Genomic DNA, 56,941 nt, shown 5'->3' on the forward strand with positions numbered 1-56,941 from the left:
TGTCATTAATGAAATAACCTGAAACCTGGAAACCTCCAATTTCAGGTCGGTTAGCCGAAAAAGAACCACAAAAATTTCGATGACAGCCGTAATGATGATGAAATAGATGAGTAAAAATAATAGATTCATTTTTTCACCTCTGAATCCAAAAAATTGGCTGGGGTACAAAGCACCCCAACCTTTTTATCACTGCATTTTCTCCTAAATAAACGAACAGTTCGTGTGACTTACTAGTTAAATACCCGATATATCTTGCCTTAAACCTTTTAAAATAACTTTTTAAAAGTATTTCGATAGATTACGAGTATTTCAAAACGATTAAATAGAGAAAAAGGAGTTTTAGAATGGTCATTAGGTGGTACTACATAAACAAGGTTACACGTTCACCTTGATGATGAATCAGATTTTCTACAAGCTTCTTTTCTTGAAATGAGATGTAAAGGAGGTCTTTATATGAAACGAGTTTTATCGATGAAAGGACTTTTAACGGTTTTAGGAATGGGAGTATCGGTCGCAAAGTGGTTCGCGTCTAAACCCAACAGAATGAAAGTAAAAAATATACTTGGAAAATTGAACATTACACCTACGGTTAATAAGAAATAAACATTTCCTAATAGAAATAAGAAAATCAAAAGACGTGCGGTGCTCCGCATGTCTTTTTGCATACCTACTCAATTTTGTAAATGTGGGATTAGCTTCATGAAAGAACGGGTATTTACCCTTAAAGGGTTTCGCTAATTGGAGGTGAGGAACATGCTGCAAACGAAGGCGTTTCGATTTGGTTACGGTCTTTTGCTTATTTTTTTAATTATTTTTATAGCAATGAAAATTGATTTTATTTTCCAGCCTGTCTTTTTACTTGTCCAAACATTGTTTTTCCCCTTCTTGTTGTCCGGGGTGCTCTATTACTTGTTTCGCCCGCTGGTAAATTATCTTCAGTTAAAAAATATTCCAAGAACATTTTCTATCCTGTTGATCTATGTACTATTCGGTGTATTAATCGCATTATTAATCTTTCTTGGCGGCCCCGTTCTGAAAGAGCAAATGAAGAGTTTCGTCGATAGCACGCCTCAACTTATGGAGGACATACCCGACAAAGTGACTGAGCTCGAGCAGAATAAATGGATCAATCAGTTACAAGAAAATGACAGTGTTAATTTAGAAAAGGCTTCCGAAGCGATTAAAAAGTCGGTTTCTTCAAGTCTCGCTGCTATTGGAACAAATTTAATGAATATCATCGGGATACTCGCGAGTATTGTAACGGTCTTAGTGACTGTTCCGTTTATTCTCTATTACATGTTAAAGGAAGGCGAAAAGGCGCCTCAGTATATTCTTCGTTTCTTGCCAGCCCAGCAGCAGAAAAATGGACGAAAGATATTAGCAGATTTAGATGAGGCGCTCAGTTCTTATATCCAAGGACAAATTCTTGTTAGTTTTTGTATAGGTGTCATGCTTTTTATCGGTTATTTGATTATTGACCTTGACTACTCCCTTCTTCTTGCAATTTTTTCGATGTTCACCAATGTCATCCCGTTTATCGGTCCAATCCTTGCAGTTACTCCTGCACTGATTATTGCATGTATCGAATCACCGATTATGGTGGTAAAAGTCCTCATTGTTATGATTGTCGTCCAACAGATTGAAGGGCACATTATTTCACCTCAGGTGATGGGGAAAAAGCTAGAGATTCATCCGCTCACGATTATATCCTTGTTACTTGCAGCGGGACGTATAGGAGGGGTTCTCGGGTTAATCATAGCAGTTCCCGTGTATGCGGTCATAAAGGTGATCGTCCACCATACCTATCGGTTATGGAAGCTGAGAAAAGAGAAATCAATAGAGGATAAAATCATCAACGGGGAAAACCATGATGAGACTCAAGTCTACAATGATGCGATATTTTAAATAGGCTCTGTTAAAACTGAATGTTGATTTCACTGTGTTTGGAAAATAAACGGAGAATTTCCGTTTATTTTGGGAAATACCTATATTTCCTTAAAAATAGGCGGAGTTTTTCCGCTTATTGTATCCAAATCCTTGGAATTTGTCTTATTTAAAGCAGTTAACCGGAATATCTCCGCTTATATCTGCTTCTTAAGCTTCCTCTATATACAATAGCCGGAAATTCTCCGCCTATGAATTCTCAACCCTACACGAAAATCAACTATGAGTAATAACAGAGCCTTTAAATAAAATCAACAAGTTGTATGACAGAGTTTCAAGTTTAGACAGTAATGGGTAAATAAAAGGAAATACGTTAGGGAGGGAAAAGAAATGTTATCAAAAGAAGAGCTGAGCTATTTTAAGAAAAAATTACTGCAGCTTAAAGAAGAAACCACCCAAATGGTAGAAGCCAGTCAGCCTTTAGCGTTCGAGGATGACGGAGAATTAACAAGCTATGATAATCATTTTGCGGATACGGCTACACAATTAGAAGAACGAGAAAAACAAAAGATTTTGCATGATACAGCTAGCAATCTCCTTGAAGAAGTGAATGAGGCTTTGGAGCGGATTAAGAGAGGAACTTATGGCGTTTGTGTCGATACTGGCGAACCCATTTCCTATGAAAGGCTTAAAGCCCTGCCGTATGCCAAACGAACGGTAGAAGCGCAAAAAGAGCAGGAGCAAGAGAAAGTGGCTAGCCTTCCGGAGGATCCGTCATTTTTAACCCCGGAGGAAGATGTAAGAGGAGATAAGCGGATTCAAACCGTGGATGAACTAATAAGCGTGCATGGAAATTCATCATCATAAAATTTATTCGTAAATAAAAAATGTCTTCTTTTCGAGAGAAAGGAAGACATTTTTAGGTAGATAATCGAAAATAAAAAAAGAGTTGGGGTCTAAGGATCCCAACTCATGCTCTATTATTGAATTTTCTCATTGTAAAATTGAACGGCATACTGTGCACCCTCACTGACCATTTCGTTATCGGGAAGATCCTTCGGGTGCGGATTGCCGGCCTTTTCGATTGGAAGTTGCTCTGATTTCTCGTATACGTTCGGTATCACCTTACGTTTCAAGTCTCGTAACATACTTTCGGCTTTAATTCGGTTAGGTTTGTTTGATAGCCATACTGCTGACGCTCCAATTCCTACTGCTACCAGTGAGCCCATACTTACGCTCTTTTTCATCATGAAAACCTCCTTTGAATTTGGACTTGTTTTTTACATACCCGTTTCATTTCTCTATGAAACATTTTTTTACGTTTGATTTACTCTTTTTAAGGGAATCAAAGGATTGACCTGGGAGGAGGGATTAGGATGGAGAGAAATGTCAATTTTGATCAATGGAAATGGGTTCAATTAAATAAGAATGAGCTAAATGCAGTGTGGGATCAGGAGACCATGCTATCAAACTGGTTAATGAGTGTTCGGAAAAACGATAACAATTGCGTGAAAGTGCATGGGTTGATCGATGAGGAAAGGGTTGTGAATGGGTCGCTTATTTATAGACAAAATGTAGATGAGGAAGAAGACCATCAAATCTTTCATTTCTATATAACTAGCAATACCTTATTTACGGTTGATTTAGAATTTACCACTTTTAAACAACTGGACCCAGAAGTCATGCTGCGGCAGCTAAATAAAGCGGAGAATGCAGTCGATGGCTTTTTATTTTTGCTGGGAGAGCTGGTTAATGACTTACTCTCCGAGATTGACCAGTTTGAGGAGTCACTCTATAAACTGATGTGGGGTTTGAAAAAGAGGAATGAAATGCGGATTTTGGAACATGTCTTTCATCAGCGTCATGAACTGTTGGTTTGTAAAAATCTATTGATTCCAGTCCAAGAGCTGAAAATGGCGATAGACGAAACGGATTTTCCAAACGTCAACAACGGAGAAATTTTTACCCGGACGTGCAAGCGGATTGACCGGGCGATGGTACTGATACGGGAGTATGAGGAGGAATTAGACTCGATTATTCATTTAGAAGAGGTTATATCCTCCCATCGGGGCAATGAAATTATGAAAACCTTAACGGTCCTGACAATCGTTTTCACTCCGATTATGGCATTAGGGGCGCTATGGGGAATGAATTTTAAACATATGCCTGAGCTCGAGTGGAAGTATGGCTACCTTGTTGCACTTCTTTCCATCGGTTTGTCGACCGTACTTCTCTATGGATACATAAGAACAAAAGGCTGGACAGGCGATCTTTTAAAAGGGAAAAAGAAAGGTTCCTTTTTTCATTGAAAAAGGTTTGAGTCTTGCCCTATCGGGTACAACACTATCAAGGTTAGAAACTAGCTAACCTGATCATCACGAAAGAGTAGAAAGAGGGTGGTTGAAGTATGTGGTTGCATGTTCGGTAAGACCGATAGGAATGAAAGACAGCAATCGAAAAGGAGGAAACTAACATGGGTAAAAATTATGTAGATGACAAGGAATTGGAATCTTTACGCCGTAAGGATGAAAATGAATTTATCGACAATAACGAAAAAGGACGAACGGGATATAACGACGGTAAAGATCCTTCGATGAAGCAAGAGTTCCCTGGCGATGAGATTGTGGAAGATTTACGAGAGATGTCACGTCAGCAGGGGCAAAAAGATGGCGACCCAGCCTTTTTAAGCGGTGAAAATGTCCAACAAGAGAATGACAGGCTAAGATATGGTGATTCGATTTCCAAGAATGCTGCTAAAGAATTTCAGCAAGGGAATGAAGATTCGAGATCGGAATCGAAGAATAAAAGTAACTATTAAAATCGTAACTGATTCTTAATCTACCATACACAACCTTTACTATATAAGGAGGCTTGCACAAATCGGTGCAAGCCTCTTTCATCTATCTAAATCACTACTATTCAACTAGGAATTTGTGTCTATTCGTAACTCTTTCTTGCTCTGGTATAATGCTAGAAAAATATTTTTTTAAAAAATAGGTTTAGCTTTCTATTATAGAGGGTATGTAAAACAATAAATATTTTCAGAGGTGATGGTATGAAAGTTAATATAGAAAAACACCAGAGTGATGATAAGAAAATTTTCGTGAGTGTTTCTGGAGAAATCGACGCGTATACAGCGCCGAAGCTTCGAGAGGAGTTACTGCCACTTACGGAGGGCAAGAATAAAGTGATTACGGTGAATCTAAAGGATGTCTCCTACATGGACAGTACTGGACTTGGAGTGTTTGTAGGGCTGCTCAAGCAGTTGAACAATAATGAGGGAGAACTAAAACTGGTTGAGTTATCAGACCGCTTGAAACGGTTATTTAAAATTACTGGTTTGAGTACGATTATGAACATTGAAGAGGATGGGGGACGATGAAACAAGTGATGGATTATGTCGAAATGAAGATTCCAGCCAAACCAGAGTATGTTGGTGTGATTCGATTAACGATTTCAGGAATAGCCAGCAATATGGGTTATACATATGAGCAAATTGAGGATATTAAAATTGCTGTAAGTGAAGCGTGCACAAATGCGGTACAGCATGCTTATCCGGATGAGGAAAGCGGAGAAGTGATTGTCGGCTTCGGCATTTATGAGGATAAATTAGAAACGATGGTTGCTGACAGCGGTCAGAGCTTTAATTTTTTACAGACAAAAAGTGAACTTGGCCCATATACAGAGTCAAGTACAGTCGACCAATTAACAGAGGGAGGGTTAGGTCTGTTTCTGATTGAAACGCTCATGGATGAAGTCCGTGTGTCAAATACTTCCGGAGTAACGGTCTTCATGGTGAAGTATCTAGGCGAGGAGCGTGAAAATCATGACAAAGCCACCTCAGACCGCGAAACGAACTAAGGAAGAAATATATGCATTGATCCAGGAGTTTCAGGAGAACGAGAGCGAGACTGCCCAAATCCAGTTAGTGGAGCAGTACACCAATCTGATCGGAAGCATTGCAAGAAAATACTCCAAGGGCAGGAATTTGCATGAAGATATCGTGCAGGTAGGGATGATTGGATTATTGTCGAGTATTAGACGGTTCGACCCTAGCACGGGGAATCCATTTGAGGCCTATTTAGTTCCGATGGTAATTGGTGAAATTAAACGATTTTTAAGGGACAAGACGTGGGATGTTCATGTACCGCGACGAATAAAAGAAACGTGGCCAAAATTAAATGGAGCTGTGGACGAGCTGACTAATCGCTATCAACGCTCACCAAAGATCCATGAGATTGCTGAGTATTTAGGGATTTCTGAAGAGGAAGTTCTCGAAACAATGGAGTTAGGAAAAGGATATCAAACCGCCTCTGTGGACCAAACGATTGAAACTGGTTCCGATGGCAGCGGGGTTACAGCGTTAGACGTGATCGGTTCAGAGGATAAAGGGTATGAAAAAGTCGATCAGCAGCTGCTGGTGGAGAGTGCCCTTCATGTATTGGATGATAGGGAAAAGCAAATTATTCAGTGGACGTTTATCGATAACAAAAGCCAGCGTGAAGTGGGGGAATCCCTGGGAATTTCGCAAATGCATGTATCCCGCCTGCAAAAAAAGGCGATTGAAAAATTGCGGAAGGTTCTTGCTGCTAACCCCAAACAAGACGGTTCGACCTAGTAAACGGCCTGACCCTTAAAACGTACGGAGGTCAGGCGTCATCTTTTGCAAAAGGGGGAAAGCCCAATGCCAATGAAGATTGTCGTTGTAGATGATAATAAAACAAACCTAATAATTGTCGAGAAAATCCTGAGGAAAGCTGGCTATAATAGGTTGCTTATGCTGTCATCTGCAGCGGAGTTATATCAGTATTTGCAGCTTGATACACCTAATCCCGGCGATGTACCGGTAGACCTAATTTTAATGGATATGATGATGCCGGAAATTGATGGCATTGAAGCCTGCCGCACAGTATTGGCCAACGAACGTTTTTCCGACCTGCCGATTATTTTTGTAACGGCGATGGGAGATTCCAATAAGATGGCCGAGGCGATGGATGCGGGAGCGCTTGACTATGTAATGAAGCCAATTAATAAAATCGAGCTACTCGCCCGGATTCGATCCGTTCTGCGGTTAAAGCAAGAAAAAGACTTGCGGAAGGAACGGGACCGGCGCATTCAATATGAACTCGACCTGGCGAGGCAGGTGCAAAGAAGCATGCTCAGCGGCCCCCTTCAGGAAAAGGATATCAGCATTTCTTCTGTGTACCGGCCTACCTTTGAGCTTGCCGGCGATTTCTATGCCTGGTATCAGATTAGCCCAAATCAATATGGCGTCATTTTGCTTGATATGATGGGTCACGGGATTTCATCCTCTCTTGTAGGGATGTACATATATTCTGCGTTAAAAGATACGATTACGGGAATCGCAGATCCAGAAAAGGTCGTGAAGGAACTGAATAGGCGGATGATTCAGCTTCATACCCCTGATAGTTTAATGAACTACTATTTTACAGCGATTTACTTTGTCCTTGATACAAAAAAACAAACGATTGAGTACGTTAATGCTGGTCATCCTGTGGGGATTGCGATTGTCGACCAGGAAGTGAAACTTTTAACAGAAGGTTCGTGCGCACTCGGTTTTTTTGAGGAGATTGACGTCACCAAAGGGGTCATTCCTTATTCCGAATCTGCCCGGATTCTCCTTTTTACGGATGGGTTATCAGAATGGCTGGAGGAGAAATACGAGGATTCAACGGATAAGCTGATTGGCGCTTTGGAGGCGGGGGATATGCAAGATCCTGCGGCGTTGCTTCATCAGCTGCAGCCAGGCTGGGAGCGGATTAATCCTCCAAAAGATGATATGTGTCTCGTATTGATTTCTACAAATGCTTCATCATAAAAGGGTGTCAGCGTTTTGGCTGACACCCCCATTATGTTTTTTACTCGCCTAGGTAAGCTTCAAACATCCATCTATGTTTTTCTAATGAAGTGCGAATATGAACGAGCATATCGGCAGTTGGCTGATCTTCATTTTCCTCGGCAAGCGAGATTCCTTCCGTCAGTTCGTTACAAATCGTTTCAAAATCATCGGCCAGTGATTGGACCATTTGCTGGGCATCTTCATCACCTTTCGCTTCTTTTAATGTGGTAAGTTCCAGGACATCCGTAAGGGTTGCCACTGGTAATGCCCTTTGCGACAGCATTCTTTCCGCTATCGTATCAAGATGCAAGGCAGCTTCTTTGTAAAGTTCCTCAAATTTAACGTGCAGAGTGAAAAAGTTCTCTCCCTTTACATACCAGTGGAAATGATGCAGTTTCATATGAAGAACCGAAAAGTTCGCCACCTGCCTGTTAAGAGTATCGGTTACGGAATTGTTTTTCGATTTCGTTTTAGTAGTTGTTGCCATAATTTTAGCCTCCTATTATTGTAGTGTCCCTATTTAGATACCCTCTTGACCACCATTTGAAACTAGTGAAATTTTTATAGCAGCAGGTTGGGTCCTATTTCCCATTGGGTGAGATTGCTAGAAACGATATGATAGAGTCAGCTAAATTTTTACAAAGGGGGAAGCGTAGAATGAAGGGATTCCATTTCAATATCCATACGAAAATTATTGCAGGCTATTTATTCATTTTGATTTGCTTAGTCCTTTCCCTGCTGATCGTTATGAATCGGATGTCGGCGATGCAAAAAGAGGTCGATTTTGTAACGCAGCATGATATGGAGGTTCACAATATAGCAAATGAGATACAAAAAAATGTCTTAGATATGGAAACAGGGATGAGAGGGTATGTGATTACCGGTAATGAAGAATACCTCGAGCCCTATAATTCAGCCAGCCGGAACTGGCTTGAAAACTACAATACACTCCATTCCCTGCTGGCAGATGACGGGGCGCAGCAGCGGAAATTAGATGAAATGAAACCGCTGATTATGAACTACGCTAACGGTACAGCAGAATTCTTGGTTAATCAAAAAAAGAGAAATAACCAGATTGCTATAGATGAGTACTTTAAGGATAATACAGGCAAACAGAAAACGGATGAACTTCGGGAGCATTTCGATTCCTTTCTTGAAAATCAAACGAAGCTGACAAACCAGCGTGTGGAGCAGTTGAGCCAGGATAATAACAATTTAAAAATTACGTTGTACGCCCTTATCATAGTGGTTACCTTGATTACGATTGCAACGGCGGTAATTCTGTCAAGTTCGATTGTCAAAACGATTAAGCAGGTAGTCCACACGATTAAAAGTGTTACGGATTCAAAAGAAACTGAAGTAGACCTTTCCACCAGAATCGAGGTCAGCACACATGATGAAACCCTCGAACTAGCAGAAGCGATGAACGAGCTTCTCAGCAATCTAGAGAAACAGAATTGGGTCCAGAAAAGCGTAGCGGAAATCTCGACCATGTACCAGGGAATGACGGACCTGACAGAATTAACGCACGCTTTTATCACCAAGTTGACTCCAATGCTGGAGGCGGTCTACGGCGTTGTTTACCTGCGCAGAAATCAAGGCAGTGAAGTTCGATATGTGAAAGAGGCCGGTTATGCCATTGTCACTGAAGAAAAGGCTGCGGCGAGTTTCCGGTTAGGAGAAGGGTTAATTGGTCAGGCGGCAATGGATAAAAGAATCTTCCTGACTGATAAGCTGCCAGAGGAACATTTTAAAGTTGCATCGGGTCTAGGAGAATCATCTCCGCGTAATCTTTTGGTTGCGCCGATTTTAGTCGATGGCAGGGTGGAAGCGGTAGTTGAGTTTGCGGCGTTTCAACCGTTTAATGCACAGCATTTAACCTTATTGGATTTGCTTCAGGATAAGTTCGGTTCTGCGATTACCAATGTAGCCGGACGGATGGAAGTGGAAAGGCTGCTTGGGGAATCACAGGTGTTAACCGAAGAACTTCAGGCACAGTCAGAGGAACTTCAAGCCCAATCAGAAGAACTGCAAATGCAGCAGGAACAGCTGCGGATTACCAATGAATATTTAGAAGAACAGAAGCATTACGCCGAACAAAGGGCGTTTGAGCTGAAAAAAGCCAAGGATGAACTGGAGGACTATTCTAGGAAACTGCAGATGAGCTCGCAGTATAAAACGGATTTTCTCGCGAATATGTCACATGAGCTGCGTACGCCATTAAACAGTATTCTAATTCTATCTCAGATGCTGATGGAGAATGACGGGGAAATGGATTCATCAGAAGTGATGGATTCCTCCCGGGTCATCTATACGGCCGGAAGTGATTTGCTGCGGCTGATTGATGATATCCTCGATTTATCAAAAATTGAAGCAGGTAAGATTGAAATTTTAAAAGATGAAGTGAACGTGACGGAAATTCCACAGATGATGAAGAACATGTTTGATCCGGTTGCAGAAAAAAAGAATCTAACCTTTGAGGTGCATACAGCTGCAAATGTCCCTGCTGTGATTACAACAGACGGGCAGCGCCTGCAGCAAATTTGGAAGAATCTATTGTCGAATGCCTTTAAGTTTACCGAACAAGGTTCCGTAACAGTAAACATTGACCTTGCTAGGCCAGAAAAGGTCGAGGAATTGTTGCATGGTCTGGATGAGGAGGAAATGGTACTTGCCATCTCTGTGACTGATACAGGTATTGGAATCGCTAAGGAGAAGCAGCAAATTATCTTTGAGGCATTTCAACAGGTGGATGGCACGACCAACCGGCAATTTGGCGGGACTGGTTTGGGGTTATCGATATGCCGTGAATTTACCCGTTTACTTGGCGGTGCGATTACGGTTGAAAGCGAGCCGGATAAAGGAAGCACGTTTACCCTGTATATCCCTGGCAGACTGGAAGCAGCCGAATATGCTCGTCGGCTTAACCAATTGGCGCTTGATGAGGTGGCAGTAAGTGTAGTTGAGGTGGCAGAGGAACAGCAGCCTGACATTGAAGAAGAATCAGAAACGGTTGAGGTGGTGGAAGCGGAGGCTTCTGATGACCAGTTATTTAAAGGGAAGAAAGTGTTGTTAGCAGAAGATGATCGCCGGAATGTATATGCACTTGTAGCTGCTCTGGAGAAAAAAGGAGTGAAGGTTCAAGTCGCGGAGAACGGGAAGCGGGCGATTGAATTGTTACAAGAGCAAGCAGATTTTGACCTCGTGTTCATGGATATCATGATGCCGGTGATGGGCGGCTATGAAGCGATGAAGGCGATTAGGCAGGACTTGGAAATGGAAAGACTGCCGATTATTGCGCTGACGGCCAAGGCGATGAAAGGCGAACGTGACAAGTGTATGGAAGCTGGTGCTTCCGATTATATTATGAAACCATTAAATATCAATCAGTTATTCTCGTTAATGCGAGTATGGCTGACACAGCAGGTGAATGAAGATTGAACAAAACAACGAAGGAAATTGTAACAGAAATCAATCTGTTGGAGCCAAATGAGCTTCAGGAAATCGAAATCAAATTGCTGCTTGAGGGCTTGTATCAAATGTATGGATATGACTTCCGAGGCTATGTCAGGGGTTCGATTGGCCGGAGGATATTAAACCGGATGAAGGCGGAGCGGCTTCCAACGATTACGGCTTTATTGGAAAAAGTGCTCCACGAACCAGGGGTATTGGAGCGGCTGTTAAATGATTTCTCCATCCGGATGACGGAAATGTATCGAGATCCAAGTTTTTTTGCCGCCTTTCGAAACGAAGTGGTGCCATTGCTTCGGGAGCTTCCTGAGATCCGGATTTGGCATGCCGGCTGCGCGACGGGTGAGGAGGTTTATTCCATGGCCATCCTTTTGCAGGAGGAGGGTCTGCTGGAGAAAACAAGAATTTACGCTACAGATATGAATGAGAAAGCCCTTATGGCTGCGCAAAAGGGAGCGTTTCCGCTGAAAAAAATGCAGCAATATACGAAGAATTACTTGAAAGCGGGCGGGAAAATGGCGTTTTCCGAGTACTATATAACGGACCATCAGTTTGCCTATTTTTCACCCAGCTTGAACGAGAACCTCATTTTTGCCCAGCACAATTTGGTGAGTGACAGCTCGTTTAATGAATTTCATGTAATACTATGCCGCAATGTCATGATCTATTTTGATAACACCCTGCAGCAACAGGTTCATGGCCTGTTCTATGACAGCCTGGCGGACGGCGGATTCATTGGCCTGGGAAGTAAAGAATCGATTCTAGGCATGCCAAAGGGTATGAAATATGTTGAATTTAATACGTATGAAAAAATATATCGGAAAAAAGTAGATGCCTGACCCTGTGTCAGGCATCTTTTTTAATGTTTGATAGGGTTATTGAAGGGGTATTTCTTTTAAAAAGACTGTGAGGGGAACTCCTATGAAAATAAGAATCGAGACTTTCTTTGTCATCATCATGTTTTTTTTCTGCTGGATGGTTCTTTTTACAAGATTCCCTTTTTGGTGGAAAGCCATATGTATCAGTTTGTATGCAGGGATTATTTTATTCACGGTGGCGAAGTTATGGCTTCAAAATCGGCCAGTACCGAAAACGCTGTTATGGACATGCCTGTTAATGTTAGTACCTGTTTTCGGCTATATGTTCTATATCTATTCAGGTCAATTACTCTTTAAAGGGAAACTTTTTAGGAGCAAGCGTGCTAGCGACCGCGAGTTATTTGAGGCCCTCGGTAAAAATACGCGTCCCTTAGAGGTACCGCCCACTTTCAATGATCATCAACGAGGTTTTGTTAGGTATCTTGAACGGGTGACTTTAACCGATCAAAACCAGAATACAAGTACTAAAATTTTAAAAAATGGCGAAGAAACTTTTGAAGAGGTGAAACAGAGGTTAAGGGAAGCAAAGGACTTTATTCATTTAGAGTATTACATCTTTCGCTATGACCGGCTGGGTCAGGAGCTGATGGAGATTTTGACTGCGAAAGTAAAGGAAGGGGTCGAGGTCAGGCTGATCTACGACGCGTTCGGAAGTTTCGCCCTTTCCGAACAGGATAAAAGGAAAATGGCCGACTCCGGCATTCAGATTCACCCGTTTCTGCCGCTTAAATTCGGATGGATTACGCAGAAGTTCAATTTCCGCAATCATCGAAAAATCATTGTCATTGATGGGAAAGTTGGATTTGTCGGCGGCTTGAATGTCGGCGTCGAATATCTTGGTGAGGATCACAAGATTGGTTTTTGGTGTGATACGCATGTTTTGCTGGAAGGAGAAGCGGTCCAGACACTACATGCTGTTTTTTTATTAGATTGGAAGTATGTTAGTGGAGAGAAATTGTTTGAAGATCCCCGGTATCTCGTGTCGGATCCGGTTAAAGGGGATGGTCTTGTTCACGTCGTCGCTAGTGGACCGGAAACCCGGGACATGGGTGATCATTTTTACGCCTTGATTTCGAGTGCAATAGAATCGATTTGGATTGCGACACCGTACTTTATTCCAAACCAGGCCATTATGACAGCACTAAAGGTGGCTGCGAAAAAAGGCATTCAAGTGCGGCTCATGGTGCCTGAGAGCAATGACGGTTTCTTCACCCAATATGCCACTCAATCCTACTTTCCGGAACTCCTTCGTGCAGGGGTTGAACTCTACACCTACCAAAAAGGCTTCTTACATAAAAAAGTGATTATTGTCGATGGAGATATGGCCACGATTGGAACAGCGAATATGGACCTGCGCAGTTTTCATTTGAACTTTGAGGTTAATTTGTTTTTAACAGGCTCAGGCAGTATTGACGACCTTGTTACTCATTTTGAAGAGGACCTTAAAGAATGCAGGCGTGTAAGGCCGGTTGCATTTTATAAGAGAGGGTTGAGGGTTAAATGGAAAGAATCCTTTGCCCGGCTGTTCTCGGGTTTGCTCTAAGAGGAGGCATCTGTTTATGACAGGTGCCTTTTATGTGGGGATAAGAGTTAATTGCGGGGAAGCAGGGGGTTGGAGTGACTGAGATGAAAAGTGCGAAATCGGATAAGGGAAGGTAAAACAAATTCGAAGAGAGCGTAAAAAAGAAGACTGCAGCATTTTGCAGTCTTCCCTTCGTTCTATATTATGCTTTTCGTCTAATCATTCTTAACACAATACTCAGGATAAGCACAAAGACGATCGCACCGAGGAGGGCTGGTAAGATGTAAAATCCTCCAATGACAGGTCCAAAGCCGCCTAAAGCGGAACCAATCCAGGCCCCGATGAACCCTGCAATGATATTTCCGATTACTCCGCCTGGAACATCACGCCCCAGAATCACTCCTGCTAACCAACCGATAATTCCTCCAATAAGTAATGACCAAATAAATCCCATGAAAATCTCTCCTTTCTATTTTTCATCTAAGCTTGGTTGTTAAATACCCTAAATTTTAGGTGCTAAACTTATAAATGAAAAAACTTATCACGATTTTGTTCTAAACGACCCTTTAATCGGTTCTCAGGGTTGTTCATAAGCGATCCCAGATAACGCTGGCAAACCTTTAACTCGTATGATAATCGAATAAATCCTTCGCGATCACGGTCATCCAGACACTGGTCAATCTTCTGTTTTAACAAACTAATCTTTGTAATTAATTCTGCTTTTGTCTTCATCTTATACCTCCCATAATCCTTTTTTAAAATAACTAAAAGTTTAATACCCTAATATCTGTTGATTGAAACTTTTTTAAAAAATAGGTTTGGTTGATTAAAGATGCGGATATATAACAGGTACAAGCTGACACATCAGCTGACAAATAAGTTTTGAGGAGGAATATATATGGAAAACGTAAAGATTGTAGAAAATGGACTCGAGGCAAAAAGGGAAATCGCTAATTTTATGATGGAGGGATTCACAAAGGATGAAATTTATCTATTAGCTCATGACGAAAACCGTTCTGAACACCTAACGGATGCACTGGATATAAGCCCTGTAGGTGTTGGGGAGCAGGGGTTCTTCGAATCGATTGCCAACGTATTTCGTTCGCGAGGGGATGAACTTCGTGCAAAGTTAGAGTCACTAGGGTTATCTGAAGCGGCGGCAGAACGTTGTGAAGAACAAATGGATCATGGAAAAGTCGTTGTCGTTGCAACTAAAGTAGCTTAAATAAAAATCAAAGAGGTGAAATAATCATGAAGAGGTCTAATCAAAGTGTTGAGAAATTAAAAGGATTTCGAAAACGAGCGAGGCATAAAAACAACGAGAGCCAGTCACTCATGCATTATTTTAGAAAACCAATTATTCATAAGGAGATCCACGGCGACAGAGTATACGTTCCGTTAAGAATCAGCAGGATTTGGAATGGAATCTAAACAACATCAAATTTACCTATTAACTGCCTAAACACTGATTGTCATACACATAACCAGTGTTTAGGCAGTTAATGCGTTAAAAATTTGCTATAATAAAAACGAAACTTTTAAAGTTCTCATCCGTCAGTATGGTATGCACATATTTATGCATAAACGCAGTTTTTTGCATAAATGGTGACAGGCACCGAAGGAGGGGTTTGATGGAGAATTTTGGACAGGTTGCGTTGTTGAGTATTTTTTCGCATCTGGTGTTTATTGCGTTGGCGTGGTGGGCGCTGCAGTCGATTCGCTTGGATAAGCTGCTGAAACCGAATCATGTTTTTCAGGCGCGATTACTTTATATATTGTTGGCGATTGTGGTTGGATCGTCGGTTAGTAACTTCTTCCTAGACTACCTTTCTTGGTCGCGGCAGTTACCATTAATCTTACAATACATACAACTGGTAAAAATTTAGGTCTTCGTACATGTATCTTTTTTGTGAAAAATTGAGTACAATTCTCTTTGTGTGAAAAAAAGTGCAATCTAAAGAAAAAGTTAACAACTTAGAAAATAGATGGATATACAGTTAAGCAAATCAAAATGGCTTCGTACTAGAGTAATGAAATGCAGAAACTTGAACCTATCTGACGCAGGAACTAGTTAATTTTTCCAAAAAATCTTCTGCATCAAAAAGCTTGTCCAAAAGTGTCGACATTTCCCAAGTATGCTATTCCTCCCCTTGGTAACAATGGTAGTAAGGGGGAGAGTAGAGATGAAGAGAAAAACAAAGGTACTTTTTAGTATAAGTTTATTGGTGATGATTGGTTTGATTGCGGTGCTTGGCAGTCGGTTAACGGCAGCAAGTAGTGAGCCTGATTTGGTAAAAATCGCTGACGCTTTTCAAACAGAAGATATTTTGCTCGAAGAATGGTCGTATTATGCACGGGAGCATTTGGTTGACCTGACGACACAGAAAGAAGTGCAGGAATATGTTAAGGAGCTTAAGCAAAAGTTTCCTGATTGGGATTGGTCCACAAGTCAGACCAGCGAAAAATGGGAAGTAACAGCAGTATCTCCAACTTCTAAACACCACACAGAAATGCTTCAGATTATGGCAACCCACACAAAACAACCTGTTAATGCGTATATAGTATATAGGGTCAGCGGTAACGAGTGGAACAAGGAGATGGAGTCCTTTTTCACGAAGGATCAAGTCAAAAATAGGCTTTCTGACATATTTCGAGGAAATCCAACAATTTTCTCTGGTATGAAGGGCAGCATCAGTGATAAGATGGATAAAGCAGTTCCGACTATAACTAGTGACTTGATGGAAATTTTTGATGCAAAAGAAATCGAAGCGTTAAAAGAGGATAATTTCATGTCTGTATCGGCGAACTCGCCAATTTTTTCAGACTCCATAGCGCGGGACATGAATTTACAAATTGGGATACGCTCCGAAGGATTGGGCGCTAAGACTACCATTGTAGTTGGCACACCAATCATTACGATTGAATATTAATATAGAGAAAATGGACGCGGAGGGGAATACTCTTGGAAAAGATCATCGTCCGCGGCGGACAAAGGCTATATGGAACCGTAAAAGTAGAAGGTGCAAAAAATGCGGTCCTGCCTGTACTCGCTGCCACATTATTAGCAAGTGACGGAAAAAGTGTAATTCGTGATGTACCTACACTCTCCGATGTATACACAATTAATGAAGTATTGCGCAACTTGAATGCTGAGGTTGCCTTTGACAATAATACAGTTGTCGTTGATGCATCTAGAGTGTTGAAAGAAGAAGCGCCGTTTGAATATGTTCGTAAAATGCGTGCATCTGTTCTCGTAATGGGATCCTTATTGGCGCGCAATGGTCGTGCGCGTGTGGCACTTCCAGGCGGATGTGCGATTGGTTCTAGACCAATTGACCAGCACCTTAAAGGTTTTGAGGCAATGGGCGCAAAGGTTAAAGTTGGAAATGGTTTTATCGAAGCGGAGGTTGACGGCCGCTTAAAGGGTGCAAAGATTTACTTGGATTTCCCAAGTGTTGGTGCAACTGAAAATATCATGATGGCGGCAACGTTAGCTAAAGGTACTACCGTCATTGAGAACGTAGCGAAGGAACCGGAAATCGTTGACCTAGCGAATTTCTTGAATAAAATGGGCGCAAATGTCCGCGGCGCAGGCACGGGCACTCTTCGTATTGAAGGTGTTGATGTACTGTTTGGCGCTGACCACAACATCATTCCTGACCGTATCGAAGCGGGAACTTTCATGGTTGCTAGTGCCATTACGGGCGGAAATGTCCTTGTACAAGGCGCTGTTCCTGAACACCTTTCTTCTTTAATTGCAAAAATGGAAGAAATGGGCGTTACGATTATTGAAGAAGGTGATGGCGTCCGCGTCATCGGTCCTGAAAAGCTTAAAGCTGTTGATATTAAAACAATGCCGCATCCAGGTTTCCCAACAGATATGCAATCACAAATGATGGCTCTTTTACTTCGTGCAGAAGGCACATCAATGATCACTGAAACGGTGTTCGAAAACCGCTTCATGCATGTTGAGGAATTCCGCCGGATGAATGCCGATATTAAGATTGAAGGACGTTCAGTCATTCTTAACGGTCCTTCTAACTTACAAGGTGCTGAAGTTTCTGCAACGGATCTTCGTGCAGCTGCGGCTTTGATTTTAACAGGGTTGGTTTCTGAAGGTAATACACGCGTAACGGAACTAAAGCATTTAGACCGTGGTTACGTTGACTTCCATGGAAAATTAGCTTCATTAGGTGCGGATATCGAACGTGTCAAGGAAGCTGAGGAAGTTTTTACAGAAGTAAATAGTTATATTAGCGATTTGAACGCGTAATTTATAAGAGCCGAAGAGGGTATCTCTTCGGTTTTTTATTTTTATGTATATTTGTTTTCTGAATATTCTAGAATCTATTTTTAGTCATAAAAGCTTGTCCGCCTCCATATGATGGAATGAGAAAGCAGCCCAGGTTGGGGTGCGCAAATTTCATAATTGGAGGCTCCTACATGAAAAAATTCAAACCACTCATCCTACTAGCGTCATTCTTATTTGCCCTCACCTTACTCATTCCAGCTGTTTTAGTACTGCCTTTTGGGGATGGAAAGGTCAGCGGTAAATTAGGTGAAGACCTATCCACCGAGGCCCCAAATAACGAAACTGTATCTACCGCCGATGCCGCAGTCGAAGTGGCAGTTTACCGCTCCTCTGTCGGACAAATCGATAACGTTCCACTAGAAGACTATCTTGTTGGGGTGGTGGCCGCGGAAATGCCGGTTGAATTCAAGGAGGAAGCCTTGAAGGCACAAGCCCTGACTGCGAGAACCTATATCGTAAAAAAAATGCTAAGCAAAGACAATGTTGATGTCCCTGAAGGTGCTCAGGTAACGGACACCCAGCTCCATCAGGTCTATCTAAGCGAAGAGCAAATGAGAAATAACTGGGGCATGGAGTTTGAATCGAACTACGCGAAGATCCTTTCTGCCGTTCGGGCCACGAGCGGTCAAATCTTAACCTATGATGGTGAGGCCATCGACGCCTCCTTCTTCTCCACCAGTAATGGCTATACCGAAAACTCTGAGGACTACTGGAACAATGAAATGCCGTACCTGCGTAGCGTATCAAGCCCATGGGACAAAAATTCTCCAAAATTTAATTCTGTTAAGGAGATTACCGTTAAACAATTTGAAGCGGCACTTGGGGTTAAGTTGGGGTCAAGCGGGACAATTGGAAAAATAGTTGAGCGGACGGCTGGCAAGCGGGTTGCCAAAGTCGATTTCAGCGGCAAGGTTCTGACGGGAAAAGAGATTCGTGAAAAATTGGATTTACGATCGTCGGATTTTGACTGGGAACGGAAAGGTAACAACATTGTCATTACCACCCGCGGCTTCGGGCATGGCGTCGGTATGAGCCAGTACGGCGCAAACGGCATGGCTGCCGATGGGAAGGACTATCAAGAGATTGTGAAGCACTATTATCAGGGGGTTGAAGTCACCTCAGCGGATAGCATGATTGCGACGATTACGGCGCAGAAATAAGATTTGGGAGCCAGGCCTTGTGGGTCTGGTTTTTTTGTGGGTGGGGGAGGTTTGGCACGTAAAAAGGAATTTTGGAACGTAAAATTAGAAAACGGCACATAAACTATAAATTTGGCACGTAAATCACAGAATCGGCACGTAAGCGGGGTTTTCCTTAAAAAAGGTCATAAATCTTTGAACTAGAATTAATGGGTAAGACAAAGATAACACCTCGAACATGTTTAAAAAACATAAACAATGACTTGAGCCCGGCGTTCGCCAGGCTTTTTGGTGGGTTTGGCACGTAAAAAAGAATTTTGGAACGTAAATTTAGAAAACGGCGCGTAAACTATAAATTTGGCACGTAAATCACAGAATCGGTACGTTCCAATCGAAATAATCATAAATCTGACACAAGTTTCGGCAGGATTCTGTGATACATTAGCTGAATTTAGTTAGGAAACAGAAAGGAATGATGCAGTTGATTATGAAAGAGTGCAAGCTATCATTAAGATTAGAAAAGTTTGAGGCGCTCCTTAGAAGTGTAGAGGATGATCATTGGCAAAGGTACGAAATTTTAACCCAATATAACAACTGGCTTTTAGGTTTTCGAGGGGAAGAGTCGGTTATGTTTCACCTAGACCTAGCTTCCAACGAGGATTACAGGATTTATCATGATATCCGTCTTCAATTAGGGAAATATTTTTTCCAAATTGATATTCTTCTTATATGTCCCCGTTTCATCCTCGTGAATGAAGTGAAAAACAGATCAAAAGATTGGCATTTTGCCAAGCTGCTCAATCAGGTTACCGTCGATGGCAAACGGACCAAAAATCCTATTCTCCAAGCAAAAGTGCAGTCGATAAAGCTAAAACGCTGGTTGGCAGAGCACCATTTCACCGATATACCCATCCTTTATCTTTTTGTAAATAGTAATGAAAAATCCAAAATTCATATCGATTATAATCATAAATACAGCAGAAGTGTTTGCAACAGCGAGCAATTGCTTGAAAAAATTGAACAAATTGAAAACGAATATAAAACTGAACTGCTAGAAGAAAAGGAACTACGAAAACTGAATCGTCTTATATTAGCAAAAAATAACCCAGATAATCCTGATCTTCTTCAACATTTTAAATTGACCTCAGATGACCTAATGACAGGAGTTCGTTGTCAGAAAACACAATGCTGTTCTTCACAAATGAGATATCATGCAGGAACATGGACCTGTCCCGTATGCAAAATGAAGTCTAAAATCGCCCACCACCAAAAAATTCTCGATTATTTCCTTCTCATTAAACCTTCTATTACGAACGCAGAGGCTCGCAGACTTCTACAAATCAAATCCCGAAAAATCATTCATCAATTGCTTGCTACAATGAATCTACCACGTACAGGGAAGTTCAAAGGCCGAGTCTATCACCAGCCGACAACAAAATAAAAAAACCACCGCGCAGAACGCAGTGGCTACATTTTCCTCACAAACCCAAGCACCTTCCCTAACCACACAAATCGACCTTTAAACAGTGCGCCTCGAATAAAATAGAAGCACACTAGTATTCCTGTGACGTCTTTAACGAGGTCAAACCAGGACGCGGAACGGTAAGGGTAGAAGGATTGGTGAATCTCGTCCGTCAGACCGTATAGTCCAGCTACGACGGCACAGAGTACGTTTAGTCCCATACTAAACCGTTCACACTTCGTGAGGAAGGCCAAAACTAGCAATACATATAAAATCGCGAACTCTATCAAATGCAGGGATTCTTTAATAAAGCGATCAATCTGGGAATCCGGGAGTTCGACAAAGTGGTTGGATGGAAGGCTCGACATGATCCAAATTACCGCCATATAGGCAATCGGAAGTAATCGTAATACGTATTTCAAAAAAATTTCCTCCTTGATGCATAAAAAATTTGTGTTTATCGAAAAATAAGTGCAAAAAATTTTTTTGCTAGTGTATATAATTCTACTTATCTGTTCAGAATGATTGCTGAGGTGATGAAAATGAGAGAGGAAGAAAACAAACGATCTTCTCAAAGTTCCAGTGTTAAACGCTTTTTCAAAAAGCGTTGGGTATTTCCAGCCATTTATATTGCAAGTGCAGCAATCATTCTGACAGCCGTTCTTTGGTATCAAAGCAGCGACAACGCAACTGACAAGTACGGTTACGAGTCTTCAGACCTAACAGGTAAGAAGAACGATACTCCGGCACTTGAAGTTAACTCAGCTTTAGAAAACTTAAAAATGCCTGTGAAGGATCCAATGGAGACGACAGTCAAAATGGAATTCTATGATTTCAACGCAAGTGAAGAACAACAAGAAGCCGCATTAGTATTTTACAACAATACGTATGTTCCGCATACTGGTGTTGACTTCACATCCAAAGATGGCGAAACATTCGAAGTCGTATCTGCCCTAAGTGGAACAGTTACGAGAGTGGAAGAAGACGCTACCCTTGGTAATGTCATTGAAATCGAACACGATAAAGGTATTGTAACACAATATCAATCGGTTAAAGATGTGAAGGTTGAGGTTGGCGACAAAGTAAAACAATCACAAGTGATTGCCATGGCTGGACAAAGCTTGTTTGATGAAGAATCTGGAACACATGTACATTTTGAAATCCGTAAAGATGGTGTAGCGGTTAATCCTACTAAATTTTTTAATAAACCAGTAAGTGATTTACATGACGACACTACAACGGAACAAAGAAAAGAAGATAATGCAAAGCAGCAAATGATAGAGGAAGAAGAAGCTCCGGCGAAAGAGGAAACTCCTTCAAATGAGGAAACTCCATCTAAAGAGGAAGCTCCATCCAAAGATGAAACACCATCTAAAGATGAGACTCCTTCAGAAGGCGAAACTCCATCCGAAGACGAATCTTCTGAGTCTACAGAAAAAACAAATTCTTAATCGTAACAAAGGGGAAAGGGGAATCTACCTTCCTCTTTTTTTTTTGCCTAGGCTCTTTTTCGTAAGAAAAGAGCCTGCAATATTAATTTCATGCACAGAATAGTATGTGCCATGTTAAAATCGGCTTTAGGATTTTAACAACGATTTTTACGAAAACAACCTTTACCTAAATATGTTAAAATGGGTAAAAAAGGGGGGAGTTTTTTTGAAAAAGATCATTGGGGTGCTGTTAATGGTGGCGCTGTTTGCAATAGTCGCAGCGGGCTGCAGTAAGGAGCCGACACCACAGGACCGATTAGACGCATACATAAAGCTATGGAATGAACAGAAGTTTGATAAGATGTACGATTACCTAACGGAGGGTTCCAAAGAGGTAATCTCGAAGGAAGACTTCACGAACCGCTATCAAAAAATCTACGATGACCTGCAAATTAAAGACCTCAAGATATCTTTCGAAAAACCAGGAGAAGAAGAACTGGCAAAGGATAAAGACACTGTCATGTATGATTTTTCTGCATCCATGAACAGCATCGCCGGAGAAATCCATTTTACACACAAAGCTAAGCTGAAAAAAGAAGAACGTGACAAAGAGAATAACTGGTATGTCGATTGGAACACGACGTATATTTTTCCGCAATTGAAGGATGGGGACAAAATCGGTATCAGCAATACATCGCCAACACGCGGACAAATTTTTGACCGTGCAGGTAACGGATTGGCTCTGAATGGACAGGTGTATGAAGTCGGTGTGGTCCCGGGTAAGCTTGAGGGGCAGAAGGAGCCTGTGATTCAGCAACTTTCCAGCCTGTTAAAAATGAAACCAGAACAAATTGAGAAAGCCATTACCGCCAGTTGGGTGAAGCCAGATTTGTTCGTGCCATTAAAGAAGGTTTCAATGGATGACCAGGAGCGTATCGCTCAATTAGTCGCCCTAGAACCGGTACAAACGAAAAAGGTGGGAGCGCGGATTTATCCATATAAGGAAGCCGCGGCACATTTAATCGGTTATGTTGGCTCGATTACCGCGGAAGAGCTTGAAAAGCTTAAGGATAAAGGTTATACAAGTACAGATTTAATTGGAAAAAGAGGGCTTGAGGAAGTTTTTGACGAACAGCTCAAAGGGAAAAGCGGTGTAAAAATTACGATTAAGAAACCTGATGGCAGCACCGAACTACTTGCTGAAAAAGCAGTTGAAAATGGTCAGGAAATAAAGCTCACCATTGATATTGATTTGCAGAACAGCCTATATGCAGAGCTTGTTGGTGAGGCAGGCGCAGGAGCGGCGATAGACCCTGTAACGGGTGAAACGCTGGCACTTGTCAGCTCCCCATCATTTGACCCAAATCAGGCCACCCTGGGCTTCTCAGGTGACGAGTGGAACCAATTACAGGAAAATCCACAAAAGCCGATGACCACCAGGTTTAATAAGGCATATGCACCAGGTTCTGTGTTTAAGCCGCTAACGGCGTCTATCGGGCTTAAGAATAACATTATTACCCCAGAGCAAACGCTGGATATTAAGGGATTAAAATGGCAAAAGGATGCTTCATGGGGCAATTATTTTGTAACGAGAGTTCATGAAGCGAACCCTGTAAATCTAGAACAAGCAATGCTGTTCTCGGATAATATTTATTTTGCGCAGACAGCATTAGGAATTGGTAAAGATACGTTTAGTGCTGGTTTGAAGGAATTTGGTTTTGAAGAAGAGTCCGACTATCCATTCCCGCTTGAAAAATCTACAATTGGGAATTTGGATAAGGAGATTGCCTTAGCAGACTCCGGTTATGGTCAGGGGCAAATTCAAATGAGTATTGTGCATTTGCTGCAAACGTATACTCCATTTGTGAACGGTGGCAATATGATTAAACCATCCCTATTGCTGGACGTGGAAAAAACGGAGAAACCAGTCGTTTCGCCTGAAATTGCGACAAACGTTTCGTCACTGTTAAGAAAGGTGGTCGGTGACTCGGAAGGTACGGCGCATTCTGCAGAAATCGCAGACTACCCGCTCGCAGGTAAAACCGGTACGGCTGAAATCAAACAAAAGCAGGGTGAAAAAGGGACGGAGAATGGCTGGTTCATTGCCTACAACACCAACTCACCAAATTTGATGGTCGCCATGATGGTCGAAAATGTTTTGGATCGCGGCGGTTCACAGATTCCGGTGAAAAAAGTAAAAAATGTTTACATGAAAATAAAGTAACAGAAACCAGTCTTTGGTTTCTGTTTTTTTTTAGGATATTTGGACTAGAAAAAGCCAAAATAATATTTAAAAGACAGGAGAACCAAATTGAGCGAATATCCTCAAGCCCGAAGACAGAGGGCTCACTTATCACAATTTACAACTACTGTGTTTTATCCAAGGAACCCGTGGGTGGTAGCATTTTTTTCATTTTCTTACCCAGGCTTTGGTCATTTATTGCTTCATCGTTACATAGCTGGATTTATCCTCATCCTTTGGGAAACCTTTATTAATCAAAGTGCAAAAATTAATCTTGGGATATTTTATACGTTAACAGGTGATTTTGCGAAAGCGATGGATGTGATAGACGAACAATGGCTGATGGTTTATGTTGCCATCTATATGTTTGGAATTTGGGATGGTTATCGACAGACAGTAGACATGAATAAGCAATACATTTTAGCCGACCGAGAGGACGCCCCATTGCGGCCGATTGCCATGGGTGCATGGGACATAAACTTTTTAGATAAACGAAAACCGTGGGTCGCGGTTCTGTGGTCGGTGTTGTTTCCAGGCCTAGGGCATTTATATATTCATAAAGTCATTGTTGGATTTTTTATCTTTGCCTACACAGTGGCAATCCTGTATTTTGGGCATCTGCCACAGGCCATTCACCTTACCATGATAGGAGATTTTGATGTAGCTAAACAAATTTTACACATGCAGTGGGCCATGTATTTACCTTCCATCTATTTTTTTATCCATTTTGACGCTTACGTAGGAGCGATTGATTACAATATTCTATTTGAAAAAGAGATGAAAAAATTTTTAAGAGAAAATTACCAAAAGAAAGAGTTTAAATTTCCTTTTTAAGAAGTGGGTTGAGTGGATGTTTGTTATTGCTACATTTGAGAATTCCATTTATATTGAGCTAGCGATTACCGCACTGGAGCAGCAGGGAATCTCAAAGGAATTGATTTTAGCCGCCCCGCTTGATAAGCGGAAGGAACCAAGAAATCTGTTTGATACGATTCATAACTCTGATGGATTTAGTTTATTTGACGGTCCTGCGATTCTAGGAACCTGTTTGATGCTGCTAGGAGCGATATACGGATATGAACTGGAATGGGGACCGATTCTTTGGGGAATCATTGGAGCTGTTTCTGGACTACTTTTGGGGTTTTTAATAAAAATGCTCATGCTCAAAAAAAGTAAACGGGGAAGCAAAAATATCACGTCAGAAATTGTCCTAATGGTTCGGTGTGAGGAGAACAAATGGGAAATGGTTGAAAAAATATTATGGGACCATCTTGCACTTGGTTTAACAAAAATCTAACATACCACCCATTGCTTATGGGTGGTATTGGTATTTCCCAAGATCGATGGTTCCGTTCAGTCCCACTTGAACTCCCTCACTCTCGAGTGAGAAAAGCTGCTCATGATAGGATTCATCGTCTTGGAGGGCAATTTGTCCCTTGGCATTAACGACGCGGTGCCAGGGAAGGCGATGCTTCCTGCTCATCGAATGCAAGGCCCGTACAACCTGACGTGCTGCACGAGGGCTCCCAGCCTCTCTGGCAATTTGTCCATAGGTCATGACCTTGCCTTCGGGGATCGCTTTTATTATCTCAATAACTCTTTCTGTAAAAGGCTGCATCGGTCATTTCCTTTCTGTTTGCTAGTCCTATTATAAAATAAAATTATTTTCAGTTAAATTTTCATTCGACATTCGGTCACGACAAATTTCTCAGGAAATAATGGCAGTCGCTTTATATTTCCTCTGTTAATCCTATTATCATGCACGTTACAGCGTTTTTGCAGCGCTGTCGAAAATAGGTACGGGGGATTTATTTTCCAATAAAAGTGTCCGATTTTTCAAAAAATTTACATGATACCTTGTCCTGATTGGATAATTCGTGCATATTCTCGTATCCAAGCTAATAAAATGGTTACAAACCTTTACAAAAGAGAGTGTTTGAGGTGAAGAGTCGTTTGAGGCTTTTGTAGAATTAGTTGGGGACATGATTATTCATCGTAATGCCGCATAGTTGCATAAATGGTGACAGTCACCGCTCGTGGACACTTTCCACCAGGGGTGGACACTTCCACCAATGAGGTGGACAGTCATGCGGATTCAGTATTTCGTCTTAGTGATAAGCGGGTCTCATTTCGCACTTCTCACATCCAATTTAGGGAGGGCGAGTGGTGTGCACGATTACATCAAAGAGAGAACTATCAAGATTGGAAAGTATATCGTGGAGACGAGAAAAACGGTTCGTGTTATTGCGAAGGAGTTTGGCGTGTCCAAAAGTACTGTCCATAAAGATTTGACAGAGAGACTTCCTGAAATAAATCCTGAGCTGGCAAATGAAGTAAAAGAAATATTAGATTATCATAAATCAATCAGACATCTCCGGGGTGGAGAGGCGACAAAAATGAAGTACCAGAAGGAAGAAAAAGAAGGTGAGGCCGTTAAATAGGCCAATTTTCAGAAGGTACCTCTGTATGACAAGAAAAATTGTTTTAAAATGGCCATTTTCATAGACTTCTTGGAGCATTCTAAGAAAGTCGGGAAAGGGCCATTTTTAATGGCTAAAGTGGCAGGCATTCTCTTGCAATAAAATTTTTCCGACAAATTTCTACGTTTTTTGGGTTAACAGGTTGGAAATTTTAAGGAATATGATACAATTAACAATTAGGAAAGTATGACCGTTTCAAGGAGGAAAGAAAAGAGAATGTTTGCTAGGGATATTGGGATTGATTTGGGAACGGCTAACGTGTTAATCCACGTAAAAGGCCGTGGAATTGTATTGAATGAGCCATCTGTTGTAGCAATAGATAAAAATACGAATCGTGTCCTGGCTGTTGGTGAGGAAGCTCGCCGTATGGTCGGACGTACACCTGGTAACATCGTCGCGATCCGCCCGTTAAAAGATGGAGTAATCGCAGACTTTGACGTAACAGAAGCAATGTTAAAACATTTTATTAATAAGTTGAACGTAAAGGGCTTTTTATCAAAACCGCGTATTCTGATTTGCTGTCCGACAAATATCACAAGCGTTGAGCAAAAAGCAATCAGAGAAGCGGCGGAAAAGAGCGGCGGCAAGAAAATTTATTTGGAAGAGGAGCCGAAAGTGGCAGCGATTGGCGCAGGTATGGATATTTTTCAGCCTAGCGGTAATATGGTTGTCGACATCGGCGGTGGAACAACAGACGTTGCGGTCCTTTCAATGGGCGATATCGTTACTTCTTCCTCGATTAAAATGGCCGGCGACAAGTTCGACATGGAAATCCTCAATCACATCAAGCGTGAGTACAAGCTATTGATCGGTGAACGCACAGCTGAGAATATTAAAATCAACATTGGTACCGTATTTCCAGGATCACGCTCGGAAGAAATGGAAATTCGCGGACGTGACATGGTCAGCGGCTTACCGCGTACGATTACGGTTCGTTCAGAAGAAATCGAAGGTGCATTACGCGAGTCTGTGTCGGTTATCGTTCAGGCTGCAAAAAGCGTTCTTGAGCGCACACCGCCAGAACTTTCTGCTGACATCATCGACCGCGGCGTTATCTTAACAGGCGGGGGAGCCCTTCTGCACGGAATCGACGCATTACTTGCAGACGAGCTTAAAGTGCCAGTCCTAGTGGCCGAAAATCCAATGGACTGCGTGGCAATCGGAACAGGAATTATGTTAGACAACATAGACCGCATTCAAAAGCGAAAGTTTGGCTAATAAGGTAGGACATCTTACCAATATAATAGTCTAATGACCTCACAATCATTGGGCTTTTTTATTTTTGGGATAGTACTCTTGCGTGTTAGCACGTAAAATTGGGATCTGGGGCACGAAAAATGTGAAATCTGCACGTAAAAACGGAATTAGGCACGTAAATCACAGAATCGGCACGTAAACCTATATAAAGGCACGTAAACCCCAGGTTAGCGTGTACCCAAGAATTTTCGCCACTTTTTGCCATGGTAATACTTTTTCTGCGAAATTTTACTGCATATTCCCTAATTTTTTAAAAAAATAGAGTATAATATTAAGTAAAACGAAAAATGTAGCAGAAGAATGGACAAACTAAATGTCCAATACTATAGATGGATTTCGGTAAAAGGGGAATAAAGAGATGTCAGTAAATCATCTAAACCAAGTGAAGACGAGGGAAGAGTATAAAAAGACAAAAGGCGAGGAGCAGAATGGCCCTGCCACGAAAAAGTCTTCTACAGTTGCTCAAAAAGCCCAAAAAGCAGAAGTTGCAGATAAGCGGATTCGGATCCGTCTGATTCCAATTTGGCTTAGAATACTTCTTTTGGTCATTTTTACTGGGGTTTTTATGGCAGCGGGTGCCGCGGTTGGCTATGGTGTGCTCGGTGATGGGAATCCGGGAGATGTGTTAAAAGCTTCAACCTGGACACATATTATTGATTTAGTTGAAAAAAAATAAACGTGGAAGGGTCTACAAGCCCTTCCTTTTTGTATGCTCTTAATAGTAAAATATATATATCTGTTCCTATGAGGAGGTACTAAAATGTTAGATGTACAGCAAATTAAAGAAATTATTCCCCATCGTTATCCATTTTTGCTTGTCGATAAAATTTTAGAAGTTGAAGAAGGCGTAAAGGCTGTCGGAATCAAAAATGTAACGGCAAATGAAGAATTTTTCAATGGCCATTTTCCTGACTATCCTGTCATGCCAGGTGTGCTTATTGTCGAGGCACTTGCGCAGGTTGGAGCGGTTGCCGTTTTGAAAAAAGAAGAAAACCGCGGTAAATTGGCATTTTTTGCTGGAATTGACGGCTGTCGTTTTAAAAGACAAGTAAAGCCTGGTGACCAGCTGCGACTTGAGGTAGAAATTATTCGTTTACGAGGGCCAATTGGAAAAGGAAAAGCAGTGGCAACTGTGGACGGAGAAGTGGCATGTGAAGCTGAAATTACGTTTGCATTAGGAAAATAGTCGGGGATTTCTCCGATTATTTTTTTTGTAATAGTCCTTTCATACTTGGGGAAAATAACAGAAGACCGATAAAAGGGTCAATATTTTTCACATGGAAAGGGGCTTTTACGTTTGAAGAAAAAGCTGTTTTTATTACTCGCAAGTGTGTTTCTATCAGGGTCAGTGTTAGTGGGATGTAATAATAATAATGATGAGCAAAATCCTGCTCCGCCAGTCAACGATGAAGTAGATACACCACTTGACGACGATAACAACTTAGATGGTAACAACAACAACGGCAACAACGGCAACAATGGTAACAATGGTAATAATGATAACGGGTTAAACAACACAAACACACGTTATCAAAACAATGATACTAACACGGGTAACGATAATGACCCAATGAGAGACAGAAATACTCGTGGCGAAGAAATGATCGAAGATAATCGCGATGCAAACGACCGTGACAATAAAGACGAATAATCATTAGGAGGGGCAGGCTGAAGCAGCCTGCCCTTTTACTAATCGTGTTTCATTTTTAGTTTTGGTTTTCTCTTCATTTTGTCCCTAAATTCCTCGAGTAAAGCCTGACCGCCGAGGCCCTTTTCTAGCAGGCTGTCGAGCAGGAGTTCAGAGTAATCACTTCTGTTACGGCGTAATCGGCCTTCAAACAGGACACTTATGTGGTTCTGAAATTTGTTTAATGAAGCAATTTTGGTTTGAAAATAGGCGGGATCGTTTTCGCGCTTAGTAATCACCGCTTGTACGATTACCTCGCGGCTTTGTTCGTGGATTTTTTGGAAGTAGTCATAAAGGGATAAATCTGTATAAGCTTCAAGGAGCCAGCTAGCGCGTTCGCTTTCTTTATTGATAATTAATCCATCTTCTAATGGGATTTCAACGGAATTTCCATCCTCCACCACTTCTAAAGCGACTAACTTAAAGGTTTTCATCGGCAATACCACCTCTTACTCGATTATATTTTCTAAATTATAACACATTAGTTCAGGAAACAAATGTCGAAAAATATTTGTCGGATTTTGCAAATTCACATTTTGGTGAGAAATAGTGCCTCCAAAATCGTTTTTTAAAACATTGAAATTTCGATTTTGGAGAAAAAAATGCTATCAAAATTGATATTTCATCATTTTACACCAGGAAAGCAAAGGTCTATGATTAAGCCATCAAAAGGAGAGGAGATAAGGGTATGATCAATCAAGTCACGCTTGTAGGAAGACTGACGCGAGATCCAGAATTGAGAAAAACAAGTGATGGGCTTCCTGTTACGACTGTGACCTTGGCGGTTAGCCGCCAATTCCGAAACCAGCATGGAGAAATTGAAGCAGACTTTGTCCAGTGCACAATTTGGAAAAAACCTGCTGAGAATACGGTCCAATACTGTCGAAAGGGTTCTGTTGTAGGAGTTACCGGCAGGCTGCAAACCCGGCATTATGATAACAAAGAAGGTAAGCGTGTCTATGTAACAGAAGTAGTGGCCGAATCAATCCGTTTCTTGGGCGCAAAACCAAACTACGCCCAGGCTGAACCGCCGCCAACCGTTACGGTTACAGTTACGAAGGAGGAGCTGCCATTTTGACAAATCATGATGATGTCGCCACAAGTTTAGAGCAGCTGCTTGAAAGTTTGATAAAAATGGTGGGCCGAGCCAATAAAAATAATGACAACCTTCAAAAAAAGATCAACCAGATGAATGAAAACATGGACAGTCTCCAGATGAGAATCAGCCAGCTAGAATGGATTATGAAAGGGCAGCTAAAGGAAAGAGATGGGAGCCCAATCAGAACCTACCCCACACATCACCACACACATACACCATCCGAAATTCACGACCATATCTCACATTTTTGAAAAACTTCGTCTGCTGACGTCGTAACTCGGATTATTTTGGTAAAACTAAAATGGTTCCTATTTTAAAAATTTCCCCCGTAATTAGTGGTTCCTTTGTTAAAAGAAAAAACCAATACCATTCAAAAAAATCCCCATTTTCCGGCCAAGCAGCGCCGGAGTTTTTTTTGTTCATTTAAAGTGTATAATTTTTCTTCTGTCGGGCAAACTAGTACAAAACCCCCTGTGTTTTATTTTTCAAGGCCGCTGATCATCGATCAGCGGCCTACTTTTTTAGATATTTTTATGTTTTTTACTAGCTTTAATCTGATAGGTTAATAAATCGACAAAAAAACGCTCGCCTTTTGGGCGGCATGAGATAAAGATAAATATCTAGTAAATTCTTTTTCAAATCAGGCTTTGTAAAAAAAGGAAAATGAAAACTATTGTCGAATAATAAATATTGATGTAAATATTTGTCTCATTGGAGGTTATTTAAAAATATGCCAAAATCATTAATATTTATTGGGGAACGACCTAGTCAGATGGAAATGTATATCAAAGGAAAACCAGAATTCTACGATGCCTTGCTACTCTCAAAAAACCCAGCTTCACACCTATCTTATCATTCTATCCCTCTTCACCAATCAAGAGTTACCATCCACATCCGTGAGACTAACTCTCAATTCAACTGTCACTACCAATCCTTGCAGCTGATCGAAGGAGAGAAGCCGCTTTCCGAGGAAGACGCTTACGATATCTTCACTAACTTCGCAGTTATGGAAGACAACAAAGTTGCTTTCATTATGCGCTCACGTAGAAAAGAAATCGGACTGCGAAAAAAAGGAAACCCAAGGGTTTTGTCTGTTCAAAAGGAAGTAGAAGTCTAAGTTCTTCTATCTGTTATAGTTGGTCTTGTTAAAAAATTTGAAACTATTGTTACAAACGGATGACAACTTAACACGAAAAAAGGGTTTTGGTGTAATCCGGGACCCTTTTTTATTGTGACCAAGTGGATTATTGACCCAACATTCACCATTCGTTTCACAATTTAGACAATAAAATTTTGATTTTCCACTCTTACACTTAGAAAATCCTCATAATCTCACCATACCATGGCGTAAAAATTACATTTTGAAACAAACTGTCCACTCCACACGGACAAAATTGGCAAAATGTCCACGAGTGGTGACAGGCACCGCTATTTTTCATCTATTCATATTGTTTTCCACTGTTATATGACAATTTGTGATAGAGTTTTAATATTTTTGTAATATAACTGGTACATTGTCATGGTATAAATAGATTAATAGAGAAGGGGGAAAACGTATGCAACTTGTAAGGCGTATGATTTTCATGTTTCTAACATGCGTAATATTGGTGTCAGGTACTGTTGTGGTACATGCAGAATCAAGTAAGGAAGCGCTACATAATGTGGAGCAAGAGCTTGAACAAAAGGCGAATGAAAAGAACTCTATTAATCAAGAAATTGAAAAGCTTAATAAAGAGATGGAAGAATTACAAACGTATATTACACAAAATAGAGAAGCCTTAGCAGAAACTCAGAAGAGAATTGACGAAACACGCCAATTGATTGAACAGAAAAAAGAAGAAATTGTTGCCCTTGAGGATAAAATCCATAACCGTAAAGACGTGATGAAGAGCAGGTTAGTGGCTTTACAAGAGGATGAAAAACTAAATGTTGCCATCAATGTCATTCTAGAATCGAAAAGTGTGGCAGATCTTATTCAACGTGCAAGCGCAGTAACCACTCTGTTTAATGCAGATAATGATATTATCAAGGATCAAGAAAACGATCTTATGCAAATTGAAGAAAATGTAAGAGTAATTGCTGAGAAAGAAGCACAGCTGGCTGTGGAACAAGAAAATCTTGCCAAACAACAGGCTGAACTTGATTTAAATTTACAAAAGAGACAAGAATCCTTAACGGTAATGCAACAAAGATATAGTGAAGTGAATCAAGAAATGGCAGGAATTCAGGCACAGCTGCAAGCAGCGCAAGAGAAGGTTCGTCAAGAACAAGAAGCAGCGAGAGCCATCGCAGCGGCTAATGCTCCTGCACCAGCAGCAGCTCCAGCTCCGGCACCAACGGGTACAGCGGGCAGAGAAATGTATGTCACTGCAACCGCTTACAGCTGGCAATCTGCAGGAAATATTACGTACATGGGCCATAATATTAAAGAAAACCCAAATATTAAATTAATTGCGGTTGATCCATCTGTTATCCCATTGGGATCTAAAGTATGGGTAGAAGGATATGGCGTAGCGATTGCTGGAGATACCGGCGGCGCAATCAAAGGCCATAAAATTGACGTAGTTATGCCAGACAATGCACATGCCATCGCATGGGGCAGAAAAACCGTCAAAATCTCCATCTTAAACTAAGCAATGAAAAAAGAGATCTGACATCGGAACAAATCTGATGTTAGATCTCTTTTTTTATATGTTGAAGCTGCAGTGCCTGTCACCACCGCAGGTGGTGACAGGCACCAAATATACATCACTGTATAATTAACCAAAAATTCCCGATTATCCTAAATACACCAAGTCTTTGAGTTCGTCTGTGGAGAGTTCGGTGATCCAGTTTTCGCTTTGGATGATTTGGTCGTTTAGGTGCTGTTTTTTCTCAAGCATGGCGTCGATTTTTTCTTCTAGTGTGCCGGTACAAATCAGTTTGTGGACGTGAACGAAGCGGGATTGACCGATCCGGTACGCTCTGTCTGTTGCTTGATTTTCAACTGCCGGATTCCACCATCGATCATAATGGATAACATGATTGGCCGCAGTCAGGTTCAGCCCGGTTCCACCTGCCTTCAAGGAAAGCAAGAACACTGGAAACTCCTGATTTTGGAACCGCTCAATCATATCGTCCCGCTGCATCTTTGGCACGCTTCCATTTAGGAACGGCACTTCAACTCCAAATTTCTTCTTAATTGTCGAACGAATCATTTCACCCATTTCGATGTATTGCGTGAATATGAGACAGCTTTCGCCAGAGTCTAATACAGCGTCAACAAGGTCGACAAGCTTCTCCAATTTATTTGAACGATCTAGAAGCAGCCTGTCAGCTGATTTTTCTTTTAGGTAGAGAGCAGGGTGATTACAAAGCTGCTTTAGCCTGCTGAGCATTTGCAGGATTAACCCCTTACGCTCAAAGCCTGACAGTTTTTCGATTTCAGCAAAGGTATCACGGACCAGCTGCTCATACAACGAAGCCTGCTCGGTTGTAAGCGGACAGTATTCTTTTTGTTCTTGTTTGTCAGGAAGATTGAGTGCCACTTCTTCATCCTTTTTCGTCCTCCTCATTAGGAATGGACGAATAAAGGATTGCAGCTCATTGACCTTTTCCTTTTTCTCATCCTTTTCAATCGGAATGACAAATTTCTTTTGAAATTGCCCCAAGCTGCCGAGATAGCCATGATTGGTAAAATCAAAAATCGACCACAACTCGGATAAACGGTTTTCCATCGGAGTACCCGTCAAGGCGATGTGATGTCCCCCGCGGAGCCTCCGCACCGCCCGCGACTGCTTCGTCCCAGCGTTTTTAATATTCTGAGCCTCATCAATGGAAATCGAACTCCACAGGATGGACTCGAACTCCTCAGAGTCCATATGACTTAATCCATACGAAGTCAGAACCACATCGGCATCTTTGATCTTTTCCTTAAAAGCGTCTTCCTTCAAGCGGTTTGAACCGTAATGCAAATACACATTCATCTCAGGAGCAAAGCGTTCAAGTTCCTTTTGCCAGTTACCTAGAACCGAAGTCGGGCAGATAATCAAAGCGGCCTTAACTGGCTTCTTTTTCATACTATCTTTAGAATCACTTCCGTCCTCGGTGCCTGTCACCATTTCAGGAATAGCCCCGATTTCTTCTTTTACCTTCAAAAGGTACGCAATTAATTGTACTGTTTTCCCAAGCCCCATGTCATCGGCAAGGACGGCACCAAAGCCATATTGACGCAGGAACCAGAGCCAGCTCATTCCCAGCTGCTGGTAAGGGCGGAGTTCACCCTGAAGCCCTGCAGGAACTTCTTCCAATGGTATCTCATGCGCTTCAGATAGCTGCTTTATCATTTTTTTCCATTGGCTATTTAATTCAATTTGAATCTTCGCGAATGCTTTTGGATTTTCAAGTTCATCTTCAGTCGGAGCTGTCTCAACCAGTTCCTGCTCAAGCAAATCCCTTACATGCAGGCCTTCTTTCTCAGCACGCTTCATCAGGTCCTGAATTTGTCGAATAAAGCCTGGATCGAGCTTCACCCAACGCCCGCGAATAAACACGAGTCGACGTTTTTCTTCGACAAGCTGGCCGAATTCTTCTTCGGACAGGTCGACACCATTCATGGAAAAACGCCAGTTGAAATCAAGCATAGCCTGCAGGCCGACAAATGACGGACGGTGGCTGGAGGAACCTTTTAAGGACGCCTTCACCTTTAAATTGGCATTCTTCATTGCTTGCCACCAGGCAGGGAGGAGGATCTCAACATCCAGCGCCACAAGGGTTTCACTGGCCTCGGTCAAGAACATCCAAGCTTCTTCCTCTGTTAGTCCTGATTTCAATGTGTTACCGTCCTCACTTAGCCACGGTATTAACCTTGCCCAGCGCCCTTGCTCACGGTCGACTCTTTCCAAAAATGGTTTCCATCGCGCAGGAATCTTTGCATCCAAGCCATAAACATCATCGACATTTTTTTTACCACGCAAAAAGACATCCAGGTTCCAAGGACCTTCTCCATCCAGAGGTTCCTCTAACCTCAATCCAATCGTGAAAGGGGTGTCACTCTCCTTGATTCCAACCCATTCAAGCCAGGTTTCCTCATCAAAATAGCTTGCCAGTTCCGCACCGGATATACCTTGTTTTCTCAATAAAGCAAGCTTTGGTCCAAACAACTCTTTCATTGAAGCATTTCGGGTTAAATATGCGTCTAGGGCATCGTTGTATAAATCGGAGATAAATTCCTGTACGGTTCCAGAAACTCGTGGATCAACTTCCTGGTCCCAAAAAGAAGGATCAAACTCATCCATGACACGAACGGGGAGCTGCCAGCGGAAGTCGCCATTCTCCCAAACCGAGAAGTCCGGGAGCCAATCTTTCTCGAGTATCCCTTCATGAAGAGTGTGAGCAGCGGCGAGGCAAATTTCGGATTGCTCACTCCAGTCCCAGTCAATAAACCGGTTGAACGACTCCTTCGCAAAAAGAGAAACAAGGTGCCAGCCAGTCACCACAACACCCTCGATGCCATCAACTGACTCGTTCTCCAGAAGTGTGCCAAAATAGCTCTCATCATGGCGGCTGAACAACACATTTTTCCACTCAGAAGGGGGTAAACCGTACCCGTGCTCATCCTCAGCAGCCAAAAGATAACGGCCATCAGCTAATTTAATTGTCAGAAGCTTAACAAATCTAGTTTTCAGCATCGTAATGTTACTCCTTTTACTAGGGTGGGGTGGAGAAAATAAGGATCTTAATTTCCATTTATTGTCTAAAAGTCCAAAACCCCTTAAAAAACATCCAAAACTACTCTAAAATAGTCCATAACTACTCTAAAAAGGTCCATAACCCTCAAAAAAAAGTCCAAAACCCCCGGAAAATAGTCCAAAACAAATCCTAGGTCCAACTACTAAAAAACTAATGGAATTTTTGGGGTTACTGTCCGCCTGAGGTGGACAGTGTCCACGAGCGGTGACAGGCACCAACTACCAACCACTCTATTCCTCTATGAGTTTGCTCCGTCGGCATTCTTCGTGGAAGGCGCGGAGTCTTTTGGTTTTTTCCATTAGGGTGTCGAGGAAGTATTGCCAGTCGTCGACGCGTTTGGTTTTTTTGTATAGGGTACGCAGTTTTTTTAAATGGCGGACGGCTGCTTTGTAGCTGGAACGGTTTTTTTGATTGATTTCGTTCAGCGCGGATTGGTGCAGCATGCCGAGCAGGACTTCTGGTTTTTCTTTTTCAATTATCTTAACGCGTTCCTTTGGCAGGTCATAAAAATTCCAGCCCATAAACGCCTGGAGATCGCCCCATTTGTCGTACTGCTTCCGTTCAAATAGCATAAATTCGTATTCCGTATAACTGTATGGCAGAGTCGATAGCAACGCGCGCTCATATAATTCAACCTTCCCATTCTCCGTAACGAAAGGAGTGATCGCCTTAAGCGACGCCCGGGTAAACGACGCACAGGAATGGTACGTTCGCAGAAAATCTAAATAGCCTTTAAGTTTCGAGATAAACAGCTCAAGTAGCGGTCCAACTCGTTTCCATGCTTTTGACTGTGACAATAGGTCAACCCAATGAAGCATATAGGGTGTAATCACCTTATCATCGATTTTAGTAATCAAGTCAAGCGCCAGCTCATCCTTTTGCTGCAAAAAGCTGATATGAATCCCAGCAACCATCAGCGGGTTAGGATTTTCCCAATCCTCCAAAGACTTCAGCCGGTCATTAATCAGGATAATTTCTTGCTCACGCCATTCTTTCTTTTTAAAAAGATTGGTCCAAAGGAGACGGTAAAGGTAGATACGCTCCTGTTCAAGGTCCGAACACACAGTCAACAGCTCAAACACTTCGTCCTTTAACTTTAAAATAAATTGATCAAAGTCAAACGGGAGCGATTGAACACCAATTTTCAAAACAACCTCATCGGCGTCCTCAATTAAGTTATGAAACACAGAGAGGTAGGCACGTCTGACCACATCCTCAGCAAACCCAGATTGCACGGTTAAGACCGCAAGCTTCTTAAAGGAAACGACAATCCCGACCATTTCATAGAGCAGACGCCATTCCTGTTCCACTGGAGCACTCGCTTTAATCCGCCGTTCGTAAATATTGAAGAGCTCCGCAATAATAAAAGGGCTTGAATATTTTTTCGAATTAAGAATTGTGTCGAAGCTGACTTCGAATGATTCAACCCAGCGGTCGTAATCAGGCTTCATCACACCATTAGCCTTAATCAAATCCTTTGCCTTTTGAAGCCCCCAGCTCGCAACGTCACTCTTCTCCTTCATCGGTTCGCGCCATTCCGCCACCCACTCGGCGACACTGCCGACTCTAGAATAAGCAGCAAAAAACACAGCCATTTGATGGCGGCACAGTCCCTCATGAGGGCAGGTACAACTACTTAACGACAAATGTGAAAAATTCAGTTTCACATGGCAGGGCGTCACGTCCTGTACCATCGCGGTAATTTGGGCATTCCATATTTGTAATTGCTTGACCATCCCTTGCCGGTACAGCATTAAGCCCTTTTGAACGAGCGTAACATCATCGACCGCATGCGGATGCAGCAAATCTTTAATCTCTTCTGCCAAAAGTTCAATCCGTTCATTAGCAGTCGTTGCCTCCAAAGCCACGACCCCCTTTTTTAGAAAAATCCATATTCCTATATTATACCCAATAATTGACCATTAGAGGAGGGAAAAGAGGATTCTATGTAATACAGGCTTTTTTATGAAAAAAATCGTCGCATATTTTTGTTTCCATTTAAAAGAAAAGCACCTGCCATCCGTGCAATTACCAAGTTTCGTCCTCCCACAAATAAAAAAGGTCCAGGCATTTGCAGCGCCTGGGCTTAAGTGTTTTCCGCTTCTGTGGTCGAAGGTGGATTCTGTCCCAGTTGTGTTGAGACATATTCGAACAAGTGATTTATATATTTACTAAGCTCAAAGCCTTCTTCACTAGCAAATTGTGATAATAGCAATTTAGATTCTTCCATTGGTTTCGTTCCCCCTTAAGATTACTTTCTATCAACATTTTTACCAATCTATCATTCTCTTATACATAAAAAATAAATTTAGTTCCAACGACCTGTTCAGTTATTATCTTGACATAACTTATATACCATATTCTGTGAATTTTTCTGGAAAACCCCCAAAAACACAGGTTGAAAAGATAATCTATGGGTAGGGAGGATGAGCAGGATGAGACAGAGGCGTGAGTACAAATCCCCATATGCAGCAGCGGTATGGTCAATGATGTTACCCGGTTTTGGACAATTTTATAATAAGGACTACGTAATCGGTTTGGTTTTAATCGGTTTTGAATTTCTGATAAATCTAAATTCAAATTTAAATCTAGCACTCGTTTACTCTTTCACTGGCGATTTCGCGCAGGCTCACAGCGTCCTTAATTACAGGTGGGGAATGTTTTACCCGTCACTCTATGCTTTTTCCATCTGGCAAGCGTTTAACTCAGCAAAAGCCTACAATGATAGATTTTTAGAGAACGTGTTGAAAAAAAGAACCCATCTGACAGGTTTTTTTATAGGACTGGTTGTTGGAATGGATGCTGGGTTGTTTTGGCATAATTTACCATTTTTAAATCAGTTTATGGTTCTAAGCATTTTTAACATGCCTGTGTTCAGCGGTCTGCTTTTTGGGTTGTTAGGTGCCTGGCTTGGACATTTTATTGAAAAAACAATCTTTCATAAAAATATCAGCAAATCGGAAGTAACAAACTAGTTATTCTTCAATCGTGTGCCCTGTTCATAACAGCAGCATTATGCTTCAGCTCGTTGAATTCACGTTGTTGCCGCTCGGTCTGATGTGCCAGCCAAGTTATCACACGTTCGAGTCGCTGACAATAATCCGGCGATTTCCCACCACCTTCAATTTCTTGTCCACTTACAAGGTATGTCAAAATGAGAAAACTTGCCACGGCGATACACCAAAAACCAGCCCTGCAGTGCAGGACTGGCAACCTTTTTCTATAACCTTTCGACTGAATCGATCTCTTGGGAAACATCAGGTTGCTGTGTTTTCACATCCTCTGCGAACCGATCCAACTCCCCTGTAGCACAAAACAAAACAAGCGCAATAAACAACGCAATTAAAAGCCTTTTCATCGAAGTGATCCCCCAGTTATTCCTTTTATCTCTACTCAATAAGACGTTAGCAAACGGTATTTGGTTCCATAAAACCGTTTGACAAAATCCGCGGAAATTTTCATTATGTTGCCATTCTAAAATCAATATGATATAGTACTTTTTGTATAAATGACCAAAATAGTATTTTAGTCAGTTTTTGGAGGTGAGTGGATTGGCAGTGATTGATCGGAAGAAGTTGATTCTTGAGGCGGCAGCGAAGTCCTTTTCCTTGTATGGGTACAAGGCGACGACGATGGATCAGGTTGCGAAGTTAGCCAATGTGGGGAAGGGAACAATCTACACCTTTTTTAAGACAAAAGAGGAGTTATTTGATGATATTATCAATTCGCTTATCGCTGATATCAGGTTCGAAGTGGAGAGTACTCTAGACGAATCAGCCACGATTCTTGATAATGTGAACAATGTGTTAGCCAGGATTCATGAGTTTCGGGAATCGCACCAATTGACGATAAAATTGATTCAAGAAGAACGAGATATGGGCACACAAACGGTCGTTGAAGCGATGCAGCGGGTGGAGCAATCGATCATCCAATACATGATGGCGATTATTCAAAAAGCAATCGATAAGGGTGAAATCAAAGCCTGCGATCCAGAGGTGACAGCCTTTGTAATGCTGAAGATGTACTTTTCCTTGGTGGTTGACTGGCAAAGGAACCATCCACCTTTAAAAAAAGAAGAGATCGCTAAGCTTTTTGAACTCTACTTACTAAAAGGCTTGTTAGCATGAGCCTTTTATTTTGGCAGAAGAGTGACCATTTGAACAAAGCGGTCAGTATTTTATAAACAAAAGTGACTAATTGAATAAAACAGTCAGACGGAGGTAACAAACATGAAAGGACTTAAAGCAGAATTAAAATCGATCTTTACCAATCGCAAAGTATTAGTTCCCATCATCGCCATCCTCTCTTTATTCCGGTTCTATATGCCGGGATGTTTTTGTGGGCGTTTTGGGATCCGTATAAATATTTAGGCGACCTGCCTGTGGCGATTGTCAATCAGGATGAGGGCGCGGAACTGGCCGGACAGAGGCTTGAGATTGGCGACGACCTGGTCAATAATCTGAAGAAAAGCAATACGTTTGATTTTGACATAGTGGACAAAGAGCAGGGCTACCAAGGCTTGGAGGATCAAAAGTATTATATTCTAGTGGAAATTCCACGTGATTTTTCAAAAAATGCCACAACACTGCTTGAGGATCAACCACAAAAGCTCCAAATTAAATATGTTCCGAATGAAGGAGCAAACTTCCTATCCGCGCAAATTGGGGAAACTGCGATGAAGGAAATTAAAGCCGAGATTTCAAAACAAATCGTCGCCACGTATTCCGAAAGCATTTTTGAAAAAATAACCGAAATGGGCGACGGGTTAGCGCAAGCAAGTGAGGGAGCCGGCCAGCTCAATGACGGTTCGGCAAAACTAAACGAAGGTGCCGGACAAATCAAAGAAAATCTTCAAACCCTAGCAAGCAAATCAATTGAATTCGAAAAAGGCATCAACAGCGCCGCAGCTGGTACAACCGAAGTCGCCAAAGGAACAGCCGCCATCCAGCAAGGATTACAAGAAGCGGATGACAAGCTGTCACTTTTGGTGACAGGCACCGAAAAAGCACAAGCGGGAGCAGAGCAGATTAAAAAAGAGCTGCCGGCGGGAATTGCAGCTGGGATTACCTCACAGTTAGCTGGAAGTACGGAAGAATTGAATGAGGGTATTGATCAGTTTGAAAAGCAGTTGAATGCGCGCTTGTCTGCACAGATTGCGGACCAAATGATTGCGCAGCAAACGGCAAAAATGCAGGAGCTTGCTGGTGCGCTAATGGCCAAGGGCATTCCAGCTGAAACAGTATCTGAAGTCATGGCTCAGCAAACTGCGCCAACTAAGGCAGAAGTCCAACAGCAGGTTGCTCAAGCAATCACACCTGGATTACATCAGGGTTTCACGGAATTTAAGTCACAGGTAAATGGACAATTGCAGGGAGCGACTGCTGGTTTAGAGTCACAATTGAAAAAGCAAACTGATCCAGTCTTTGACCAATTAATTGGAGGAATCGGTGAAATCAATGCTAACCAGGTGAAATTACAACAAGGAATCCACCAGCTTTATACGGGGTCCACTGCACTTAATGCGGGCGCCAACCAACTAACAGCTGGGATGGGAGAACTAACTGCTGGTGCGGATAAAATAACTGAAGGTACCGGTAAGCTTGCAGAAGGTTCTACAGAATTACAAGCAGGCACAGAGAAACTTCAGAATGGCACCTCCGAATTAAACGAGAAGCTATCACAGGGTGCGGAAGCCGCAAACAGTGTCCAAGCGGATGATGACACCTATGATATGATGGGCGAGCCAGTAAAGGTTGATAAAAATGAGATTAACAACGTGCCAAACTACGGTACCGGATTCGCACCATATTTTATCTCACTTGGCCTCTTTGTAGGTGCACTGATTATCTCTATTGTTTTTGGACTAAGAGAACCTGCCGTTCAACCGGCGTCTGCAAGAGAATGGTTCCTCGGTAAATTAGGAGTCATCACGATAATCGGTGTTGTTCAAGCACTATTGGTGGATTTTGTGTTACTAGTGGGTTTAGGCATCGAGGTACAGAGTCTGCCGTTGTTTATTGTGACAACGATTATCACCAGCATGGTGTTTGTAACATTAATCCAAATGCTTGTTACGACGCTTGCGGATGTGGGCCGTTTCATCGCCATTCTCATCTTGATCATGCAATTAACCACAAGCGCGGGCACCTTCCCACTTGCGTTAATTCCAGAGGCACTGCAGCCATTTAACGCGTTCTTCCCAATGACGTACAGCGTTCAGGCGTTTAAAGCAGTGATTTCAAGCGGGAACTTAGCCTATATGTGGCATAACAACTTAATCCTGCTTGCCTACATGGCTGGGTTTATGGTTGTGACATTCACTTACTTGACGATTCGTTTTAAAAGAAGTAAGGCTAATGCTCATATGATGGAGCAAGCAGCATAAGATTGTGGAAACACCGGGTTCGCGGTAGGAGGCGGACTCGGTGTTTTTTATTAGGGTGTGGGGTTACCTGCCAAAAAGGTATCTTAACCTGCGAATATTATTCACTTACCTGCACAGATTCCTTTTTCGCGTTATTTTTAAAATTTATTAGTAGTGCGTTCCCTCTGTACTTATAGGTGAAGCAATGACATTAATAAATAATATGTAGACCGGAAACAGCAAGGAAGACCCAAAAATTAATAAACTAAATCTAGGAAATAGCGTCACTCCTGTATTAAGAGGAACGAAGACGGTGAAAAAGTAGAATAAGAAAATAAAATAAGGTACCCACAGAATAAGTGTCCAATAATGGTGTTTCCTGCCTAACATCCATTTTTTTGTTAAGCTAAAAAAGATAAGGGTTGAAAGAAGAAGTCCAATAACATTAATAATAGCAATGACAATGTAAACATGGTCCCATTCAAAGCCATATAATTCACTAATATGAGAAACATTGATAATGAGTTCAATGGCGATAAACAACGCTAAGGCGTATAAAGCACTAATCGTATTTAACTTTACAAAAAACTTCATCATTACCTCCGTAAATCCGTTAATCTCGTATTCCATTATACATCTTCTTAAAGGAAACGGGTGTGAATTCGGATTTTAAACCTCTTCTAGTAAAAGAATAGGATTAGTAGCAGATACCTACACGTGATTTTATATAATCGCTTGCTTTTATTTGTTTAAAAGTAAATTCTGCTGTATCTTGTACGGATATTTCAACTCCACCCTCCGGCAAAAAATCTCGGTCGATTCGATATTTGCCCACCCTTTTTCCATCCGGCAAGTACGTAGGACAGACAATTGTCCATTCGAGAGTTGATTGTTTGAGCACATCGTAAACTTTATGATGTTCTTTCGCTGCACGGGTTGACTTACGCTTTGATTCACTTGATTGATAACGCAGAGAACTCGGTGTAGTTCTACTCTGCAGAATACCTGCAGTTCCTATCGTTATGATTCGTTTTATACCTTCGTTTTCCATTGCTTCGATAATAAGTGGCATACTTTCTGATAGAGTGGTTGTGCCATCAGTATTTAGTGCACTAATAACGACATCCATCCCATGCATGGCACGTACGATATCAAATTTATTTAAAACATTCCCTTGAATAATCGTTAAATTTTCATTATTTATTTGAACCTTCTCCGGAGTGCGAACTAATACAGTAACATGATGTTTTTCATGAAGAGCATAAGTAACGATTTGACTTCCAACTCGCCCAGTAGCACCTAAAAGTAAAATATTCATAAAATTAAGCCTCCCTTGCAAATACTAATAGTTTACTATAAAAGATATTTTAATGTCTTTTAAGTTTTAAAAGTAAAACAAAAATTAAAATGAATCATTAGGAAAATAGTAAATGCGTTGTACCATCGTACAACGCATAATTTGTCATCTCTTTTGTTAGATCATCCTTGGACCAGAGACCATTCGATTATTCAGAATCTGGTTGTTTTTCTAACCATCCATGTTTTACCATAATATTGTAAGAAAAAGCACCAGCCTCCATAGCGTGCGTAAATACTTTAGTATAGTTTACGAGTATATCCGATCTGAAGCTGGAACCTAATGATGCACCATAGTAAGTAAGGGCTGCATTGACTAAAAAACCTGCATGAAACATGATCAATTTGTCAGAAAATGGGCTTACAGTAGAATCGGTAATCTCGGCATCCCATTTCTCAGGGATTGGTAAATGTTCCTCCTGTAAGATGGCATCGAAGCTTTCAGCATCTTTCCTTGCTAATTTTACATTTTTTAACAAAAAATTACGAACGTCTTCACGTACTGCTACCTGACTAAAAGCTAAACTTAACGAACTGATAAATCCAGTTTTCGTTGAATTAAAAAATAGAGTGCTGATTTCCGAACTATTTAATGGTCTTTTGTCTCCAATTAAATTAGAAATGAATCCTGGTGTTTCCATAAACTTCACCCCATGAGGAGAAGGAATGGAGGGAACACTTTTAAATTTTGGCTGGTCTTTAGCCAATTCCACGATTCTTTGAAACAAGTCCTTTGTAGAAGCCATACATTCAAAAAAATAATTTTGAATGTCCTGTCGCTCAGAGTTTGTAATCGCTAAGCTATATGCGGTTAAACCATGTATGGTCATAATATAGGAATAAAAAAGTAAAAATTGATCAGAAAAAAGACGAGGAGCATTAACATTCACGTCATTTTCTGTAAATCCTAATGGGATTTGGAAATTAGCACTTTTTAAGAATTCAGTGATTTTTGTAACATGGCTCTCAGCTAGCTGTAATGCGATTTCCATAATGGGTTTTATCTCTTTGTTTTCAACAATGTTAAGAAAATATTTGTAAACACAGATTGCCATACTATCACCTGTATATTGTAGCCAAAGAGCAGATACTTCGGCAGCGGTTAAAGTGTTGGTTTTTGTTTTCCTGAAAATATCCAAAAGAAATGCCTCCAATTTATTATTCAGAGATTATTTTATGGTATTGGTAATCCAGTTTAACGTTGAGTCAGAGAAACTATGTATTTTTCCTATTTTTTCACCTCGGTTTCTTCTAGCTTTTACCATGATTAAGAAAAATATGAGTTCGCTGCCGCGTTCTTTTTTGTTTGTACTAACAGCAGGTTAATTTAAAAAGGAGCAAGCAAGATGAATGTAGAATACACATAGGATGGATAAAGGAGGGGGTCTTATGGATTTAGAGATACATAGTGATTTTACTAAGGTAAATCTTGATGAAATGAAAGATATATATGTTTCTGTTGGGTGGACAAAGCATTCAAATGAGATTATTAAACATGTATTCGAAGCAAGTAATGTCTTTGCTTTTGTTACTGTAAATAGTAGAGTTGTTGGATTTGGAAGAGCTATGACTGATGGAGTTTTTAATGCTGCCATATACGACGTTTTAGTATATCCAGAGTTTCAAAAACAAGGAATAGCCAAAAAAATAATGGAGTATTTACTTGCTAACTAAGTAATATTTCGTGTGTTCACTTAATCTCAACAACTGGAAATGAAGGATTTTATATCGTCACAGCCTGAATCCATAAGTATTGATCAAGATAAATATGCCCAAGGTTCCAGCGGATATTATTATTGAATCCCTTTGGAATCACTGCAGCCTTATCTTCTGTTACATTTTCTAGGACCCCTAAAATATAGCTTCGATAGCTTTCTAATTGGTTAAACAAAACCTCATGACGACGATTCATATGTATACCTCCTTTTTTTCACTAGCATTTTATTCGTTATAAAAGTGGAAAATCCTGCTATAATTTTGAGGTCGTACTAGATTCGGCACTTAAAATGCCTAAACAAAAAAAGCTGACTTGAAAAAGTCAGTCCATGTGACACCAGGTGCTTCCTCGCGTCTTATATAGTTTATTCAATCGGTTGGATAAGGGTTACACTCTTATCAAATAAAGGGAAAAGTAAATGAATATAGAATTATTGAACATGAGAAAGGTGTGAGGCTACTACTTTAATTAGAAGTTATACCATCGCAGTGGGACTGCAATTATAATCATTAATACTATAATGGCTATCATTCTAATAGGACTAATTCAAATTATGATGAGTTTATTATCCAGGATTGCGCCAACTATCATCGGAAAGGGAATTCCGTTGTTCGTGCCAGGGGACCAGGAAAACAAACTCACGCTGGTCGATGTTCGCTCGTTTAAACAGTTTGCCGAATTGCATTATGAAGCAAAAAAATAAACATGGACCCCTGGCCGGCCACTATTACCTAGCCGTTTCCGTATAAGTAACATTCACAACTTGTTCAGTTTCCTTGATAAATTCAATGTCTACATAAACACCGAATTCTTTCTGGTTTTCCTTTAACCATAATTTGAATTTCTCAGTTGAGGTACGGTTTCCATTTTGTCTTCCAACATAAAGATAATCAACGACTTCGGCATTCGGATACTTTTCCTTTGTCTTGTCCAATGCTATCTTACTCCACTTAGCATAGGGAGGAGTCGGTTTCTGCTGGGCATAGGCAGTATCGTCGAATTGAGGTAGATAGGCACTGTTAAAGCTAAAAAGTATCAAAAAACAAACTAGAAGCTTTTTCATGTAAGCACCCCCTTTATGTGTCTTACTATGATGGCATCCCATGTGAAAAATATGTATTTGGCATATATAAACGGTATATTTGACCCATTAAAAACGGAGGTATGAGAGCTTGAAGAAAAGAATTGGCTGTCTGCATGCACATTATTCGAACATAGAATATATAGAAATAGCACTTTCGACCTATAACGTCGAATTAAGTCACTTTGTTGACCCAGGGTTGATGGTTCGTGTGATGACGGACCCGAATTTCACGGAATCTGATGCGCAGAAGAAAGTGAAGGAGCAAATAGAATGGGTGGTAGAATCGGGTGTGGACGCCGTCCTTATCACCTGTACGAACTATATTGCCTTATTGGGAGAGCTTGCAACAAACGTGCCGATTATTAAGATGGATGAACCGTATTTTGAAGCTCTTTGTAAAATTGACCAGCCGCAGGCGATTGTGTTTACGAACCCTGATACGGTCTCTGGCACGATGAACCGGCTTCAGCAATTTGGAGAATCCCGGCAGAAAACGCTCGATATCGAGGTTCAGGTTATTGAGAATACCTTTGAATTAATCATGAGCGGAAAAAAAGATGAGTACCAAAAAGCAGTGTTTGATTTTTTGAAAAATCATCAGCAGAGAGTAGTTTCTGTTGCGCAGTTATCGATGGTTGGGGCTGCACAAGAGGTAGAGCGTGAGACTTCCCGGACGATTATCAATCCTTTGAATGCGCTTGTCACATCTATGGTGAAGCAACTAAATCTAGAGGAAAAGGATTAACCTATAATCCTTTTCCGCCTCTAGGAACGAGCGTCGAAATCCTTTCCATGCCAGCAAGGATTGGTTTCGCACGCTGGATCAATGTTTGCGTAGACTCCAATGTTAATGATTCTTGATGGGCACTCTCGCTGCTCCACACCTCATAAACATAAACAGCGTTAGGGTCTTCAGGTGCCACACTTACTAGATATAACTCGCATTCTACATGCTTTTGCAGCGATTCAGCCGCTTCTAATAGGATCGCTGCTAACTGTTCGCGCTCGCCTTCTTTAGCAATTAATTTACCGTAAATCCCGAATTTCTCCACATTTCATACCTCCTCATGTAAGTAACCATTCTACTGTCATCGCCTTAATTCCTTTTCTATATACAAAAATTTTTCTATCATCCATTTTTTTACCAATACTTTGGGTAAATTAAGAGGAAAATATGATCAAGGCAGGGAATTCGATGAGTGATGCTCAAAAAGAGGCTTTAAAAAAGTTAATAAAAGAACAACAAGAGGGAGCCGTGCAATGGCTAAAATATTGGCAAGAGTTTTCAGCCTTTGATACGTGGCAATTTTGGTTTCATGTGGTGATGTTTGTGTCCCCGCTAATCGTTCTTTATTTTGCGATGGACTGGAAACGGGCACTCCAGCTCGGTTTTTATGGATTCAACGTCCATATGTGGTTTGCTTATATTGATGATTTTGGTGCGACCCAAGCACTGTGGACGTATCCTTATAAAATGATACCCTTTATCTCACATAGTGTCGGATTGGACGCATCGCTTGTCCCGGTATCGTTCATGCTGGTGTACCAATGGACGATTAAACATAAGAAAAATTATTACCTATATACACTGCTATTAAGTTTATTTCTTTCATTTATTCTAAAACCTATTTTTGTCATGCACAAATTGTTCAAGTTCAACGCATGGGTAAACTACTTTCACCTGTTTCTAAGCTATATCGTAATCCTCGTCTTATCAAAAGTTATTACAGACATCTTTTTGTATTTGCAAAAAAATGCGGAGAAAAAGGGGACTAAAGTGGGGACCAAAAGGAAAGGTCCAGTGTTAAAATAATTTTGTTTATCTGCCTGATTAACCATTCTATCTGCAAAACGAAGGCTTCACCTGCCAATAAGTCTGGAAGGCAAATCTACATAGCAGAAAAAGCCAGGCGGTAGCCTGGCTGTGGTAATTAAATGGATAAAATGGTACTAAATAAAGTTTAACTCCTGTGAGGAGGCCTGTTCTTAAAGTCCTTATTTCATGAACCCCAGCATACCTGCCAAAAGTGAAGCTCTACCTGCAAAAAGGTTAGTTTATCTGCCTAATTAACCCTTCTAACTGCAAAAACTCAAGATTCACCTGCCAACGAGGACCGAAGGCAGATCTACATAGCTGAAATAGCCAGGCGGCAGCCTAGCTCTGGTAATCAAATGGATATAATGAGTCGAAATGAAGCTTAAATCATGGGCCGAAGTATGTTTTTAGAGTACCTTTTTTCATGGAACACAACTTACCTGCAAAAAATGTAGCCCTACCTGCCTAAAAGATTTGTTTACCTGCCTGATTAACCACTCTACCTGCAAAATTCAGTCTTTCACATGCGACCAGTAGTCCTGAAGCCAAACTAATAGAAAGGGGCGAACAAAGTTGGAACACAACTACCTAGAAGCTCATCGTTTTAGCAGCCGACATCGGAAGGAACTTGAAAAGGATAAAATATGTGGTTGTTTTTATTGCACTAAGATCTTTAGTCCTGCGGAAATCACGGAGTGGATCGATGATGACGATACAGCGCTTTGCCCTTATTGTGGGATAGATTCGGTGATAGGTGAAAGCTCCGGTTTTCCGATTACAGAACAGGTCCTACAAGAAATGCATCGGGTTTGGTTTTAGCTAATACAGTCGAATGAGGGATAGTAATCGAAATGGCTTAAAGTCTGGTGCTTTACACATAGTTCAGAAATGAATTAAATATTTGATGACCATATGTTTCGATTTATTGAGAAAAATTCATCGAATAATAGAGTAATCAATGAAATGTATGCTGAATTGTGTTCCCTAAATGATCAAATTGAAATATTTACAATACAGGTGTGTGCCCTAAGAAATGATTTGGGACTTACTCTTTTAAAAAATTATAAGAAAGGGGAATTGATTTATTAAATTGTTTTTCAACAAAATGAGCCAGGCAAATTGTGCCTGGCTTTAATAGTTTAAAAGGTTTAATAGAATCGTTTGAAACCATCAAAATGCTCAGTGTAATAAGGGTTACTTAGATTTGCAATCGAAACACCCTTTTTCTCATCGGCATGGATGAATTGGTTGTTACCAATATAGATACCAACATGAGAGATACCCTTTTTATATGTATTTTCAAAAAATACAAGATCGCCTGGCTGTGGCTGGTCAACGTAGAAGGTACGGCTGTAGTAGCCTTCTGCTGAATAGCGGCCGATTTTCTTGCCGGCTTGATTGGCTGCGTAGTAGATAAAGCCGCTGCAATCAAATCCATTTAACGAGGAGCCACCCCATGCATAAGGTATACCCATAACACTATATGCTGCATTAACGAATGCTGCAGCAAATTCTCCAGTTACTGGTGTGACTGCCGGAGCTGCAGGAGCGACAGGTGCCTGTGGTGTAGGCGTCGTTACTACTGGTGCCTTAACACTTAATTTCTGCCCGATATAGATCCTATCCGAATTCAAGCCGTTAAGACTCTTTAACTCCTGAACACTCATTTTATACTGTAAACCAATTTTGCTTAAAGTATCACCATTAACTACTGTATAGACAGAAACGGCTGAAGTGTCAGCAGGTGGTGCACTTGGCGTTTCAGCAGGAGGTGGAGCGGTTGGTACAGAAACGACTGAAACCTTCAGTGTTTGTCCAATATAAATCCTGTCTGAATTTAACCCATTAAGTGATATCAACTCCGCAACGGTTGTGCTAAACAGCTTAGCAATTTTCCCAAGATAATCACCGCTTTTAACTACATAATCACTAGTTGATGTAGATGGAGTTACTTCAGGCTGGCTTTGTTCGTTAGTTGCCGAAACCGTAAGTGTTTGATTTGGGTAAATCCTATCCGACGTTAAGCCGTTTAGTTCTTTAATTTTCGGGACAGATGTTTGATGTTTTGAAGCAATTTTTGATAGTGTATCCCCTTTTTGTACGGTATAGGTACTCGCATAAGCGGACCCAGCATAAACAGCTGAGAGGACGGCAGCAGTCGAAACGGCTCGAACGATTGTTTTCTTCACCTAGTAATCACCTCTATTATTCTGGTATTTTAAACATATTCTACCATGAATTCCCTCAAATGGTTACACAAAATTACAAATGGGTACATTGATATGCAAAAAAAGTCATAAAAAAACTGATTGGGAGAATAGGTCCCAATCAGTTTTTTGTATAGATTAATTTAGATCCCTGCAGCTGTAGATGATTCTAGTTCTAATTATGCTCTTAATTCATTTTGAACATGAAGCTGTTCATCTTGTGGAATTTGAAGATAATAAATACCATTGATAGTAGTACCCTTACCTTTAATCTCCATTTGTTGAATGTTGCTTCCGGCAGCTTTGTAATTCTTTTGAATATCAACCATTTGTTCAAAGGTTAAATTAGTTTTAACATTATCGCCGATAGCTTTAAAAATAGTAGAGAAGTTGGTTAAGCTTGAAACACTTGCGCCTTCCTTAATAACAGCTTGAATGACTTGCCGCTGTCTTGTGTTACGACCAAAGTCTCCATTAGGATCTTCCTTACGCATTCTTACGTATGGCAATGCTTCCTCACCCGTCCAAGCATTAACACCGAGAATGGATCTTTTTCTATAAGATCAACTGGGTCCTCACGCTTAATAATATAGAGAAAAAAGGGCAAGCTAGGATACTAGTTTGCCCTTTTGTTAATAAAATAATCAACAAGAAACTGTGTCCAGACCTGATAGCCCTCTTCGTTGGGGCCGCTTTGATCCGCATTCAAGTAATTCTCTATTTCCGGATTGTCGATTGCTAGCCATGCTGCCCGATGGTCGAGATTACCATTGGCGTTTTTGTCAAGAGCGATTGCGGGTCTATCCACCTAATAAGTGGAAAGGAACCTGGGCTCCTAATGGGGTTTTCGTAGAACTTTTGACTCTACCACCACTAATAGTAAAAGTGATAAACTTAAAAAAGTTTTTTGATTGGTCTAGTTAAATTTTAATAAATATCTAATGAAAGAGTAAGTGTCAAAACACTTAAGCACCATTAGATATTTATTTTTTTTATATAATTTTGTAAGTCAAAATATATCGATATTGTCATAGATTGTGATTCTTGTTAAACAGAATGAAGCAGTAATGTTATAAATCGAAGTGTATTACATTTATCTACAATATGCGACAAGAACTACATATTTAATATGAAAAAGGTGGTAGCCCGTTAGTGAAGCGAGTATTGATCATATCACAGCATTTCTACCCGGAAATAGGGAGTCATGCAAATCGCATTAAGCAGTTATATATGCAATTAAAGAAGGAAAGCTTCGATGTAAGGATTTTCACTTCTGAACCTTCCTATCCTAACAAAAAGATCTATGAAAACGGAGAATTTTGGGATGAGGATTCGTTAAATTGTGAAAAGGATAACATTGTTAGAATCAGTATTAGCAACAGGAAATATTCAAACAGTATTCTTAACCGATTGTTTTACTATTTAGAAGTCGCATTGAAATTTGTCCTTCTAATTATCAAGGATAAGCGAGGATATGATTTTATCCTTGTTACATCTCCTCCAATCTTTACGGGTTTTGTTGGCCTTTTCGCAAAATATAGATACAAGTCAAATTTTATTTTAGATATAAGGGATTTATGGCCGGAATCTTTAAAGGGTGTGGGGGTATTTAACAATCCATTAATCCTAAAATTCTTTGGAGCTTTAGAAAAAATACTCTATAGGAAATCGGATAAAATCGTCATTAATAGCTTAGGGTTTCAAGAATATATCCAACAGAAGGCGAAAATTCCGAAGTCGAAAATCGTTTTTATTCCAAATGGTGCAGTAAAGGAAGAGATAGCTTTTTTTAATAAGGAACAAAACAAACCTAAAAAAATTATCTACGCCGGAAATCTTGGTTTAGCTCAAAATACAGAGTTAATCAATAAACTGGTCCCCCTTCTAGAAAAACAGGGAATACAGTTAACGATTATAGGCTACGGAGTGAATAGAAAAGAACTGTTAAATTCTATAAAAGAGTATAAGAATGTAACCATTATAAAGCCTTTGACGAGAAAGGAATGTTTTAAGATTATTGCAGAGCATGATTTAGGTTTGGTTACCTTGAAGGATAAAGAAGTTTTTAAAACGGTCCTGCCAGGGAAAATTATTGATTATATGACCTGTGGGGTGCCAATTGTTGGTGTAATAGATGGGTACGCCAAGGAAATAGTCGAAAAAGAGAGAGTAGGGATTACAAGTAAATGTGATGACCCACAGCAAATCCTCTCACATATTAAATGGTTACTAGACGATGAAAAACTTAGGAAGGAAATGTCACTAAGAGAGCAGCAAGTCATTCTTAACGACTTTAACTGGGAAACCAACATAAAGAAATTGGTTGAGTATATGAATTAGAAGCTTGAAGGAAAGGAGGAGTAAGATGTCTAGAAGAGTAGGTATGTTTGTTTGGAATCATTTTACCAATGATGCCAGGGTATTAAGAGAGTGTACGGCGTTGTCCGAGGCTGGGTATGAGGTGGATCTAATTTGTATTCATGATCCAAAAGACGTCAACCTGCCAAGGTTTGAGCAAAGGAATGACCATTTTAAAGTATATCGACTAAGAAGATATCCAGTGTTATTAGAACTAGTGCAGAAGTTTTACCGCTACTCCTTACAGAATAAATTGTTTGGGGCTTTTTGTCTGATTATCTGGGCAATCCTTACCCTTTTAGCACCTGTCTCTGTTATCCCGCTTACTATCGTGGTAATCTTACTACTTAAAATAAGGGTAAGAGTGTTATGGGTAAGATGCAGCTTAATATTTAGAATGATCTTGAAAGGGTATAGTGGAAATTATGATATATATCATTCCAATGATTTAAATACACTTCCTCAAGGTTGGATCAGTGCTAAGTGGCGATTAAAGCCGAAGAAATTGATTTACGATTCACATGAAGTTCAAACAAGTCGAACTGGATATTCAAGTCCTATCCATGGGAAAATGGAAGCCTTTCTTTTAAAGAAAATCGACGAGATGATGGTTGAAAATGATACAAGAGCGAAATATAACGAAGATTTATATGGATTTTACCCTCATGTTGTTCATAATTATCCTTTCAAACAGCTTAGTCAAAGTAATGAAAAGGTAGATTTACATGAAATCCTAAACATTCCTAGAAACGAGAAAATTCTACTATATCAAGGTGGAATTCAAACAGGAAGAGGTTTGGACAAGCTAATTAAAGCTGTACCGATGTTTAAAGAGGGAGTATTGGTACTCGTTGGTGATGGGAAAATAAAGAAAGATTTACAAGAGATGGTTAAGGAAATGAACCTTGAGGAAAAGGTGAAGTTCCATCCAAAAGTACCTCTTGAAGATCTTCCTAAATTTACGAGGAATGGTTATATAGGATTTCAGGTTTTAAATAACGTCTGTTTTAATCACTATTCTGCTTCATCTAATAAGCTTTTTGAATATATGATGGCAGGTGTGCCTGTTGTAGCTTGTGATTTTCCAGAGATAAAAAAAGTTGTAGATCAGGAACAAACTGGGATTACTGTTGATTCTCATAATCCTATGGAAATAGCAGATGCAGTTAATAAAATACTATCAAACCCAACATTGAGAGAGAAATATAGTAAGAACAGTTTTGCCGCAAGAAATAGTTATAACTGGGAAGAAGAAAAGCAAGAATTTCTTAACGTTTATCGAAAATATTGTCACTAGTATTGCATTAATTAAGTTTCACTATTAAAAATACTCAAAATCTTCAATTGTTCGAGGGACAGGTGAAATTTAGCCGTTATTTACGGGCTGCATTATGCAATCCACTAGTGGAATATTGTCTATAATGAATTTCTTAGTAGATAAGGAGATTAACATGACTAAAAAGCCATTAGATAGAATTGCTGAAGCCTATAAAGGTGATATGGGAGAGGACTTCGGTAAAAAAACCAGAAATCGGATAAATTGGATTGTTAATCATGTTAAAGGGAACAAGATTTTGGATATAGGGTGTTCACAAGGAATAGTCCCAATTATTCTGGGGCGTGAAGGTAAAAAAGTTGATGCTCTAGATATTGCTCAAGAATCCATTGAATATGCAATAGCCGACTTAAAGAATGAGCATGTAACAGTCCAAGAGAATGTTAACTTTACAGTGTCAAACTTTATGACAGAGGAACAATTAGAACTAACATATGAAACAATCCTTCTGACAGAAGTATTAGAACATATCTCTGATCCGTTAAGATTTTTAAAAAAGATACATGATCACTTAGATAAAGAAGGCCGTGCAGTAGTAACTGTTCCTTTTGGAATTAATGACTACTTTGATCATAAACGAACATATTACTTTTTAGAATTGTATGACCATCTATCGGCTTTCTTTACGATTGAAAAAATTGAATACCTAGGAAATTGGGTTGGTGTTATTTGTAAAAGGAACAATGATCTTACTGCCCAACCACAAAAAGCAGAATTTAGTCGCGAAGCAATCCAAAGGTTAGAAAATGCTTTTAACATCTTAGAAAGCGAATTAGTAATTAAAATAGAAAATTTCCAAACTACGATTAAACAAAAAAATGAATATGTAAAAAGATTACAAACTCAACATTCTCAATATATTGAAAGTTTGAAAGAACAATTAGAACAACGTAATAGTCAGATTAAAATCCTAAATGACCGAGTAAATGAACTCGAAAAAATAGAATTTAGCAAAACATTAGAAATTAAAGAAGAAAAAAAGAATAACAACAAGCTTTTAGAACAAATTCAACAAAAAGAAAAAGAGGTTGAATTTCTAAAGAAGAAAGAATTTGATTTACAAGTTGATTTAATAAAGAAATTAGAAGAAATCAAGCAAGAAAAAGAGAAAAATAAGACACTATTAAACAAATTCAACAATGAATTGAAGGAATATAAATCATCAATTAAAAAAGTTGAAAGGCAACATCAGTTGGAAATTGAAAAGTTTAAAAAACACATAAAACATAAAGAAAAAGAATTAGAAACCCTAAAGAAGAAAGAAATTGATTACCAAAACCAACAAATAAAGAAATTAGAAGAAATTAAACTAGAAAAAGAGAAAAATAAGAATCTATTGAACCAAGCTAACACCCAATTGATTGAATATAAATCATTGATTCATGATTTAGAAAAACAACATCGAATAAATATTGAAGAGTTTAAAGAGGCAATTCAAACAAAGGAAAAAGAAGTAGACGATTTAAAAGTAAAACTAGTAAATCTGCAAATTGAACAAGAAAAAAATACAGAGGAATTGCTTCAAAAAGATATTATTATTGATGAATTAAAGCAAAATATTAATAATCTAAAAATAAATGAGGCTAAAAACTTAGAAGAGATTAAGGAAGAAAGAAAAAGTAAACAAATTCTTCTAGCACGAGAAAAGGAAAAAGCTGAACAGATTTCGGCTCTTCAACAGGAAGTGAAGAAACATCTTGGAAGTCTTGAAAAGTATAAAGAGCAAATTAAACTTAAGGATCAAGAGAAAGAGCAATTAAACTTCATAATCAAGCAAAAGGTGCAGAATAGTACTACACCTGATATTCATCCAAATACTAGGCTGTACGATGAAATTAAGAAAAGAGACAATCTGATAATGGACTTAAACAAACATGTTGAAATGTTGAAAGCTGAATTACTTACTAGTTTAACTCATGAAGAAAAATCTCTAAAAAACAACCTAAAGGAAAAAGAAGAATACAGCAAGTTGGAAACCTTCGTTAGAAATATAGAGGCTAAATTGAGTAAGTTAGAAAGAAAATATATGGCTTTGAAAACTTCCAAGCTAGGTTCCATGACATTTAAAGTATTGGCAGCTCAAACGTAAATATACAAAAAAGGCAGGGAGCAATTAATACGATGAAAAAGGAAGAAATACTAGCAAGATTACAGGAAATAGAAAAAATAAAGAAAAAAGTAAGTACGTTAAACACTCCTTCTTTACCTGTAATTCCAGGAGGCATACTAGTTAATAAGACTGAAACTCAA

The 56,941-nt window shown here is 40.4% G+C and carries 63 protein-coding genes and 1 pseudogene (2 of these 64 only partly in view); 44 read left to right on the top strand and 20 right to left on the bottom strand.

Features of this window, described 5'->3' with window-relative positions; genetic code table 11:
* Nucleotides 1-129 carry the beginning of a hypothetical protein gene (locus QFZ28_RS03400; RefSeq protein WP_307193341.1) on the bottom strand. 597 nt of this gene lie to the left of the window's left edge, so the window shows 129 of its 726 coding nt (coding positions 1-129); the start codon lies at nt 127-129; its stop codon lies beyond the left edge, outside the window.
* A gap of 324 nt (nt 130-453) precedes the next feature.
* On the opposite strand from QFZ28_RS03400, the gene QFZ28_RS03405 reads away from it, so the two are divergent.
* The 3 genes from QFZ28_RS03405 (at nt 454) to QFZ28_RS03415 (ending at nt 2,751) form a co-directional block, all read left to right on the top strand.
* Nucleotides 454-603 carry a hypothetical protein gene (locus QFZ28_RS03405; protein ID WP_307193342.1) on the top strand — a complete coding sequence of 50 codons (150 nt, stop codon included), beginning with the start codon at nt 454-456 and terminating at the stop codon, nt 601-603.
* Between the two features lie 150 nt (nt 604-753).
* Nucleotides 754-1,905: an AI-2E family transporter gene (locus tag QFZ28_RS03410; RefSeq protein ID WP_307193343.1), complete on the top strand. Its 1,152-nt coding sequence runs from the start codon at nt 754-756 to the stop codon at nt 1,903-1,905.
* Between the two features lie 369 nt (nt 1,906-2,274).
* Nucleotides 2,275-2,751 (top strand): TraR/DksA C4-type zinc finger protein, encoded by a 477-nt coding sequence (locus tag QFZ28_RS03415; protein WP_307193344.1) that lies wholly within the window; start codon nt 2,275-2,277, stop codon nt 2,749-2,751.
* Between the two features lie 113 nt (nt 2,752-2,864).
* Here QFZ28_RS03415 and QFZ28_RS03420 read toward each other — a convergent pair whose 3' ends face one another.
* On the bottom strand, nt 2,865-3,131 hold the full coding sequence (locus QFZ28_RS03420) for a hypothetical protein (protein WP_307193345.1): 267 nt from the start codon (nt 3,129-3,131) through the stop codon (nt 2,865-2,867).
* Nucleotides 3,132-3,260: 129 nt separating this feature from the next.
* Here QFZ28_RS03420 and QFZ28_RS03425 point away from each other — a divergent pair, with 129 nt between their 5' ends.
* From QFZ28_RS03425 to QFZ28_RS03450, 6 genes are all read left to right on the top strand, one after another.
* The gene (locus tag QFZ28_RS03425; protein WP_307193346.1) at nt 3,261-4,193 is read left to right on the top strand and encodes a magnesium transporter CorA family protein; all 933 of its coding nucleotides are present in this window, start codon (nt 3,261-3,263) and stop codon (nt 4,191-4,193) included.
* Nucleotides 4,194-4,357: 164 nt separating this feature from the next.
* Entirely contained in the window at nt 4,358-4,702 is a 345-nt protein-coding gene (locus QFZ28_RS03430) for a hypothetical protein (protein WP_307193347.1), read from the top strand.
* 237 nt (nt 4,703-4,939) lie between these two features.
* Entirely contained in the window at nt 4,940-5,266 is a 327-nt protein-coding gene (locus QFZ28_RS03435; protein ID WP_307193348.1) for an anti-sigma factor antagonist, read from the top strand.
* Entirely contained in the window at nt 5,263-5,745 is a 483-nt protein-coding gene (gene rsbW, locus QFZ28_RS03440) for an anti-sigma B factor RsbW (RefSeq protein WP_307193349.1), read from the top strand. Before QFZ28_RS03435 ends, rsbW begins: the two co-directional genes overlap by 4 nt.
* A complete protein-coding gene (gene sigB / locus QFZ28_RS03445; RefSeq protein ID WP_307193350.1) occupies nt 5,711-6,502 on the top strand; it encodes an RNA polymerase sigma factor SigB in 792 nt (263 codons plus the stop codon). Before rsbW ends, sigB begins: the two co-directional genes overlap by 35 nt.
* 72 nt (nt 6,503-6,574) lie before the next feature.
* Nucleotides 6,575-7,723 carry a PP2C family protein-serine/threonine phosphatase gene (locus QFZ28_RS03450; protein ID WP_373428107.1) on the top strand — a complete coding sequence of 383 codons (1,149 nt, stop codon included), beginning with the start codon at nt 6,575-6,577 and terminating at the stop codon, nt 7,721-7,723.
* A 40-nt stretch (nt 7,724-7,763) separates the two neighbouring features.
* Here QFZ28_RS03450 and QFZ28_RS03455 read toward each other — a convergent pair whose 3' ends face one another.
* On the bottom strand, nt 7,764-8,231 hold the full coding sequence (locus QFZ28_RS03455) for a Dps family protein (protein WP_307193352.1): 468 nt from the start codon (nt 8,229-8,231) through the stop codon (nt 7,764-7,766).
* Nucleotides 8,232-8,401: 170 nt separating this feature from the next.
* On the opposite strand from QFZ28_RS03455, the gene QFZ28_RS03460 reads away from it, so the two are divergent.
* The 3 genes from QFZ28_RS03460 (at nt 8,402) to cls (ending at nt 13,636) form a co-directional block, all read left to right on the top strand.
* Nucleotides 8,402-11,185: a CHASE3 domain-containing protein gene (locus QFZ28_RS03460; protein WP_307193353.1), complete on the top strand. Its 2,784-nt coding sequence runs from the start codon at nt 8,402-8,404 to the stop codon at nt 11,183-11,185.
* The gene (locus QFZ28_RS03465) at nt 11,182-12,054 is read left to right on the top strand and encodes a CheR family methyltransferase (RefSeq protein WP_373428037.1); all 873 of its coding nucleotides are present in this window, start codon (nt 11,182-11,184) and stop codon (nt 12,052-12,054) included. The genes QFZ28_RS03460 and QFZ28_RS03465 overlap by 4 nt, the downstream gene beginning before the upstream one ends.
* An 82-nt stretch (nt 12,055-12,136) precedes the next feature.
* Nucleotides 12,137-13,636, top strand: a complete 1,500-nt coding sequence (gene cls, locus QFZ28_RS03470; protein ID WP_307193354.1) for a cardiolipin synthase — start codon at nt 12,137-12,139, stop codon at nt 13,634-13,636.
* A 181-nt stretch (nt 13,637-13,817) separates the two neighbouring features.
* Here the strand turns inward: cls and QFZ28_RS03475 are convergent, their stop codons facing one another.
* On the bottom strand, nt 13,818-14,069 hold the full coding sequence (locus QFZ28_RS03475; protein WP_307193355.1) for a GlsB/YeaQ/YmgE family stress response membrane protein: 252 nt from the start codon (nt 14,067-14,069) through the stop codon (nt 13,818-13,820).
* A gap of 68 nt (nt 14,070-14,137) precedes the next feature.
* A complete protein-coding gene (locus tag QFZ28_RS03480) occupies nt 14,138-14,347 on the bottom strand; it encodes an IDEAL domain-containing protein (RefSeq protein ID WP_307193356.1) in 210 nt (69 codons plus the stop codon).
* 166 nt (nt 14,348-14,513) lie between these two features.
* Here QFZ28_RS03480 and QFZ28_RS03485 point away from each other — a divergent pair, with 166 nt between their 5' ends.
* The 7 genes from QFZ28_RS03485 (at nt 14,514) to QFZ28_RS03515 (ending at nt 20,507) form a co-directional block, all read left to right on the top strand.
* Nucleotides 14,514-14,840, top strand: coding sequence for a general stress protein (locus QFZ28_RS03485; protein WP_307193357.1), 327 nt, complete (start codon nt 14,514-14,516; stop codon nt 14,838-14,840).
* A gap of 26 nt (nt 14,841-14,866) precedes the next feature.
* Nucleotides 14,867-15,046, top strand: a complete 180-nt coding sequence (locus QFZ28_RS03490; protein ID WP_307193358.1) for a hypothetical protein — start codon at nt 14,867-14,869, stop codon at nt 15,044-15,046.
* Between the two features lie 197 nt (nt 15,047-15,243).
* Nucleotides 15,244-15,501, top strand: a complete 258-nt coding sequence (locus QFZ28_RS03495) for a DUF1146 family protein (protein ID WP_307193359.1) — start codon at nt 15,244-15,246, stop codon at nt 15,499-15,501.
* A gap of 297 nt (nt 15,502-15,798) precedes the next feature.
* On the top strand, nt 15,799-16,545 hold the full coding sequence (locus tag QFZ28_RS03500; RefSeq protein WP_307193360.1) for a YwmB family TATA-box binding protein: 747 nt from the start codon (nt 15,799-15,801) through the stop codon (nt 16,543-16,545).
* Between the two features lie 32 nt (nt 16,546-16,577).
* Nucleotides 16,578-17,888, top strand: coding sequence for a UDP-N-acetylglucosamine 1-carboxyvinyltransferase (murA, locus tag QFZ28_RS03505; protein WP_307193361.1), 1,311 nt, complete (start codon nt 16,578-16,580; stop codon nt 17,886-17,888).
* 170 nt (nt 17,889-18,058) lie between these two features.
* A complete protein-coding gene (gene spoIID / locus QFZ28_RS03510) occupies nt 18,059-19,087 on the top strand; it encodes a stage II sporulation protein D (RefSeq protein WP_307193362.1) in 1,029 nt (342 codons plus the stop codon).
* Nucleotides 19,088-19,538: 451 nt separating this feature from the next.
* On the top strand, nt 19,539-20,507 hold the full coding sequence (locus QFZ28_RS03515; protein ID WP_307193363.1) for a nuclease-related domain-containing protein: 969 nt from the start codon (nt 19,539-19,541) through the stop codon (nt 20,505-20,507).
* A gap of 26 nt (nt 20,508-20,533) precedes the next feature.
* Here QFZ28_RS03515 and QFZ28_RS03520 read toward each other — a convergent pair whose 3' ends face one another.
* Complete coding sequence (locus QFZ28_RS03520) at nt 20,534-20,950, bottom strand: VanZ family protein (protein ID WP_307193364.1); 417 nt, start codon at nt 20,948-20,950, stop codon at nt 20,534-20,536.
* A 120-nt stretch (nt 20,951-21,070) separates the two neighbouring features.
* Between QFZ28_RS03520 and QFZ28_RS03525 the strand changes: the two genes are divergently transcribed.
* The 4 genes from QFZ28_RS03525 (at nt 21,071) to QFZ28_RS03540 (ending at nt 25,497) form a co-directional block, all read left to right on the top strand.
* On the top strand, nt 21,071-21,979 hold the full coding sequence (locus tag QFZ28_RS03525; protein ID WP_307193365.1) for a M23 family metallopeptidase: 909 nt from the start codon (nt 21,071-21,073) through the stop codon (nt 21,977-21,979).
* A gap of 205 nt (nt 21,980-22,184) precedes the next feature.
* Nucleotides 22,185-24,182, top strand: a complete 1,998-nt coding sequence (locus QFZ28_RS03530) for a penicillin-binding transpeptidase domain-containing protein (protein WP_307193366.1) — start codon at nt 22,185-22,187, stop codon at nt 24,180-24,182.
* 87 nt (nt 24,183-24,269) lie between these two features.
* The gene (locus QFZ28_RS03535; protein ID WP_307193367.1) at nt 24,270-25,034 is read left to right on the top strand and encodes a hypothetical protein; all 765 of its coding nucleotides are present in this window, start codon (nt 24,270-24,272) and stop codon (nt 25,032-25,034) included.
* A gap of 16 nt (nt 25,035-25,050) precedes the next feature.
* Complete coding sequence (locus QFZ28_RS03540; protein ID WP_307193368.1) at nt 25,051-25,497, top strand: hypothetical protein; 447 nt, start codon at nt 25,051-25,053, stop codon at nt 25,495-25,497.
* A gap of 15 nt (nt 25,498-25,512) precedes the next feature.
* Here the strand turns inward: QFZ28_RS03540 and QFZ28_RS03545 are convergent, their stop codons facing one another.
* Complete coding sequence (locus QFZ28_RS03545) at nt 25,513-25,818, bottom strand: MGMT family protein (protein WP_307193369.1); 306 nt, start codon at nt 25,816-25,818, stop codon at nt 25,513-25,515.
* A 550-nt stretch (nt 25,819-26,368) separates the two neighbouring features.
* Here QFZ28_RS03545 and spoIIID point away from each other — a divergent pair.
* The 5 genes from spoIIID (at nt 26,369) to QFZ28_RS03570 (ending at nt 29,588) form a co-directional block, all read left to right on the top strand.
* Nucleotides 26,369-26,641, top strand: coding sequence for a sporulation transcriptional regulator SpoIIID (gene spoIIID, locus QFZ28_RS03550; protein WP_007086083.1), 273 nt, complete (start codon nt 26,369-26,371; stop codon nt 26,639-26,641).
* A 255-nt stretch (nt 26,642-26,896) separates the two neighbouring features.
* Complete coding sequence (locus QFZ28_RS03555; protein ID WP_307193370.1) at nt 26,897-27,898, top strand: rod shape-determining protein; 1,002 nt, start codon at nt 26,897-26,899, stop codon at nt 27,896-27,898.
* 397 nt (nt 27,899-28,295) lie between these two features.
* Nucleotides 28,296-28,613 carry a DNA-directed RNA polymerase subunit beta gene (locus tag QFZ28_RS03560; protein WP_307193371.1) on the top strand — a complete coding sequence of 106 codons (318 nt, stop codon included), beginning with the start codon at nt 28,296-28,298 and terminating at the stop codon, nt 28,611-28,613.
* Between the two features lie 84 nt (nt 28,614-28,697).
* The gene (gene fabZ, locus QFZ28_RS03565; RefSeq protein WP_063254781.1) at nt 28,698-29,123 is read left to right on the top strand and encodes a 3-hydroxyacyl-ACP dehydratase FabZ; all 426 of its coding nucleotides are present in this window, start codon (nt 28,698-28,700) and stop codon (nt 29,121-29,123) included.
* Between the two features lie 111 nt (nt 29,124-29,234).
* On the top strand, nt 29,235-29,588 hold the full coding sequence (locus tag QFZ28_RS03570) for a hypothetical protein (protein ID WP_307193372.1): 354 nt from the start codon (nt 29,235-29,237) through the stop codon (nt 29,586-29,588).
* 38 nt (nt 29,589-29,626) lie between these two features.
* Here the strand turns inward: QFZ28_RS03570 and QFZ28_RS03575 are convergent, their stop codons facing one another.
* Nucleotides 29,627-30,058, bottom strand: coding sequence for a YwpF family protein (locus tag QFZ28_RS03575; RefSeq protein WP_307193373.1), 432 nt, complete (start codon nt 30,056-30,058; stop codon nt 29,627-29,629).
* 254 nt (nt 30,059-30,312) lie between these two features.
* On the opposite strand from QFZ28_RS03575, the gene ssb reads away from it, so the two are divergent.
* From ssb to QFZ28_RS03595, 4 genes are all read left to right on the top strand, one after another.
* Nucleotides 30,313-30,702 (top strand): single-stranded DNA-binding protein, encoded by a 390-nt coding sequence (ssb, locus tag QFZ28_RS03580; RefSeq protein ID WP_307193374.1) that lies wholly within the window; start codon nt 30,313-30,315, stop codon nt 30,700-30,702.
* Complete coding sequence (locus tag QFZ28_RS03585) at nt 30,699-30,974, top strand: hypothetical protein (protein WP_307193375.1); 276 nt, start codon at nt 30,699-30,701, stop codon at nt 30,972-30,974. Before ssb ends, QFZ28_RS03585 begins: the two co-directional genes overlap by 4 nt.
* A 479-nt stretch (nt 30,975-31,453) precedes the next feature.
* On the top strand, nt 31,454-31,840 hold the full coding sequence (locus QFZ28_RS03590; protein ID WP_307193376.1) for a hypothetical protein: 387 nt from the start codon (nt 31,454-31,456) through the stop codon (nt 31,838-31,840).
* Between the two features lie 439 nt (nt 31,841-32,279).
* Nucleotides 32,280-33,356, top strand: a complete 1,077-nt coding sequence (locus QFZ28_RS03595) for a 3D domain-containing protein (protein ID WP_307193377.1) — start codon at nt 32,280-32,282, stop codon at nt 33,354-33,356.
* 144 nt (nt 33,357-33,500) lie between these two features.
* Here the strand turns inward: QFZ28_RS03595 and QFZ28_RS03600 are convergent, their stop codons facing one another.
* The 3 genes from QFZ28_RS03600 to QFZ28_RS03610 all read right to left on the bottom strand — a co-directional run bounded on the left by QFZ28_RS03600 (nt 33,501) and on the right by QFZ28_RS03610 (nt 38,683).
* Nucleotides 33,501-36,392, bottom strand: a complete 2,892-nt coding sequence (locus tag QFZ28_RS03600) for a DEAD/DEAH box helicase (protein WP_307193378.1) — start codon at nt 36,390-36,392, stop codon at nt 33,501-33,503.
* Between the two features lie 291 nt (nt 36,393-36,683).
* Complete coding sequence (locus QFZ28_RS03605) at nt 36,684-38,315, bottom strand: SWIM zinc finger family protein (protein WP_307193379.1); 1,632 nt, start codon at nt 38,313-38,315, stop codon at nt 36,684-36,686.
* 224 nt (nt 38,316-38,539) lie between these two features.
* On the bottom strand, nt 38,540-38,683 hold the full coding sequence (locus QFZ28_RS03610) for a hypothetical protein (RefSeq protein WP_307193380.1): 144 nt from the start codon (nt 38,681-38,683) through the stop codon (nt 38,540-38,542).
* Nucleotides 38,684-38,879: 196 nt separating this feature from the next.
* Between QFZ28_RS03610 and QFZ28_RS03615 the strand changes: the two genes are divergently transcribed.
* Entirely contained in the window at nt 38,880-39,428 is a 549-nt protein-coding gene (locus tag QFZ28_RS03615; protein ID WP_307193381.1) for a hypothetical protein, read from the top strand.
* Nucleotides 39,429-39,673: 245 nt separating this feature from the next.
* Here the strand turns inward: QFZ28_RS03615 and QFZ28_RS03620 are convergent, their stop codons facing one another.
* A complete protein-coding gene (locus QFZ28_RS03620; protein WP_307193382.1) occupies nt 39,674-39,811 on the bottom strand; it encodes a hypothetical protein in 138 nt (45 codons plus the stop codon).
* A 202-nt stretch (nt 39,812-40,013) separates the two neighbouring features.
* Here QFZ28_RS03620 and QFZ28_RS03625 point away from each other — a divergent pair, with 202 nt between their 5' ends.
* Together QFZ28_RS03625 and QFZ28_RS03630 are read left to right on the top strand one after the other, a co-directional pair.
* Nucleotides 40,014-40,580, top strand: coding sequence for a TetR/AcrR family transcriptional regulator (locus QFZ28_RS03625; RefSeq protein WP_373428108.1), 567 nt, complete (start codon nt 40,014-40,016; stop codon nt 40,578-40,580).
* 209 nt (nt 40,581-40,789) lie between these two features.
* On the top strand, nt 40,790-42,838 hold the full coding sequence (locus QFZ28_RS03630; protein ID WP_307193383.1) for a YhgE/Pip family protein: 2,049 nt from the start codon (nt 40,790-40,792) through the stop codon (nt 42,836-42,838).
* A 147-nt stretch (nt 42,839-42,985) separates the two neighbouring features.
* Here QFZ28_RS03630 and QFZ28_RS03635 read toward each other — a convergent pair whose 3' ends face one another.
* The 3 genes from QFZ28_RS03635 to QFZ28_RS03645 form a co-directional block, all read right to left on the bottom strand.
* A complete protein-coding gene (locus tag QFZ28_RS03635) occupies nt 42,986-43,447 on the bottom strand; it encodes a hypothetical protein (protein WP_307193384.1) in 462 nt (153 codons plus the stop codon).
* 67 nt (nt 43,448-43,514) lie between these two features.
* Nucleotides 43,515-44,135 (bottom strand): NAD(P)-dependent oxidoreductase, encoded by a 621-nt coding sequence (locus tag QFZ28_RS03640; RefSeq protein WP_307193385.1) that lies wholly within the window; start codon nt 44,133-44,135, stop codon nt 43,515-43,517.
* Nucleotides 44,136-44,322: 187 nt separating this feature from the next.
* The gene (locus QFZ28_RS03645) at nt 44,323-45,312 is read right to left on the bottom strand and encodes a DUF3231 family protein (RefSeq protein WP_307193386.1); all 990 of its coding nucleotides are present in this window, start codon (nt 45,310-45,312) and stop codon (nt 44,323-44,325) included.
* A gap of 250 nt (nt 45,313-45,562) precedes the next feature.
* Here QFZ28_RS03645 and QFZ28_RS03650 point away from each other — a divergent pair, with 250 nt between their 5' ends.
* Nucleotides 45,563-45,847: a GNAT family N-acetyltransferase gene (locus QFZ28_RS03650; protein WP_307193387.1), complete on the top strand. Its 285-nt coding sequence runs from the start codon at nt 45,563-45,565 to the stop codon at nt 45,845-45,847.
* 55 nt (nt 45,848-45,902) lie between these two features.
* On the opposite strand, the pseudogene QFZ28_RS03655 reads toward QFZ28_RS03650, so the two are convergent.
* Nucleotides 45,903-46,085, bottom strand: a pseudogene (locus tag QFZ28_RS03655) (DinB family protein); the annotation flags it as partial.
* 325 nt (nt 46,086-46,410) lie between these two features.
* Here QFZ28_RS03655 and QFZ28_RS03660 point away from each other — a divergent pair.
* Nucleotides 46,411-46,593 carry a hypothetical protein gene (locus QFZ28_RS03660; protein WP_307193388.1) on the top strand — a complete coding sequence of 61 codons (183 nt, stop codon included), beginning with the start codon at nt 46,411-46,413 and terminating at the stop codon, nt 46,591-46,593.
* A gap of 24 nt (nt 46,594-46,617) precedes the next feature.
* Here the strand turns inward: QFZ28_RS03660 and QFZ28_RS03665 are convergent, their stop codons facing one another.
* Nucleotides 46,618-46,953 (bottom strand): DUF3889 domain-containing protein, encoded by a 336-nt coding sequence (locus QFZ28_RS03665; RefSeq protein WP_307193389.1) that lies wholly within the window; start codon nt 46,951-46,953, stop codon nt 46,618-46,620.
* A 109-nt stretch (nt 46,954-47,062) separates the two neighbouring features.
* Here QFZ28_RS03665 and QFZ28_RS03670 point away from each other — a divergent pair, with 109 nt between their 5' ends.
* Nucleotides 47,063-47,719, top strand: a complete 657-nt coding sequence (locus tag QFZ28_RS03670; RefSeq protein WP_307193390.1) for a hypothetical protein — start codon at nt 47,063-47,065, stop codon at nt 47,717-47,719.
* Between the two features lies 1 nt (nt 47,720).
* Here the strand turns inward: QFZ28_RS03670 and QFZ28_RS03675 are convergent, their stop codons facing one another.
* Nucleotides 47,721-48,026 carry a putative quinol monooxygenase gene (locus tag QFZ28_RS03675; protein WP_307193391.1) on the bottom strand — a complete coding sequence of 102 codons (306 nt, stop codon included), beginning with the start codon at nt 48,024-48,026 and terminating at the stop codon, nt 47,721-47,723.
* A 143-nt stretch (nt 48,027-48,169) separates the two neighbouring features.
* Here QFZ28_RS03675 and QFZ28_RS03680 point away from each other — a divergent pair, with 143 nt between their 5' ends.
* Together QFZ28_RS03680 and QFZ28_RS03685 are read left to right on the top strand one after the other, a co-directional pair.
* Complete coding sequence (locus tag QFZ28_RS03680; protein WP_307193392.1) at nt 48,170-48,787, top strand: CBO0543 family protein; 618 nt, start codon at nt 48,170-48,172, stop codon at nt 48,785-48,787.
* A gap of 576 nt (nt 48,788-49,363) precedes the next feature.
* Nucleotides 49,364-49,609, top strand: a complete 246-nt coding sequence (locus tag QFZ28_RS03685) for a cytoplasmic protein (protein WP_307193393.1) — start codon at nt 49,364-49,366, stop codon at nt 49,607-49,609.
* Nucleotides 49,610-49,938: 329 nt separating this feature from the next.
* Here the strand turns inward: QFZ28_RS03685 and QFZ28_RS03690 are convergent, their stop codons facing one another.
* Complete coding sequence (locus tag QFZ28_RS03690) at nt 49,939-50,979, bottom strand: C40 family peptidase (protein ID WP_307193394.1); 1,041 nt, start codon at nt 50,977-50,979, stop codon at nt 49,939-49,941.
* A gap of 197 nt (nt 50,980-51,176) precedes the next feature.
* Entirely contained in the window at nt 51,177-51,542 is a 366-nt protein-coding gene (locus QFZ28_RS03695; RefSeq protein ID WP_307196941.1) for an LCP family glycopolymer transferase, read from the bottom strand.
* 607 nt (nt 51,543-52,149) lie between these two features.
* Between QFZ28_RS03695 and QFZ28_RS03700 the strand changes: the two genes are divergently transcribed.
* The 4 genes from QFZ28_RS03700 to QFZ28_RS03715 form a co-directional block, all read left to right on the top strand.
* Nucleotides 52,150-53,337 (top strand): glycosyltransferase family 4 protein, encoded by a 1,188-nt coding sequence (locus tag QFZ28_RS03700; RefSeq protein ID WP_307193395.1) that lies wholly within the window; start codon nt 52,150-52,152, stop codon nt 53,335-53,337.
* A 25-nt stretch (nt 53,338-53,362) separates the two neighbouring features.
* Nucleotides 53,363-54,652 carry a glycosyltransferase gene (locus QFZ28_RS03705; protein WP_307193396.1) on the top strand — a complete coding sequence of 430 codons (1,290 nt, stop codon included), beginning with the start codon at nt 53,363-53,365 and terminating at the stop codon, nt 54,650-54,652.
* Nucleotides 54,653-54,806: 154 nt separating this feature from the next.
* A complete protein-coding gene (locus QFZ28_RS03710; RefSeq protein ID WP_307193397.1) occupies nt 54,807-56,780 on the top strand; it encodes a methyltransferase domain-containing protein in 1,974 nt (657 codons plus the stop codon).
* 32 nt (nt 56,781-56,812) lie between these two features.
* Nucleotides 56,813-56,941, top strand: the beginning of a protein-coding gene (locus tag QFZ28_RS03715) for a glycosyltransferase (RefSeq protein WP_307193398.1). It continues 2,145 nt past the right edge of the window; the window shows 129 of its 2,274 coding nt (coding positions 1-129); the start codon lies at nt 56,813-56,815; the stop codon falls past the right edge of the window.

Origin of the sequence: Neobacillus niacini (genome assembly GCF_030817695.1) — a bacterium.
Classification (GTDB): domain Bacteria; phylum Bacillota; class Bacilli; order Bacillales; family Cytobacillaceae; genus Neobacillus; species Neobacillus niacini_F.

Excerpts from the sequence above, each read along its gene's own strand:
- QFZ28_RS03600 (WP_307193378.1), bottom strand. The coding sequence starts at position 36,392 with ATGCTGAAAACTAGATTTGTTAAGCTTCTGACAATTAAATTAGCTGAT.
- QFZ28_RS03500 (WP_307193360.1), top strand. The coding sequence starts at position 15,799 with ATGAAGAGAAAAACAAAGGTACTTTTTAGTATAAGTTTATTGGTGATG.
- QFZ28_RS03455 (WP_307193352.1), bottom strand. The coding sequence starts at position 8,231 with ATGGCAACAACTACTAAAACGAAATCGAAAAACAATTCCGTAACCGAT.
- ssb (WP_307193374.1), top strand. The coding sequence starts at position 30,313 with ATGATCAATCAAGTCACGCTTGTAGGAAGACTGACGCGAGATCCAGAA.
- QFZ28_RS03435 (WP_307193348.1), top strand. The coding sequence starts at position 4,940 with ATGAAAGTTAATATAGAAAAACACCAGAGTGATGATAAGAAAATTTTC.
- QFZ28_RS03545 (WP_307193369.1), bottom strand. The coding sequence starts at position 25,818 with ATGCAGCCTTTTACAGAAAGAGTTATTGAGATAATAAAAGCGATCCCC.
- QFZ28_RS03490 (WP_307193358.1), top strand. The coding sequence starts at position 14,867 with ATGAAGAGGTCTAATCAAAGTGTTGAGAAATTAAAAGGATTTCGAAAA.
- QFZ28_RS03595 (WP_307193377.1), top strand. The coding sequence starts at position 32,280 with ATGCAACTTGTAAGGCGTATGATTTTCATGTTTCTAACATGCGTAATA.
- QFZ28_RS03575 (WP_307193373.1), bottom strand. The coding sequence starts at position 30,058 with ATGAAAACCTTTAAGTTAGTCGCTTTAGAAGTGGTGGAGGATGGAAAT.
- QFZ28_RS03430 (WP_307193347.1), top strand. The coding sequence starts at position 4,358 with ATGGGTAAAAATTATGTAGATGACAAGGAATTGGAATCTTTACGCCGT.
- QFZ28_RS03485 (WP_307193357.1), top strand. The coding sequence starts at position 14,514 with ATGGAAAACGTAAAGATTGTAGAAAATGGACTCGAGGCAAAAAGGGAA.
- QFZ28_RS03635 (WP_307193384.1), bottom strand. The coding sequence starts at position 43,447 with ATGGAATACGAGATTAACGGATTTACGGAGGTAATGATGAAGTTTTTT.
- QFZ28_RS03450 (WP_373428107.1), top strand. The coding sequence starts at position 6,575 with ATGAAGATTGTCGTTGTAGATGATAATAAAACAAACCTAATAATTGTC.
- spoIID (WP_307193362.1), top strand. The coding sequence starts at position 18,059 with ATGAAAAAATTCAAACCACTCATCCTACTAGCGTCATTCTTATTTGCC.
- QFZ28_RS03515 (WP_307193363.1), top strand. The coding sequence starts at position 19,539 with ATGATGCAGTTGATTATGAAAGAGTGCAAGCTATCATTAAGATTAGAA.
- QFZ28_RS03705 (WP_307193396.1), top strand. The coding sequence starts at position 53,363 with ATGTCTAGAAGAGTAGGTATGTTTGTTTGGAATCATTTTACCAATGAT.
- QFZ28_RS03525 (WP_307193365.1), top strand. The coding sequence starts at position 21,071 with ATGAGAGAGGAAGAAAACAAACGATCTTCTCAAAGTTCCAGTGTTAAA.
- QFZ28_RS03475 (WP_307193355.1), bottom strand. The coding sequence starts at position 14,069 with ATGGGATTTATTTGGTCATTACTTATTGGAGGAATTATCGGTTGGTTA.
- sigB (WP_307193350.1), top strand. The coding sequence starts at position 5,711 with ATGACAAAGCCACCTCAGACCGCGAAACGAACTAAGGAAGAAATATAT.
- cls (WP_307193354.1), top strand. The coding sequence starts at position 12,137 with ATGAAAATAAGAATCGAGACTTTCTTTGTCATCATCATGTTTTTTTTC.
- QFZ28_RS03710 (WP_307193397.1), top strand. The coding sequence starts at position 54,807 with ATGACTAAAAAGCCATTAGATAGAATTGCTGAAGCCTATAAAGGTGAT.
- QFZ28_RS03480 (WP_307193356.1), bottom strand. The coding sequence starts at position 14,347 with ATGAAGACAAAAGCAGAATTAATTACAAAGATTAGTTTGTTAAAACAG.
- QFZ28_RS03660 (WP_307193388.1), top strand. The coding sequence starts at position 46,411 with ATGGCTATCATTCTAATAGGACTAATTCAAATTATGATGAGTTTATTA.
- QFZ28_RS03620 (WP_307193382.1), bottom strand. The coding sequence starts at position 39,811 with ATGAAAAGGCTTTTAATTGCGTTGTTTATTGCGCTTGTTTTGTTTTGT.
- QFZ28_RS03615 (WP_307193381.1), top strand. The coding sequence starts at position 38,880 with ATGAGCAGGATGAGACAGAGGCGTGAGTACAAATCCCCATATGCAGCA.
- rsbW (WP_307193349.1), top strand. The coding sequence starts at position 5,263 with ATGAAACAAGTGATGGATTATGTCGAAATGAAGATTCCAGCCAAACCA.
- QFZ28_RS03640 (WP_307193385.1), bottom strand. The coding sequence starts at position 44,135 with ATGAATATTTTACTTTTAGGTGCTACTGGGCGAGTTGGAAGTCAAATC.
- fabZ (WP_063254781.1), top strand. The coding sequence starts at position 28,698 with ATGTTAGATGTACAGCAAATTAAAGAAATTATTCCCCATCGTTATCCA.
- QFZ28_RS03405 (WP_307193342.1), top strand. The coding sequence starts at position 454 with ATGAAACGAGTTTTATCGATGAAAGGACTTTTAACGGTTTTAGGAATG.
- QFZ28_RS03650 (WP_307193387.1), top strand. The coding sequence starts at position 45,563 with ATGGATTTAGAGATACATAGTGATTTTACTAAGGTAAATCTTGATGAA.
- QFZ28_RS03610 (WP_307193380.1), bottom strand. The coding sequence starts at position 38,683 with ATGGAAGAATCTAAATTGCTATTATCACAATTTGCTAGTGAAGAAGGC.
- QFZ28_RS03590 (WP_307193376.1), top strand. The coding sequence starts at position 31,454 with ATGCCAAAATCATTAATATTTATTGGGGAACGACCTAGTCAGATGGAA.
- QFZ28_RS03560 (WP_307193371.1), top strand. The coding sequence starts at position 28,296 with ATGTCAGTAAATCATCTAAACCAAGTGAAGACGAGGGAAGAGTATAAA.
- QFZ28_RS03425 (WP_307193346.1), top strand. The coding sequence starts at position 3,261 with ATGGAGAGAAATGTCAATTTTGATCAATGGAAATGGGTTCAATTAAAT.
- QFZ28_RS03420 (WP_307193345.1), bottom strand. The coding sequence starts at position 3,131 with ATGAAAAAGAGCGTAAGTATGGGCTCACTGGTAGCAGTAGGAATTGGA.
- QFZ28_RS03555 (WP_307193370.1), top strand. The coding sequence starts at position 26,897 with ATGTTTGCTAGGGATATTGGGATTGATTTGGGAACGGCTAACGTGTTA.
- QFZ28_RS03460 (WP_307193353.1), top strand. The coding sequence starts at position 8,402 with ATGAAGGGATTCCATTTCAATATCCATACGAAAATTATTGCAGGCTAT.
- QFZ28_RS03680 (WP_307193392.1), top strand. The coding sequence starts at position 48,170 with ATGAGTGATGCTCAAAAAGAGGCTTTAAAAAAGTTAATAAAAGAACAA.
- QFZ28_RS03415 (WP_307193344.1), top strand. The coding sequence starts at position 2,275 with ATGTTATCAAAAGAAGAGCTGAGCTATTTTAAGAAAAAATTACTGCAG.
- QFZ28_RS03665 (WP_307193389.1), bottom strand. The coding sequence starts at position 46,953 with ATGAAAAAGCTTCTAGTTTGTTTTTTGATACTTTTTAGCTTTAACAGT.
- QFZ28_RS03410 (WP_307193343.1), top strand. The coding sequence starts at position 754 with ATGCTGCAAACGAAGGCGTTTCGATTTGGTTACGGTCTTTTGCTTATT.
- QFZ28_RS03540 (WP_307193368.1), top strand. The coding sequence starts at position 25,051 with ATGTTTGTTATTGCTACATTTGAGAATTCCATTTATATTGAGCTAGCG.